Source organism: Brevundimonas aveniformis DSM 17977 (assembly GCF_000428765.1).
Classification (GTDB): Bacteria; Pseudomonadota; Alphaproteobacteria; order Caulobacterales; family Caulobacteraceae; genus Brevundimonas; species Brevundimonas aveniformis.
The window spans coordinates 1-45,448 of sequence record NZ_KE386797.1 but is presented as its reverse complement, the minus strand read 5'-3'; the positions used below and the strand labels follow the sequence as shown (position 1 = coordinate 45,448).

The window sequence follows — 45,448 nt, the reverse complement described above, 5'->3', positions numbered from 1 at the left end:
GACTGACCGCCCTGCAGACCAAGCAACAGCTCGGTGTCCAGGCGCTGTCCATCGCCAATAGCTCGAGCTCGGCCCTCCTGGGCCTGTTCCGCTAACCGCGTGACCGGGGGCGGTTCATACCGCCCCCAACCACCCGGGCCTTGAACAAAGGGCCCTAGTCAGGAGGCGTCCAGAAAGGGCGCTCAAGGGAGATGAGCCAGAATGTCGAACCCGTAAGAGCGGTGTCATTGACGCTCATAAAGTCCGGTGCGGATGCATCGGGGCCGAACATGTCGAACCAGCGTGAGGCACGGCAAGGTGCCGAAACCCTGACCAACCATCGCCTGATCATCGAGGGCGATCCGGTGTCCGGCTATGTTTATAAGAGCGTCGATCGACTGACCGGTCAGGTTGTCAGCGCCTATCCGCGCGAGGCCGTGATCCGGCTCAAGTCCGAGCCCAGCTATGCCCAGGGATCTGTGATCGACACCCAGGCCTGAGCGAGAGCCAGCCGCTCGTTCGAAGAAATTCCCGCGCAGGCATCCTCGCCGCGCGGCATTTGGCGTTCCGACCTCGTTAACCATACGCACACGACTCGGCCCATAGGATTCCAGCGATACCCTTGGGGGACCGGCTCAAAATGACCACCAGCGTTCATACAAACTCGGCGGCACTGATCGCCCTTCAGAATCTTAACCGCACGAACGATCGTCTGGGCGACGTTCAGAACCGGGTTTCTACGGGTTTGAAGGTTCAGGGCGCGCGTGACAACGCGGCGATCTGGGCGGTGGCCGAGGGACAGCGCGCTGACATGAAGGCGCTTGAGTCCGTCACCAACAGCCTGAACCGCGCCAAGTCTGTGGCCGATGTCTCCTTGGCGGCAGGCGAACAGATCGTCGAGCTGATCGGCGAGCTTCGTCAGCACGCCACCGCGGCCGCCGATCCTTCGATCAGCGCGGCGTCGCGAGCCGCCTATAATCAGGATTTCCAGGCTCTGCTGGCGTCGATCACGTCGTTCGCAGACAATGCCTCGTTCGACGGCTCAAACATTCTCAACAACTCGCTGACGGCCGATCTCGCCTTCCTGGCGAATACGGATGCGACGGAGACCATTCCGTTGACGCGTCAGGATTTGTCGCTCACGGGGCTGGGGCTAAGCGGCGACCTGTTGACGGCGGCCAATGCAACGACGGCGCTGGGCCTCGTGGAAACCGCCTTGGCCACGGCAACCTCGCGCATGGCGGCTCTTGGGGCTGAATCCAAGCGGATCGACCAGCATCTGGTCTTCGTCTCGAAACTGGCAGACACCCTCGAAACCGGCATCGGCCAGCTGGTTGACGCCGATCTTGCGAAGGAGTCCGCGCGGCTCCAGGCGCTCCAGGTCCAGCAGCAGCTAGGGGCCCAAGCCCTTTCGATCGCCAACTCGGCTCCGCAGATCGTCCTGTCGTTGTTCCGTAACGGCTAACTAGCTGACCGGACCGATGTGAACCCAGGGCTGCCGCCGCGGGGCGGAACGCCGAACAAAACCGTACTGAGACAGAACCCAGATCAGGGCATTTCTTAGAGCGGCCATGGTGGACCTCCTCATCATGCGCGGGCCAAACGCCTCCCGCAGAGGATCGTTCCGCTCACAGAGCAACGTTACTGTGAGTCGTTTGGAACGCCATCCCGGCTGCGACGTGGCCCGAACGCGGCAACTTTAGGGATTCTTAGGCACGGCCACGTCATTCTTGGACGTTATGGCGCTTAATGCGACGAGCATGGGCTACCTCGCCGGTTTGTTCGGCGGGACGATCACGGTTCCGTCCAGCGGCGGGATCGGTCTTGGCGCATCCTCAGTCGATCGCACCCCCACAGCTCCGTGGGTCGGCGCGGCCAAGAGTGAGCCGAGTGCTCTGGTGCGCTCTGCCCTGGCCGGGGCCCGGTTTGTCGACCTGCGGACGCCTGTGATCGATGCCAAGGGGGCAGCCGAGGACTACCGGCGCCTGTTTGCCTTGCATCAGGGGCTGGCCATGCTGGACGCGGTGGCGCTGCGGGCCGACAACAAGTCGACGCCGACGACCGAGTTGGCGCGGCTGGAGCGGACCTTCCAATCAGGCCTGAAGGAAATCAACAGCTTCCTGGCCAGCGATGCCTTTGAGTCGATCCGCATTGCGCGAACCGCCGCAGGAGCGACAGCCAAGGCGACCGTCGGCCCTGCCAAGGCGGCCTATACCTATGTGACACCGGCCATCCATGGCGGTCTGCTCTCCGAGCCGGTCGACGCCTATGCCGGCGATGTCCGGTTCAGCCTGACCGTCACCCGGCTGACCGGGGACACGACGATCAATTTCGACCTGGCGGAGATGGGCTCGACGGAGCGCACGCTCAGTCAGGTCAATGCCTATTTCAACCAGAAGCTGGCCGATGCCGGGGTCGAAACCCGGTTCGGGATGCAGGTGATCGCCGGGACGCCCAAGACGATGAAGGTCGGAGATCGGACCCTGACCCTGCCATCCGACAACGACAGCTATGCCCTCGCGGTCAAGGCGATCTCGACGGAAACCCTCAGCTTTTCAGCATCGGACCGGTCCGATGCCGTCTTTGTGGCGCAGGTCGGCGGCAAGGACGGCCAGCTCTCGCTGGCCAAGTACCAGGCCGATACCGGCCAGGTTGGTGCAGGCGCGCCGCCGGTTCCGACCGGCCAGGGCGATATGCCGGTCCAGGACCGTGCCCGCCTGGCGGCCCTATCGGCCGGGCTGGACGAAGTCCGCGCGGTACGCACCGGCGCTGACGGGTCGGTCTATGTGCTGGGCGAGGCAGACGGCACCGTCGACGGCCAGACCATCAAGGGAGCGCGCGACGCGGTCCTGCAAAAGTACGATTCGGCAGGGCGTCTGGTGTTTACCCGCACCCTGGGAGCCGCCAGTGAGGCCATGGCCCGCGATTTCGCCATCGGCGACGATGGCCGCATCGCCGTCGTGGGATCGGTCACCGGGGCGTTGGACGGCGGCAAGGTGGGGGCGGATGCGACCAAGGCCGACAGCTTTCTCACGGTTTTCGATGCCCAGGGCGGCGAGCTGTGGACCGAACGTCGGGCCGCGCGCGCCGAGGATGAGGCGACATCGGTGGCCTTTGGAGCCGATGGTTCGATCTATGTGAGCGGTCGCACCCGTTCGGGAATGGCTGGTGCCGGTGCGCTCGGGGGCTGGGACGGCTACCTCCAGACCGTCTCTGCGACGGGCGGCTTCCTCGGCACCCAGCAGTTCGGAACCAGCGGGGACGATGCCGCGTCACGCATCGCGGTCGAAGGCACGACCCTCATCGTGGCTGGAATCGACAATGGGCGGGCTGTGCTGCGCAGATACGACCTGAGCGACCCGCAGGCTCCGAGCCTCGTGGCGATGCGCGATCTCGGCAACCTTCAGGGCGACCTGGCGTCACTGTCTCTGGATGGCGGGCGGGTGATCGTGACCGGAACCAGCCGCAACGCGTCGCTGGGTGACGGTGTCGCGGGCAATAGCCATGCTGGCGGCCAGGACGCCTTCGTGCTGCGCCTGGATGGGAGCCTGACTGCAGATGCGGCCGACCGGATGACCTTCATCGGTGGGGTCGGTGATGATTCTGCGGTGTCTGCCGCGGTTCAGGATGGCAAGATCTGGCTGACGGGACAGGTTTCCGTCGTCGGGGAGGGGGCCACCCAGACCGCGACCGGGCGTCTGCTTCGACTGGACGCCGACAGCGGAACCATCGAATGGCAGCGCGAATTCCAGGGCAAGGACGGTCGCATTCGCCCGATGGCGGTCGGCGTGGCCACCGGAGGGGCCAGTGTTCTGGACCGGCTGGGCCTGCCGCAGGGCACGATCGACTTCAAGCCGTCTCAAAAGCTGGTGGATGCCACCTCGGTGCGGGCCGGTGATCAGTTCATGCTCGATCTGGGGTCGGGGCGTCTGCGCACCATCACCATCGAGGCCAACGATACCTACGACACCCTGGCCAAGAAGATCTCCACGGCGTCCCAGAATCGTCTCGAAGCCAAGGTTCTCCCTTCCGATGGCGTCCAAGGCCTCAAGGTTTCGCTCAAGCCGGGCCGGGCACCGGTCGAAATCATTGCTGGATCGCTCGGGCGCGATGCGCTGGAGGCCATGGGCCTGGCCCAGACGCTGTTGCACCCGTCCGGTGGCCTGGCGGATGATCGGGCGGTCTATGCCTTGCGGATGCAGACCGACCTGACGCTCACCTCCAAGGCGGGGATCAAGGCGGCGCGGGATTCCATCCAGGCGGCCAAGCTGCAACTGATGGCGGCCTATCGAAAGCTGACAGAGTTGGACAACCCTCAGGCCGCCGCCTTGGCCAATCCCGTCTATTCCGAATACCAGTCCAAGCAGATGGCGAATTATCAGGCGGCTCTGATCAAGCTCGGAGGCGGTTGACGCAGGGCCATGAGACGGCCTTATTGCCGCACCACAAACAGCGGCGATGGTCATGGATAATCAGCGTCTCGTCCTCATTCTCGGCGGTGTTGCCGCCATCCTGACCGCCGGGCTGGCAGCCATCCTGCTGACGGGTGGCCCGTCGGATCGCGATCGTGAGGACACAGAGACGCCCCCCGAGCGCGCCGGCCTACAGTTGAATGTGTCGGACCCGGAATCTCTCAGCCCGGATCAGCAGCTGCGTTGTTTTGTCGGTGGCCAGTTTGTCGGCATGGCGACCTTGGCCGATTGCGCCCAGCGCAACGGCGTTGCCTCCCAGGCGTTGGATGTCGGGCTGGATTCAACCGGAGCTTTGACGGCGATCCCCTTTACGCCGCCGCCTGAACTTCCGCCGCTCGTCGACGAGCCGGACCCAATGCCCGTAACGGAACAGGTCGATGCCCGTCCGGTGGAGCCGCGTCCCGGGCCCCAGGCCCAGCAGGCGTCGGGCCAACGCTGTATGCGTCACGCCGGCGGCGAATGGCGCGAAGTCGGGACCATGTCGCTGGGGGCCTGTGTTCAGTCGCTCTATGGCGGACGGTGCGAACAGCTCGGCGGAGCCTCCTACGGGCGCTGGGGTGACACCACCCTGAGGCTGGTCCCCGGGCGTGTGGAACAGTCGAGCGACAACACCAACTTCCGCGCAATTGCCCCGCAAGGCCGGGATTGTTCAATCGGAGACGTTCGTTGATGCGTACCCTTCTGTTCGCCGCAGCGTGTGGTCTGACCCTGGCCGGATGCCAGGCCAAGATTGAAGTTCCCGACGCGCCCAACGGGACCTGCTTTCTGGTTGCGCCCCAGCAGGACGGCACCGTCAATTTCACCGCCATGCCTGATCTCCAGCCGAATATGGAGAACTGTGCGGCGCGCCTCGAAGAGAACCGCGTCCGGTGGTTGCGCATGGGCGGAACGCGCCGCGAGGTGATCGGCTACTACGGAAGCCAGTATCTGTTTGTGGATAGTGCAGGGGTGTCGCTGTCACGCCATCTGGACGGTGGGCGGTTCATCGCGCTACGCCGGACGCACGACGGGCGGCTCGCGATTCCGGGGGCCTTCGCTCAGGAGCCGGCCGCGCCCGAAACGGGGGGCGGTTGACCTTCCGGGTGACCAGAACATAAATAGAACATCGCCATCCACCACGACGGATGGTCAAGCACGGAAAGGAGCCTCCCCATGGCGGGAAGCGTGAACAAGGTCATTCTGGTCGGAAACCTCGGGCGGGACCCGGAGATTCGCACGCTCAACTCGGGCGACCGCGTTGCCAACCTCAATGTCGCGACGTCTGAGACGTGGCGCGACAAGTCGAGCGGCGAGCGCAAGGAAAAGACCGAGTGGCACCGCGTGGTTATCTTCAACGAGAACCTGGTGAAGGTGGCGGAAAACTACCTGCGCAAGGGTGCCAAGGTTTACATCGAAGGTCAGCTGTCGACCCGCAAGTACGAGCAGAACGGCGTCGAGAAGTACTCGACCGAGATCGTGCTTCAACGCTTCCGTGGCGAACTGACCATGCTGGATGGCCGCAACGAAGGGGGTGGGGCCTCGTCGGGTGATGACTACGGCGGCTATTCGGGTGGCGGCCAGCCGGCCCGCTCCAGTGGCCCCAAGCAGGACTTTCCGATGGATGACGACATCCCCTTCTAGGGGTGTCGGATCGTCACGTCGGCTCGCCTGACAGCAGGGTCAGGCATTCGTCGCGCAGCGCGACCACGGGCGAATCGTCCGGCACCGCCATGAGGGCTGTCTGTTTGGCGGCCGTTTCCTCTGGCGGATAGGGCTCGCAGACCGAAGCCATCCCATCGGGGCCGACCGAGGACAGCACGGTGACGGGTTCAAGGGCCAGGGCATGGGCGAAGGCGGCAAAGCCGCTTTCGGCGGCCTCGCCGTCAAAGAAGGGAACCAGCGGAGCGGCCGAAGCCATCCAGGAAATGTCGCCGTCCGAAATTCCGTCCAAAGTCGCCTGCCATCTCGGGTCTTCGGGGGCTGCGAGCAGATCCCCCAGCGCCGCCTCGGCCCCTCGTTCGGTGATCAAGTCGGACAGGGCCCTCGTCGTAAACGGGGCCTGATCTGCGCTGGCCTGCTCTGTGGCTGGCCCCTCTGGTGAAGCCGGATCGCCTCCTCCGGCAGGCGGCGAACAGGCCACCAATCCGAGAACGGCGACAGCAATGAGCGGGTACCGGATCATGGCATAGGCCTCCAGAGCGGCGCCAGACGCGCCAGAACGACGTTCGATTTAGGCGCTCATCCGCGCGTTTGGTCAATCGCCGTCGAGGTGCCCCGATTGTGCCGTCGAGGCCGCGATGAGCGCCTGACGCTCTTCGGCGGTCAGGTGACGCCAGCGCCCTTCTTCCAGATCACCCAGCTTGATCGGTCCGATGCGCGTCCGCTGGAGGTCCACGACCCGCAGGCCGACCAGATCGCACATCCGCCGAATCTGGCGATTGCGGCCTTCCTTGAGGATGAATTTCAGCCGTCCCTTGCCGTTGTCGAACACCCCGGCGGGCTTGAGCGCCCGTCCGTCCAGTTCCAGCCCGTGGCGCAGGCGCTCAATGATGGCGGGGGTCACCTCGCCACGCACCCGAACCCGATACTCCTTGTCGATCTCGGACAGAGGCCCGATCACGGCTTTGGCGACGACGCCGTCCGTCGACAATAGCAACAGCCCGCGGGAATCCTCGTCGAGCCGTCCGACAGGGGGTAGTGACTGATCGCTGGCGGGTACGGCACCCAGCCCAACCTGTCTGTCCGCGCTCAGCAGCCGTGCCGCGGGGATCTTCCCCGGTTCAGGTTGCCCGGAAACATAGCCTGTCGGCTTGTTCAGCAGGACCGAAACGCCATCCAGTGCGGCCTGCGCGGCATCGGCCAGAGCGACCGTCTGCCCGGACTCGACCTTGCGCCCGGCGTCGGCGACGACCACGCCTTCAACGGTGACCAGGCCTGATGCGATCAGCCCGTCGGCCTCACGCCGCGAGCAGACGCCAGACTGAGCCATGAACTTGTTGAGACGCACAGGCTCATCGCCGCGCCAAACCCCTGACCACGCCATCATACCCGCCGGAACAGCAGCATCAGATTGTTGGCCGGCATGGGCACACGCAGGGTGTAGGCCAGCCCCTGGTCGCGCGCGACATCGACGACATCCTCGCGGCTGCGGAGGCCCCAGGCCGGGTCCCGCGCCTTCAAGCTCTCGTCAAAGGCCAGATTCGACGCCGCCGTCGCCGCATCCGCCTCAAGATAGGGACCGTACAGCGCCAGCAGTCCGCCCGGATTGAGCAAAACCCGCCCTGCCAACCGCAAGAGGCCTTCGGTCGCGGACCATGGACTGATGTGGATCATGTTGGCGCAATAGAGGGCCTTGAACGTCGCGTCCGGCCAGGTCGTCTCTTCCGTCACATCCAGCCGGATCGGTGCCTCCAGATTGGGTGGCCCATCCGCCCGCCACGCCTCGGCTGAGGCCAGTGCCGCCGCGTCCGGGTCGCTCGGCGTCCAAGCCAGACCCGGCATCGCCCGCGAGAATGCCAGCGCGTGCTCTCCTGACCCGCAGGCGACTTCCAGAACCGGGCCCATTGCCGGCATGTGTGCCTTGAGCACCTTAAGAATCGGCGTGGTGTTGCGGGCGCTGGAAGGAGAGGTCATGCGGGCGTCGGCCATATGCGTCCTTAGCATTCTTACAGAGGTGTCATGCGCTTTTGCCGCAATCCGGGCTAAGATCACCCCGATCTGCGGCGGGGGCCGCGACCAAGAGGGGGCCTGTGATGGCATTTTCCGCAACTGAATCTGCGTTCGAGGGCTTTCGAGTCGTCAGGCGCAATCCGCTCGTAATCCTGTGGTGGTCACTGGCCTACCTCATCTTCTTCGCCGTCTTGCTGGCCGCCGTAGGCGGGCCGATCTTGGCTATGTTGCCGCAACTCCAGGCGCTTGAAGGCTCCGAGCCGTCGATGGATGAGCTGATGCCTATCCTGAACCTGTACGGAACGATTCTGCTGATCGCGATGCCGCTCGGCATCCTTCTTGGTGCGGTTCTCAATGCGGCAGTGGCACGGTCTGTATTGTCGCCGGGCTCCAGCGCCTTCGGCTTCATGCGCCTGGGCATGGACGAAGTTCGGGTTGCGGTGGTCACCTTCGTGCTGGCGCTGGTGTTCATAGCGATCTACGTCGCCCTAGTTGGCGTCGTCGCGGCAGCGACGATGGCCGTCTATTCAGCGAATGAGGGGGCCGGAGTCGCGGTCGGCATTCTGGCGGGGCTGACCGCAATCTTCATTTTCATCTGGATGGCAATCCGGCTCAGCCTGGCCGTGCCGATTGTTGTGGCGGAAAACCGCTTCGCCTTCTTCGATTCCTGGGGGCTGACCAAAGGTCGGTTTTGGTCACTGCTCGGAATGACCCTTATCGCCTTCGTGATGGCGATTGTGGTGAGTGTTCTCGGCGCGATCATCGCCATGCCGCTACAGTTCATGGGCATGGCGGGCTTTGAGGAGACGATCTCCGGCGGAGAAATGGAGTCGATCCTGGCCGCAATCGGACCGGTTGTGATAGTCGCCGTCGTTGTCAATCTTATCATCTCCACCCTGCAATTCGCAGTTCTCTACGCCCCGTTCGCCTCGGCTTATCTCGGCCTGACGGGACGTGGGGGCGATCTTGAGTCGCCGGTGGAGCCCGTAGCAGCCGTGTCTGGCGAGCCGGACCTCTAGGCCGACTTCTTCCTCGACCTGGCGCGCTCGGCGTGCCGGTCGAGAATCTCTTTCAGATAGCGGCCGGTCCAGCTCTTGGGATCGGCTGCGATCTGTTCGGGGGTGCCAGTGGCGACGATCTCACCGCCGCCGTCGCCGCCCTCGGGTCCGAAATCCAGCACCCAGTCGGCGGTCTTCACCACATCCAGATTGTGCTCGATGACGATCATGGTGTTGCCGCTGTCGACGAGCTGGTGCAGCACCTCCAGCAGCTTTCTCACATCGTCGAAATGCAAGCCGGTCGTCGGCTCATCGAGGATGTAGAGGGTCCGTCCGGTCGCCCGGCGTGACAGCTCCTTGGCCAGCTTGACGCGCTGGGCCTCCCCGCCGGACAGGGTGGTGGCCTGCTGGCCGACCTTGACGTAGCCCAGGCCGACCCGCTCCAGCGTCGCCATCTTGTCGCGGATCGACGGCACCGCCTTGAAGAAGCTGGCGGCCTCTTCGACCGTCATGTCCAGCACATCGGCGATCGACTTGCCCTTGAACAGGATTTCCAGGGTTTCCCGGTTATAGCGTCGGCCCTTGCAGACGTCGCACGTCACATAGACGTCGGGCAGGAAGTGCATCTCGATCTTGATCAGCCCGTCGCCCGAACAGGCTTCGCACCGCCCGCCCTTGACGTTGAAGCTGAACCGCCCCGGTCCATAGCCGCGAGCCTTGGCCTCCGGTAGGCCGGCGAACCAGTCCCGGATCGGCCCAAACGCGCCGGTATAGGTCGCCGGGTTCGAGCGCGGCGTGCGCCCGATCGGCGACTGGTCGATGTCGATGACCTTGTCGAAACTCTCCAGACCCTCGATGCGGTCAAAGGGGGCGGGCGCGTCCGAGGCATTGTTCAACCGCCGCGCCGCCGCCTTGTAGAGCGTCTCAATCGTGAAGGTCGACTTGCCGCCGCCCGACACCCCGGTGACGCAGGTGAACAGGCCGACCGGGATCTCGCCGGTCACATCCTTCAGATTATTGCCTGTCGCGCCGATGACCTTCAGCGTCTTCTTCGGGTTGCGGGGGCGACGGCCCTCGGGCGGCAGCTCGATCTCACGGGCTCCCGACAGATACTGCCCTGTCAGCGACCGAGGATTGGCCATGACCTCGGCCGGTTTGCCCTGCGCGCAGATCTCACCGCCATGAACACCTGCCGCCGGGCCCATGTCGATAACGTAGTCTGCCGTCAGGATCGCCTCTTCGTCGTGCTCGACGACGAGAACCGAATTGCCCAGGTCGCGCAGGCCTCTTAGGCTTTCCAGCAGGCGGGAATTGTCTCGCTGGTGCAGCCCGATCGACGGCTCGTCCAGCACATAGAGCACGCCGGTCAGGCCCGAGCCGATCTGACTGGCCAGACGGATGCGCTGGCTCTCTCCACCCGACAGGGTGCCGGACGCGCGGCTGAGGCTGAGGTAGTCAAGCCCCACATTGTTGAGGAAGCCCAGCCGGTCGTTGATCTCTTTCAGGATGCGCCGGGCGATCTCCAACTGCTTTTCGGTCAGGCTCTTTTCCAGGCCGGAGAACCAGGCGTGGGCCTGCTTGATCGAAAAGTTCGAGGCGTCGCCGATGTCCAGTTCCGCCACTCGCACCGCCAGGGCCTCGGGCTTCAGGCGCTTGCCCAGACACGCCTGACACGGCGTCTGGGATTGATAGCGGCCCATCTCCTCGCGGACCCAGGCGCTGTCGGTTTCGCGCCAGCGCCGCTCGAGGTTCGGCAACACGCCCTCGAAGGCCTTGGACACCTCATATTTGCGGGCGTTGTCGTCATAGACGAACTTGATCTTGTCGCCGCCCGATCCGTACAGGATCACCTCCTGGGCCGTCTCCGGCAGGTCGCGCCAGGCCTTGTCCATCGAGAAGCCGTAGTGCTGGGCCAGCGCCTGCAGGGTCTGGGTGTAGAGCGGCGACGGCCCGCGCGACCACGGCGCAATCGCCCCCTTGTGCAGGGTTTTGTCGCGGTCCGGCACGATCAGATCGGCGTCGAAGGTCAGCTTCTGACCCAGCCCGTCACAAACCGGGCAAGCGCCTGCCGGATTGTTGAAGCTGAACAGCCGCGGCTCGATCTCGGCGATGGTGAAGCCCGACACCGGACACGCGAACCGCTCGGAAAACAGCATCCGGCGGGGCTCATCTTCGCCCTCAGCCTTGTCGGCCCATTCCGCCACCGCCAGCCCGTCGGCCAGGTTCAGTGCGGTCTGCAGGCTGTCGGCGTAGCGGCTGTCCTGGCCGTCGCGCGTGACCAGCCGGTCGACCACGATGTCGATGTCGTGCTTGAACTTCTTGTCGAGGGCCGGCGCATCCTCGATGGCCCAGAACTCACCGTCGATCTTCAGCCGCTGGAAACCCTGGCGCTGCCACTCGGCGATCTCTTTCCTGTACTCGCCCTTGCGGTCGCGCACGACGGGGGCCAGCAAGAGGATGCGTTCGCCCTCGGGGAGGGCGGTCAGCTTGTCGACCATCTGGCTGACGGTCTGGCTTTCGATCGGCAGGCCGGTCGCCGGCGAATACGGGATGCCCACCCGGGCCCACAACAGACGCATATAGTCGTGGATCTCCGTCACCGTGCCGACGGTCGAGCGCGGGTTCTTTGACGTCGTCTTCTGTTCGATCGAGATGGCGGGTGACAGCCCTTCGATCAGGTCCACATCCGGCTTGCCCATCAGCTCCAGGAACTGACGCGCATAGGCCGACAGGCTCTCGACATAGCGCCGCTGGCCCTCGGCATAGATGGTGTCAAACGCCAGCGATGACTTGCCCGAGCCCGACAGGCCGGTGATGACCACCAGCTCGCCGCGCGGGATGTCCACATCCACGCCCTTGAGATTGTGCTCGCGCGCGCCTTTGACGCGGATGTAGGCCTGTTGGTCGCTCATGGGATCCGGCAAGTCTGGCCGAAGGGATGGCTTCGGCGGAACGCCTCTATGTAGGCATCAAACGCCATGATTCAGCAAGAACATTTAGGGAACGAGCGAATTCGGACCTAACCTCTGCCGGCCTGAAGGAGATCCTTTGTCATGCGCTCAGCCCTGACCGCCGCCGCTGCCGCTATTGTGCTTGCGGGTTGCCAGTATTCGACCAGCTACTCCGGCTCGAATTCCGAGCTCAATGCCGAGGCTGACGCAGTGTACGAACACCTGCTCGCGGGCGAGGATCAGGCGATCATCGATGGGATGTCGTCGGAGAACAATCAGCAGCTGGTCGCCCAGCAGCTACCGATGCTGCGCGACATGGTGCCTTTCGAAACCGCGCCGGACCCCATTGTCTTGTCCAGTAACCAGACCAATGACAACGGCGCGCGTGGCTATACGGTCGAGCAGTCCTATTCGCACCCTGACAGGATCGTGGTGGTGCGTAGCGAATTCGTCCAGGAGGACGACACCTGGAAGCTGCGAGGCATCAATCTTAATGTCGAGATGACGGGTTCAGGGCAGGGGCCCGGCAGCGGAACCGTCGAATGAGGCGGCTCCGGCCTAAATTCTAACCCCAGCCTTCCACGGTTCCGGTCCGCCGCGACGGGCCGCCACCGGTCACGGGGATCATCGTCATCGGTTCGGGTGTGGGCTTGGCATAGAGCCAGCCCTGGCCCAGGTCGACACCGAGGCCGTCGAGAGCATCGGCGATGGGCTGGGTTTCGATCTGTTCGGCCACGATCTTGACCGACAGGGTCCGGCACAGCTCGACCAGATGCGCGATCATGGTGCGGGTGCGCTCGTCATCGACCGAGCGCGTCAGCCGCCCATCCAGCTTGACCACATCCACCGGCAGTCGGCGCAGGTACTCATAGGACGCCGCGCCCGAGCCAAAGTCATCGATACAGAGCTTGATGCCGGCCTGACGAAGGCGCTGGAGGCGGGCTCCGACGGCGTCTATGTCTTCAAGAGCGGCGGTTTCCGTCACCTCGACCATCAGGCGGCGGCGGTCATCGGCATTGAGCGAAGTTCGCTTGAGCAGCGTCTCGACATAGTCATCATCGACCAGCGAGTCGCCCGAGACATTGATCGCCAACTTGACCAGACCGGAACCCGGTTGTCGCAGGGTGCGCAGCGATTTCTCCAGGACCGCCAGGTCGAAGGCCCGGATCATGCCCAGTTCTTCGGCCATTTGAATGATCCGGCCGGTATCGCCTCCGCCAAATCGGGCCAGGACCTCATGGTGGTGGATGGCGCGGGTCTTGAGATCGACAATCGGCTGGTAGTGCACGTCAAACGCGCGCTCGCGCACGATGTTGGCGAAGCGACCGGCTTCCTGGACCGTGCGGGCCAGTTCTTCGGAGAAGACGTTGCCGGTGCTCTCCAAGCCCTTCTCGATACAGGTCGACAGGGTAAAACGCAGGGCCCGCAGCATCTGGGGCGCTTCAATCTTGGGATCGAGCGTTTCTTCACTGACGACCGGCGCGACCGCGAGGTTTTCCGCAGCGCAGGCCGCCGTGACCAACTCAACCAGCGAGTTCTGGTCATCGGCACTTCGCAGAACGGCAAAGCGGTCGTCCGTCAGACGTGCGGCGGTCTTGCCGTCGACGGAGGCGTCGCGAAGGACGGCTTCGACCGACTGGCGCGCGGCCTCGGCACCCGGTTGAGCCAGGCCCGCGACTTCAACGAAAGCAACCGAGCCCGGCCCGTCGAGCTTCGACAGCACCTCGCGGGTTGAGGACAGGAAACTGTCGGCATTCAGGATGGAGGCGTCGTTGGCCGGCGCATCCATCGCCGGTCCTTCCCAGCAAAATCCCAGAGAAACAGCCGGGGCGAGGTCGGGAGTCTGGAACCCCCTCACGATGGCCTTGCGAACCTTGTTGACCCCGCACGGGACCAGCACCTCGACAGGGCCGATCCGTTTGCCGGGAGTCAGGCCGGACAGGGCTTGGCGCAGGGGCCAGGACCCGGCTCGCCCCAGGACCTCGTCCAGTGATTTGTCGACATGAGCATGCGGCGAGGCACCGGGTGCGGCGGCGGCTCCAGCCGCAAATGTAATTCGATGCTCGCCATCAACCTCGACCAGCAGATCCGAGGAGACAAAGGCAAAACTCAAAAACCGGGACGCTTGACTCATATGGGCGGTCTAGCAGCTCGGAATGAATATTTCGTCGAGACGGAGCGAGCGGAAAGGGTTGCGAAAATGTAAACTTGGCCCCATTGTTCCTGTTGAGCACTGAGTATGGAGGCTCGACGAATATGATCAGCATTCTGGAAATCGGTATCGCCCTTTCCCTGCCGCTGCTTCTGCTCGCCCATGTCCTCACCCAGCCGCAACCCAAGCCGGTCCGCATCCGCGCTCGCGACGCTGAACGGCGTCGCCGCTAGAACACCTGACGGTTCAACGCTTTTCGACAATCTGACCCTCGCCTTTGGGCGGGAGAGAACCGGCGTGGTCGGTCGCAACGGCGTGGGCAAGACCACGCTGCTGCGTCTGATCGCGGGACTGGATTCCCCGTATGAAGGCCACGTCTCTCGCGCCGCGCCGGTCGGCTGGCTGCCCCAGGGCGGTCCTCCGGCTGTGGGTGAGACGGTGGCCGATGTGTTGGGCGTTCGCGCTGCGGTGGCCTTGCTGGCGCGTGTTCTGGCGGGCCAGGCCAAGGGCGATGATCTCGCCCTGGCCGATTGGTCCCTTCAAGGCCGGATCGAGGAAGCCTTGTCCAGTGTGGGCCTGTCAGATCTCGATCTCCGTCGCGCCGTCTCCAGGCTCAGCGGCGGCGAACTGACCCGCCTCAGGCTCGCGGGGCTGAGGCTGGGCCCAGCGGAGCTCCTCGTCCTGGATGAACCCACCAACCATCTTGACGCCGAGGGCCGGGTGGGCGTGGCCGCGTTTGTCGGCGACTGGCCCGGTGGCGTGGTTCTGGTCAGCCATGACCGCGCGCTGCTGCGCCACATGGATCGGATCGTCGAACTGTCGAGCCTCGGCGTCGAGATCTACGGCGGGGGCTACGACGCCTATGTCGAACGCAAGGCAGCGGAACGCGCGGCGGCGGAACGGCGACTGGAAGCCGCTGAGCGGGGCGTATCCACCGCCCGCCGCGAGGCCCAGCAGGCGCGCGAGCGCCGCGACCGCCGTGACAGGGCCGGTCGGGCCTTCAGCGCGTCCGGCTCGGCCCCGCGGATCGCACTCGGTGCCATGGCGCGCCGGGCCGAAGAAACGCGCGGTCGCATCGAGCGCACGTCACAAGATCGAACCCGCGAGGCCGAAACGGCCCTGGTCGCGGCCCGCGACGGCGTTGAGCACCACCGGGCGCTCGACATCCCCATGCCCACCACGGGCCTGCCGGCCGGTCGCTCGGTTTTCGAAGCCGAGGCCGTAAGGGTCGAGATCAAGGGGCGTCCCATCCTGGGGCCGCTGTCTCTGCATCTGACCGGGCCAGAGCGGGTGGCCGTCACCGGCCCGAACGGCGCGGGCAAGTCCACCCTGTTGCGATTGATCACGGGCGAGGTCGAAAGCGCCTCGGGGCGCGTCGCGCGTTCGGTCGCCGCCGTCCTGCTGGACCAGCAGGCCGCTATTCTCTGGCCTGAGGAGACGCTTCTCGCCGCCTACCAGCGTCTCAACCCCGACGCTGACCGCAACCAGGCCCAGGCGGCGCTCGCCCGCTTCCTGTTTCGGAATACGGCGGCGGAACGCATCGTCGGCACGCTCTCGGGTGGCGAGCGCCTGCGCGCCGCCCTGGCTTGCGTCTTGACGGGAACAGAACCGCCTCAGCTGCTCCTGCTGGACGAACCGACCAATCACCTGGATCTGGACTCGATCACCGCTCTCGAAGCGGCGCTGAACGCCTATGACGGGGCCCTGATTGTCGTCAGCCACGACGCCGATTTCCTCGACGCCATTGGCGTGACTCGCAAAGTCGAGCTTACGCCTGCTTGTTCAGCGTAACCGCTCGCGCGTCGCCGGCCTGGGCCTGGCCACCGGCTCCATAGCCGCCTGGCGACCGGACTTCGGCCACCTCGGCGGCGATGGCGCGGACGATCCCTTCCGAGATGGTCCGGGCGGCTTCGACGGCGCGCGCATGACGCGCCAGCACGGCTTCGAACGCTTCCGTAGCCTGGATCAGGCTCAGGCGCTGTTTCAGCTCGGCGTTTTCAACCAGGGACGGATCGGCCTTCACGCGCGCGGACTCGTGTCGGTACAGGTTGGCTAGCCGCTGCGTTTCTTCCATCCCCGCTACGGCATCCTGCGGGCGCCGGATCTCAAAGGCCCGGGTTTCTTCGGCGAGACGCTCAGTCAGGCGCTCGGTCAGGGCAATCAACTGGGACACGCGGTCATGGGCGTCGTCGGCAAACAGGGCCATCAGGTGGGCTCTTCAGTAGGGGTGGGCTGGACGGGGACGGTCTGCAGGGCCAGCAGTTCGCGCTGGACGTGATCCGCCAGACCGATGCCGCCGCCACTGGAAACCTGTCGGGCCATGGCGTCGATCAGAAAGCCCCGCCAGGTGGCTTCCGCATGCCCCCCGCCGAACGGGCCGTCCGTCTCCAGGCCGGCAAACATCGGCTGAAGCATCTGGGCCAGGAAGGTCGTTTCAAAGTCCTGTGCGACGCGGCGAACGTCCCCACCGGGGCCGACCATCGGCAAGGTCGGCGTTGCGGAGCGCGTCAGTGCAGGTGAGGGGATCAGATCGCTCATCACATCACCTCGATATCGGCTTGCAGGGCACCGGCGGCGCGAATGGCCTGGAGGATCGAGATCATGTCGCGGGGACTGACGCCCAGGGCATTCAGGCCGTTGACCAACTCCGACAGTGAGGCGCTGCCGCCGACGATGCGGATTTCGCGTCCACGCTCCTCATCAATCGACACCTGGCTGTCGGGCAGCACCACCGTGTCGCCGCCCGAGAAGGGCGCGGGCTGGCTGGCGTAGGGGCTCTCCTGCACGCTGATCGTCAGATTTCCCTGGGCGATGGCAACGGTTGAGATCCGCACATCGTCGCCCATGACGATGACGCCGTTGACCTCATCGACGACCACGCGGGCCGGGGCATCGACATTGATCGGCAGGTTCTCAATGGCCGCGATAAAGCTGGACATATCGCGCCCAGCCGGTGGGCGGACGGCCACGACGGTGCCGTTCTCGGCGATGGCCGTACCGGGATGCACCGCATTGATGGCCTGGGCAATCCGCTGGGCGGTCGAGAAGTCGGGATTGCGCAGGGCCAGCCGCACATTCGGCATGGAGCGCAGGTCAAAGCCCGTCTCGGCCTCGACCACGGCCCCGCCGGCAATGCGACCCGCCGTCGGCACGCCGCGCGATACGGACGAGCCCGAGGATCCCCGGCCCTCGACGGCCCCGGTCTGCACCGAGCCTTGCGCCACGGCATAGACCTGACCGTCCGCCCCGGTGAGGGAGGTGACCAACAGGGTGCCGCCCATCAGGTTGCGGGCATCGCCCATGGTCGAAACCGTCACGTCAATTCGAGAGCCCGGCGTCGCGAACGGCGGCAGCTCGGCCGTGACCATGACGGCGGCGATGTTGCGGGTGTTGGCGTTGGCGTCACGGATATTGACGCCCATCTGTTCCATCATCGCCTCAAGGCTCTGGCGGGTCATGGGCGAGTTCCTCAGGGAATCTCCCGTTCCGTTCAGGCCGACGACCAGGCCGTACCCAATCAGCTGGTTGGCGCGAACGCCTTCAATCGAAACAATGTCCTTGATCCGCGACTGGGCAACGGCCGACCCAAAGCTCATGGCCGTGACGGCCAGGGCGAAGAGGACAAGGCGAACGATCTGGGTCATGGAGGAGGGGCCCGTTAAGCATAAGTCGTCCTTGGGGCTTGCGAGGATTGTGCCAGTCAGACCGCGTCAATTCCGGTGTAAAATCAATGATCCCATTGGTTAACGATGGGGGATTCGCGCCGGGCGGCAGAAACTGCCCAGCCGTTAAGTCTTCTGTCATCGCTGGCGACCAATCTGGCCGGATGAAGGTCACCGGTTCAGGCTCCGTCGCCAGTCAGTCCCCGCGTCGCGCCGCCAGTGCCTCCGGCGGCTTCTCCGTGTCATCTGGCCCCAGCCAGGCCAAGGCGACGGCCCCAACGGCGGCAACGACCGGTATTGCCTCTGTCGCTGCGCTTCTGGCTCTGCAGGAGGAGGATGGCCCGGCAGAACGCAGGCGACGTGCCCTCAAACGGGGGGGCGGGTTGCTCGACCGGCTGGAGGCGGTCAAGGTTGCCATGCTCAGCGACGGGGATGGGTCCGCAGCTTTGCAATCCCTGGCCCGCATGGCGGCAGAGCAGCGCCAGGGTGATCCTGACCCCGGCCTTCAGGACGTACTTGATCACATCGAAACGCGTGCCGCCGTCGAACTGGCCAAGGCCAGGGTGCGCCGAGTGGCCTGACGCCCAAACGACACACCTCGTGGCCGTGAGCGATCAGTCAGGTTCGATCACATTGAACCGACTCATGGGCACGCCTATAGGTCCCCTCCTCTCAGGGAGGCGCTTAGGCGTGAGGGGTTGAATGTCGGCGTTGAAGTCTGTGACACCCGAAGACGAGTACCGGCCGTCGGTGGATGAGCCGTTTATGAACGAGCGACAGCTCGACTATTTCCGCAAAAAGCTGCTGGCCTGGAAAGATGACATTCTGCGTGAATCGCGCGGAACTGTTGTCCAGCTTCAGGCTGAGACGTCCAACCACCCGGATCTGGTCGATCGGGCATCTTCCGAATCCGACCGGGCGCTGGAACTTCGCACCCGCGACCGGCAGCGCAAGCTGATCTCCAAGATCGACGAGGCCCTGCGCCGGATCGAGGACGGCTCCTACGGCTATTGCGAGGAAACCGGCGAACCGATCAGCCTGGCCCGTCTCGACGCCCGCCCGACCGCGACCCTCAGCCTCGAGGCCCAGGAACGGCACGAACGCCGCGAGCGCGTCCACCGCGACGACTGAGTGCGCACGCAGCCTTGACTTGGCGGGCCGGGAGCGCGACCTAGCGCCCCTTACGTTTTCAAGGTTTTGGCCCATGACCGTCAAGGTCCGTTTCGCGCCGTCCCCGACGGGGCGCCTCCATGTCGGCAATGTCCGCACCGCGCTGGTCAACTGGCTGTTCGCGCGCAAGCATGGGGGTGTCTTTGTCCTGCGTATCGACGACACCGATCTGGAGCGGTCCACGATCGAGAACGAAGAGGCCATCGAGACGGACCTGACGTGGCTCGGTCTACCCTGGGGCGAGCGGTACAATCAATCCAAACGCTTCGATAGCTATGAACGCGCCGCCGCGACCCTGAAGGCCGCCGGCCGCCTCTATCCCTGCTACGAAACTCAGGAAGAGCTGGATCGTCGTCGCAAGGTTCAGCTCTCGCGCGGCCAGCCGCCGATCTACGACCGCGCCGCCCTGGACCTGACGGACGAGGACAAGGCCAAGCTCGAGGCCGAGGGCCGCAAACCCCACTGGCGCTTCAAGCTGGAAGGCAAGCGCGTCGTCTGGGAGGATCTGGTGCGCGGCCATTGCGAGGTCGACACCGCGTCGCTGTCCGATCCGGTGCTGATCCGCGAGGACGGCCTGTTCCTCTACACCCTGCCGTCGGTCGTCGATGACATCGAAATGGCCATCACCCACGTCGTGCGCGGCGAGGACCACGTCACCAACTCCGGTGCCCAGATCGAGATCTTCGAGGCCCTGGGGGCGACGCCGCCGACCTTTGCCCATATGTCGCTGCTGATCGGGGCGGACGGTCAGGCCCTGTCCAAGCGCCTTGGTTCCCTCTCGGTCGGTCAGATGCGCGACGAGGGTTATGAGCCCATCGCCATCACCAGCCACCTGGGCCGCATCGGCACCTCCGATCCCGTCGAACTGGTCGGTTCGCTGGATGAGCTGGCCGGGGGTTTCGCCTTTGAAAAGCTGGGTCGCGCGCCGGCCCGCTACGACACCGCCGACCTCGACCGCCTGAACGCCCAGGCCGTTCACGCCCTGGACTATGCGGCGGCACAGCCGCGTCTGGCCACCTTGGGCGCGGATCTGGGGGAAGCATTCTGGCTGGCGGTGCGCGAGAACCTGAACCGGTTCGACGACGCTCGGGGCTGGGCCGAGACCTTGACCGGCACGGTCGAGGGGCCGCGTCTGGACGAAGCCTTCAAAGCGGCGGCCATCGTCGCCTTCGAAGAGGTTGTGCCTGCCGGATCAGAGCCGGACACCCAGAGCTGGTCCGCCTTTACCAATGCCGTGAAAGAGGCCACCGGGGCCAAGGGCGGGGCGCTGTTCAAACCGCTGCGCCAGGCCCTGACGGGCCGGGACGCCGGCCCCGACATGGCGGCGTTGCTGCCGTTGATCGGTCGGGACCGGATCCTGGAGCGCCTTCGCGGCGGCTAGGCCGCCGCGCAAACACGCGAGAGGTTTGTGGCGGTTAGGCCGCGGCGTTGCAGGTGGCGATCTGCGCGGCGCTCAACGCCTGACCGCGCCAGGAGAAGGCCGAGACGGCACCCAGTTGAGCCACAACACGGCGACACGCGCGGCTGGCCGGCTGCTCGGAACCGCGACCCGTCCCGACGCAGCCGCCGGTCGTGTCACAGCGCCAGCTGACACCATCGACGATAACCGGCGACGTCGGGGCAGCGGCCCCGTTCTGAAGCGTGAGGGTGGTGCCAGCGGTCTGGGCCGATGCGGCTCCAGCCAGGGCGAGGGCGGCAACGGCCACCAGGGAGGCGATACGCATGGGGGGAAATCTCCAGATGAGGGGCCTTAACGGCGCGGCGACATAGTGCGTTGCGAAAAGAAACTGTCAAGGTCCATATCGAAAAAAGACGGACCAATGCCTCAGCTTTACATTATCAACGATAATATATCGGGGCAACGCTTGAGGCTGGACCACTGACCCGATCTGGGTCCGCTGCGGCCGTGAGGCGGTGGTCGGTATCTCCCCAAAACCCCGCCCAGCAAGTCATGGAACTAGGGCGGTTCGGCACGGTGAGCTCGCTCTGAGGTGTCCGCTGACCTGCGCGGGGCCAGATCGACGGCGATCTTTGACGAGGTTCATTCGTGCCGGGCCGCGCCTGCGCGGCCCTCGCGTTCGCGCCCCCACCATGCCGGGTTCAGCCGGCGGGGGTGGGCGACACTGACAGGTCGGCAGCGCACAACGCACTGAAATCCTTGATCCGGCTTGTCAGCTTGTCGGTCCGTCAGTATCTGACACGGTACGCCTATTCGGCGCGGGCCTTGACGATCTTGCCAGGGTTGCGCGGCGGTTCGCCCTTGGGCAGGGCGTCGATCAGGTCCATGCCGTCGATGACCTCGCCCCAGACCGTGTATTGGTTGTCGAGGAAGCGGGCGTCGTCAAAACAGATGAAGAACTGGCTGTTGGCGCTGTCCGGGTTAGCCGTGCGCGCCATCGAACAGACACCGCGCACATGCGGCTCTCTCGAGAATTCCTGCTTGAGGTTCGGTTTGGACGAGCCACTGGTTCCGGTTCCCGTCGGGTCACCGCCCTGGGCCATGAAGCCAGGGATCACGCGGTGGAAGACCACCCCGTCATAGAAGCCCTCATTGGCCAACTCGGCAATGCGCTGGACATGGTTCGGGGCCAGGTCAGGGCGCAACCCGATGGTCACGTCGCCCTGGCTGTCGCCGGTGTCGATGGTGAAAACGAGGGTCTGGGCTTGGTCGGTCATGGCGGCTCCTGTGCTGGGGCCGCTTCTAGCTGGGTCGAGCCGGAAGTAAAACCGTCAGAGGCCGGCGAGATGCTCGCCGGTCTTGGCTTCCAGTTCCATGACCAACACGCGCCCGACCGGGTGGGCATCCGTCTTGATGTTGTCGCGGACCATGGCCTTGATGGCGTCGATGTGCGCATCGATCAGGAACAGCGGAGCGTGCATGCGCGCCTTGTCGTCGATCAGCTTGCACAGCGAGGCCGAGATGCGCGTGACGATCGGGAACTCATAGGTCGCCCCCAAACCCTTCAGGTCATGGGCCCGCATATAAAGCTGGATCAGATTGGCTTCGGTCGCGCCGGTCGCCTTGATCTCGGCCCGCGCTGCTTCCAGCTTGCTGACCTCGTCGTTCAGCCAGTCGCCGAACTGGCTGGACAGATCCTTGAGGGCCGCCTCGGCCCGGGCGATGGCCGCCGCATCGATGCCACCAAAGCCGGCACCGCCCACTTTCAGGCGAAGGGTGTTCGGCGGTTGGATGAATTCAGCAGGCTTACTCACGACGCGACTCCAGTGTTGATCGCGTCAATATTGCATAGCCGACTTAAGGAACTCCTAGGATGCGAACTGTTCGGCCAGAACGCGCTCCTCATATGACCGGTCAGCATCGAACAGCATGGTGAGGGCGATGTCGCGGCGTTCTGATACCTCGACGCGGGCCACGTTCCTGACCTCGACGTCATCGGCCACAGCTGAGACGGGGCGTTTGTCGGCCTCCAGAACATCGAAGGCGACCGCCGCCGTGTGCGGCAACAGCGCGCCACGCCAGCGTCGCGGCCGAAAGGCGCTGATCGGGGTCAGGGCCAGTACACCCGAACCCAAGGGCACGACGGGTCCGTGGGCCGACAGATTATAGGCGGTCGACCCGGCGGGGGTGGCGACCAGAATACCGTCACAGATCAATTCGGCCATTCGCACCCGACTATCCACCGAGATGGTCAACTTGGCGCTCTGGCGCGTCTGGCGCAGCAGCGACACCTCATTGATGGCCAGGCCTGTGTGCACCTCGCCCGAGACAGTGACCGCCCGCATCGCCAACGGATGCACCACGGTTGGTGAGGCCTGCCGAATTCGCTGAAGCAGGCCCTCCGTGTCGAAATCGTTCATCAGGAAGCCGACCGAGCCCAGGTTCATGCCGAAGATTGGCTTGGCCACCGTCATGGCGGCGTGGAGCGTTTCCAGCATGAAGCCGTCGCCGCCCAGCGCTACGATGACATCGGCCTGATCGACCGGGTTTGATCCATACGTCTCGATCAGAATCTGACGGGCCGTAACCGCCTCAGGGCGGTCGACACAGACGAAGGCGAGACGGGGATCAGCAGCCATGATGCAGGCAAGCCCGCTCGGGCCGCGCTTGTCAAACGTCCGGGATCAGCGAGCGGCGTCGAGAGCCTGGCGGAACGCCCGCGCGGCGGCCTCCGGCCCTTGGTCGAACAGGCGCGTGGCCTGGGCGTCGCGGGCCCCGATGGTCGGCTTGCCGCCTGTGCGGATGCGGATCTCGACCAGCATTGACGGGAAGACCGCCTTGTCGATTCCAACTGAGGCGCAAGCTAGCGCCAGCAATTCCGCGCCTTCAGCACCCACCGCCTTGCGCACATCCTGAACCGAGTAGCCACCCAGAACCGCCAGGGCATTTTCGAACAGGCTGACCCGACCTTCACGGGCCGCGCGGACCAGGTACCCAGGCCTTAGTTGGCCGGCGGTGTCGAGCTTGGCGATCAGACGTCGCTCCATTTCGTCGCGCTCTGGATCGACCTGTGGTGCCGGCTGCGGCGGGGGGGCGACACCCGCGGACGCGGCCCGGACGGAGGCCGCGATTGCTGTCTCAAGCCCATCGGTATCGATACGGAACCGTTCGCCGATCGCTTGCCGCAAGGTTTGGCCAACCCAGGAATAGAGCTGCTTGGCGAGCTCTTCACGAAGTCGCGGATGACGAATCAAGGGCGCGCGCAGGGCCGCGATCCGTCGCGACGCCTGGACCAGACGCTCAAAGCCGGGCTCGGAGATGTCGGCAGTGGCATTGCCGGCCAATGCGGTCAGCACCGCCGGTTCGGACCGGTCCAGAATGACATCAACGACGGTGGCCCCAACGTGCGGCCGGCGGGCCACTTCGATCTGGTGCTCAACGGTGGCCTCGAGCAGGACACGGATCAAATCCTGATCCTTGAGCAGCGGACTCTTGGCGATCAGCGGTCGGGCAATCTCGATCTCGTCCAGGACGAGAATGTTGATCAGGGCGTGCGGGGCCCAATCAGCATCGGCCAGTCGCTCTGCCAAGGCCTTGCGGATATCGGTTTCGACCTGCCCGACCAGGACCAGAAACAGGTCCGACACGACTTCCGAATTAGCCTGGCCTGAGGCCTCGACCAAGTCGGCTACGCCCATCAGAAGGCGCTGTCGATCATCCTGCGATCGGCTGTGCGCGAGGCGAAGCAGGGCATCGGCGTGCTGGTTCGACGATGAGGCGAGATCGACAGCGGCCAAGACGGTCCTCCACACGCGCAACAAGGCGACAATCTCTGCCGAGGGCATGAAAACACCGTTAACGGGTCGGAAACCTTGACGTCGATCACCTGCGGCGCGAGTTTTCCAGCCGTAACAGCTTGCCGCCGGAGGACACGGATATGGCAGATGGGGCCGTCGCCAACCTGAAAGCCCAGGTTTCAGAAGCCGAATGGAAGGCGCGCGTCGATCTGGCTGCGCTTTACAGGCTGGTCGCACTACACGGGTGGGACGACATGATCTTTACCCACATCTCGGCCCGCGTGCCGGGGCCTGAGCACCATTTTCTGATCAATCCCTATGGCTGGTACTTCGAAGAGATGACGGCCTCGTCTCTGGTCAAGGTGGACCTGGACGGCAAGGTTGTTCAGGAGACGACCAGCTTTATCAATCCGGCCGGGTTCACGATCCATTCCGCGGTCCACGCTGCGGTCGAAGACGCCCACTATGTAATCCACCTGCACACGGTGGATGGTGTCGGGGTGGCGGCCCAGAAAGACGGCCTGTTGCCGATCAGCCAGAACGCCTGCCTGTTGCAGAACCAGGTTGCCTATCACGGCTATGAAGGCCTCGCGCTTGACCATGACGAGCGCGAGCGGCTGGTCGCGGACCTGGGCGACAAGTCTCTCATGCTTCTGCGCAACCATGGTACCCTGGCCCTCGGCAAGACAGCGGCTGAGGCCTGGGTGGGCATCTTCTTCCTCGAGAAGGCTTGCTCGCAGCAGGTGGCGGCGCTTTCGGCCGGACGGGATGGCATTCTGACGGCACCTGATGCCGCCCAGGCGGCCACCAAGGAACAAGGCAAGGGCATCGGCTTTGTTTCAGCCCTGGCCTGGCCGGGGGCCCTGCGCCTGCTGGATCGAAAGCTGCCCGGCTACGACACTTGATCAGGGCGGCCGTCGCCCTGGTTGCGACGGCATGGCCGGGCGTGGCCCTGGCCGGGGCCTGGCCATTGGACCGGGGGGATACCCAGGTCATCCTTAAGATCGAACAGATGCGGGCTTCGGATGGGTTCGATGTCGACGGGACCCGTCGCCCATTGTTCTCCGATCGCGAAGACGACATGGCCTCGATCTTCGTCGAGCACGGCCTGACAGATCGGCTGACGCTCCAAATGCGCGCGGAATGGCAACGCGGCGAGGATCTGTTTGCCGACTACGAAGGGGCTGGCCCAACAGAGATCGGCCTGCGCTATCAAGTTGTCGAAACCCGAAGGTCGACGGTGAGTGTGTACGCGGCCTACGCCTATGCGGGAGAGGGTCGCAATGCCGGCTATGCGGCACCCGGGGCCGGGTCGCACGACTGGGAGCTGCGTCTTCTCGCCGGTCATGGTGATCGACTGGACTGGTTCGGCGGTCGGGAGGCTTTCGTGGAGGTTCAGGTTGCGCGCCGGTTCCGCGACGGCCTCGCTGATGAAGACCGCCTCGACATCACCGGTGGCATAAATTTCGGCCCTAACTGGATGATCCTCAATCAGGTCTACGCAGGTCGCACCGTCGAAGGACCGGAGGTGGCCTGGGTGAACGCCGAGAGTTCTGTCGTGCGACGTTATGGGAACTGGAGCTTGCAGGCGGGCTGGCGGCTGGCGTTGGCCGGTCGAGGCGAGGTGCCGGCACAAAGTGGGCCGATGATTGCCGTCTGGCGACGGTTTTAGCTCACAGGAGCGTTTGAAGGCGCGGGATGGGCGGCTATACCGCGCGTTCGCCGCGCCGGGAGCCGTTCGTGAATTTTGCTAGACGCCATTTTTTCCTGATCGCAGCCGTCGGTCTGGTCGTGCTTATGGCGCTGGCCGTCGCCGTCAGGACCTTGAGTGTAGGCGGCGATGACAAGGGGGGTGGTGGCCCAGGCGGTCGCGGCGGGCCAGGCGGTCGCGCCCAGACCGTCGAGGCCGTGAGTGTCGCCCAGCGTGATTTCGTCAATCAGATACAGGCCCTCGGGGTGGCGCGTGGTCGCCGCAGCGTCGACATCACCTCCTCAACGACCGAGTTGATCACGCGGGTTCTGTTCGTCGACGGTCAATCTGTTCGGGCCGGGGCTCCGCTGGTCGAGCTGCAAGCGCGCGAAGAAGATGCCGGTATCCTGACCGCCCGCGCCAATCTGGCGCAGGCGCAGCGGGACTTTGACCGTTGGACCGATCTGGCTGAGCGGGGCGTGGCACCCCGGGTCCAGGCCGAACAGGCCGAGTCGGGCGTCGCGACGGCCCAGGCCGCGCTTGAGGCTGCTCAGGCGCGCCGGGGTGATCGGGTTATCCGTGCGCCGTTCGCAGGGGTCATCGGCCTGTCGACGGTCACGCCGGGCACGCTGGTAAACCCCGGCGCCGTGATTGCTACCCTGGATGACATCGGCGTGGTGCGCGTCGATTTTCCGGTGCCCGAGCGGTACCTGTCGCTGGTGCGCCGGGGTACGCCGATTATCGCGACCGCTGATGCCTTGCCCGGCGAGAGCTTTCAGGGAGCCATTGCCATGGTCGACACGCGGGTCGATCAGACGACGCGCGCTGTGACTGCCCGAGCGGAGTTCCCAAACCCGGGTGGTCGTCTGCGGCCCGGCATGTCGATCCGAGTGCGAATTCAGGAAGGTATGCGCCAGGCAATGGCCGTGCCTGAGGCGGCGGTCTTGTTCGAAGCCGATCAGGCCTTCGTCTATCGAATTGCCGGAGCGGGCGACGAGGCCCAGGCCCAGCGTGTCCTGGTTGAAACGGGTTCGGTCGAAGGCGGGTTCATCGAGATCACCGGTGGGCTGGCGGTGGGCGACCGCATCGTTGCGGGCGGCCTGAACCGCCTTCAGCCCGGCGCGCCGATTCAGGTTCAAGGTGAGGGAGCGCCGTCTGGCCGGCGGCAAGGCCGCCAAGGGCAGCGTCCATGATGTTGTCCGATATCGCCGTCCGACGCCCGGTGCTGGCGGCGGTGGCGGCCATTGTTCTGGTTGTGCTGGGTGCGGCTGCCTTTTTCTTGCTGCCCATACGCGAACTGCCCGATATTGACCCACCCGTCGTGTCAGTCTCGACCAGTTATGGCGGTGCCTCGGCTGAGGTCATCGAGAGCCGGATCACCGAGCCGATCGAACAGCAGGTCGCCGGTATCCAGGGCGTGGAGCGCATTACCTCCTCCAGCCGGGACGGCCAGTCCCGTGTGACCATCGAGTTCAACCTGGATCGGGATATCGACGCCGCGGCCAATGATGTGCGTGACCGCGTCAGCCGCGTATCGGGGCGGCTGCCGGATCAGGCTGATCCGCCGCAGGTGGCCAAGGCGGATTCCGATTCCTCGCCCATCATCATTGTCTTCTTCCGGTCCACGACCATGAACCGGCTGGAGCTGACCGACTATGCCGACCGCTATTTGGTCGAGCGGTTCTCAACGGTCCCGGGTGTGGCCACCGTGCAGATCTTTGGAGAGCAACGATATGCCATGCGGATCTGGCTGGATCCGGCGGCCATGGCGGCTCGGGGTTTGACGGTCACCGATATCGAGAGCGCCCTGACCGCTCAGAATGTCGAACTGCCGGCCGGGTCACTTGAATCGACCAGCCGTGACTACACAGTGCGGGTCGCCCGCAACTTCTCGACCCCCGAGCAGTTCGCCGCCCTGCCTGTGTCGGGATCGGCTGTTGACGGGGCCTATGTCACGCGTCTGGGCGATGTGGCCCGTATCGAGGAGGCACCGTCTGAACACCGCCGGCTTTTCCGCGGGAACGGAATCGATCAGGTCGGCCTGGCCATTACCCGGCAATCCCAGGCCAATGACCTGGCAATTTCCAGTGGCGTGGCGGACGTGGTCGCCCAGGCTCAGGCCAGCCTACCTCCAGGATCACAGCTCGAGATAGGCTCGGACAATTCCGTCTTCACCAAGCACGCCATCGAGGAAGTCTGGATCACCATCGGCATCGCTCTGGTGCTGGTGGCGCTGGTCAATTTCGTCTTTCTGGGCACGCTGAGGGCGGCGTTCATCCCCTCGATTGTGGCACCGATCTGCCTGCTGTCGACGTTCATTGTCCTGGCGACCTTCGGGTTTTCGCTCAACCTGATGACACTGCTGGCCCTGGTGCTGGCCATCGGCCTGGTCGTCGATGACGCCATCGTGGTGACCGAGAACATTCAGCGCCGTATCGACAATGGTGAGCCGCCGCTCGTTGCGGCCCTGCGCGGTGCGCGACAGGTCTTCTTCGCGGTTGTGGCGACGACGATTGTTCTGATCGCGGTCTTTGCGCCCCTGATGTTCCTGCCGGGATATACGGGTCGCCTGTTCGTTGAGCTGGCCGTCGCCATTGCGGCAGCGGTCGCTTTTTCCGCCTTTCTCGCACTCAGCCTCTCGCCGATGCTGGCGTCCAAGATCCTCAGGCCCGCTCGCACCGAGGGCTGGGTGGCCCGTCAGGTGAATGCCGCGATGGACGCCTTGCGGCGGTCCTATCACGACACCCTGGAGATGATGCTGGGGCGCCCTATGGCGGCGGCGGGTGCCAGCCTGGCCGTGCTTGTGGTCGGGCTGGGGGCATGGAGCTTGTTCTCCGTGCTGCCGGAGGAACTGGTTCCGCCCGAGGATCGGGGTCGCGTGTCGGTGCGCGTCGAAGGGCCGGAAGGCTCGGGTTACGATTACACCCGCAACATCATGATGCAGGTCGAGCCCATGCTCGAAACCTACCGGGCCAATGGGGAGGCTGACAGCTATCTGGTGTCGGCACCTGGGTTCGGCGGCGGCAGTTTCAATACCGGCAACGGCGTGCTGGTGCTGGCCGACTGGGGCGCGCGCGACCGCTCGGCCGACGAGATCAGTCAGGAACTGGGCCGACAGGTCAGCCAGATCACGGGTGCGCGGGTCAACGCCTCGACGCCTGGTGCCCTTCAGCGCGGTGGCGGCGGCGGCAGCAGCAACAGTGTCCAGATGATCGTGACCGGCTCGGACTATGAGTCGATGTACCTCTGGCTTCAGCCGATCCTGGCCGCTGCCCGGGACAATCCCGGCCTGCAGCGCCCACGCCTGGACTATGAGCCGAACTCGCCGCGCTTGCTGGTCGATGTCGATCCCGAGCGAGCTGCCGCCCTCGGCGTGTCTGCACAAGGTGTCGGACGCACGCTGGAAACCATGTACGGCGGGCGCCGCGCCACGACCTATATTCGCGGAGGCCAGGAGTATGACGTCATCCTCCAGACCGAGCGGGAGAACCGCCAGGCGGTTGATGACCTGAACCAGCTCTATGTGCGCGGTGGGGCCGGTGAGCTGACCCCGCTCTCGTCCGTGATCGACACGCGAACGTCCGGCGACACGCCGGACCGCCGCCGCCTGGACCGCCTTCGGTCCATTACCCTGACGGTTGATCTCAACGAGGGCTACACGGTGGCCGATGCGGTCGCGTTCCTGGAACAGAGCGCCGCTGAGCAGCCGCCTGGTCCGATCATTCGTTGGGGCGGTACGGCCCGCGATCTGCAGGAGGCCGGTGGCGCCGTGGCCCTGGCCTTTGGTCTGGCCCTATTGCTGGTGTTCCTGGTTCTGGCGGCCCAGTTCGAAAGCTGGATTTCGCCAGCGGTCATCATGCTGACCGTCCCGCTGGCGGCGGCGGGCGGGTTGTTTGGCCTGTTCATGGCGGGCTCGAGCCTGAACATCTATTCGCAGATCGGCCTCATCATCCTGATTGGTGTTGCCGCCAAGAACGGCATCCTGATTGTGGAGTTGGCCAATCAGCTCAGGGATCAGGGGCGGTCGATCCGCGAGGCGGTGATCGAATCTGCCTCGCTGCGGCTCCGTCCGATCATCATGACCTCAATCGCGACTGCCTTCGGTGCGCTGCCGCTGGTGCTGTGGCAAGGGGCAGGGGCCGGCAGCCGTCAGACGATCGGCGTGGTGATCTTCGCCGGGGCCATCTTCGCCACCCTGTTGACGCTGTTCATCCTGCCGGTCTTCTACAACCTGTTGGGCCGATTCACGCGCAGCCCTGAACATGTGGCGCACGAGATCGAGGCCTTCGAGGACGAGGAACGCAACCGGGCCCAGCCCGCGGAGTAGGTATGGACACGCTTCTTGACGGCTATCGACGGTTCCGCGACAGCGGCTGGACCAACAATCGGGCACGTATGCAGGCGCTGGCGTCCGAGGGGCAAAAGCCGCAGGCCCTGATCGTTGCCTGTTCAGACAGCCGCGCTGATCCGGCCATGGTGTTCGATACGGCACCCGGCGAGCTCTTCGTGGTCAGGAACGTGGCCAATCTGGTCCCGCCCTATGACCCGGACGGCGATTTCCACGGCACCTCTGCGGCGCTGGAATTCGGGGTGCGGGTGCTGGAGGTGCCGCATCTGATCGTCATGGGCCATCAGAAGTGCGGGGGCGTTCACTCTATGGTCCACGGCTTTCCCGAGCGCGCCCAGGATTTCGTTGAGCCGTGGATGAAGATGGCCGAGCCGGCGCTGGTGGCCGCCAAGGCAGCGGGGACCCCGTTCGACCTGCTGGACGACGTCTGTGAGTACGAGACGGTCAAGCTGAGCCTGACCCATCTGCGGACCTTCCCCTGGATCGCCGCGCGTGAGGCCGATGGACGGCTCCAGCTTCACGGCTTCCGCTTCGGCATTGCCGATGGCGTACTGGAACAGCTCCAGCCGGACGGATCGTTCCTGGCGGTTTAGCCTTCGGCTTCTGCCGCCGCGCTGGCGGCCATGCGCATGTCGAGATAGCGGGCGACCCGCTGTTCGACGTCGGACATGTTGTTCTCCCAGAAGTGGGAGGCCCCCTCGATCAGGTCATAGTCGATGACGATGCCCTTCTGGGCGCGGAGCTTGGCGACGACGCGCTCGACTTCGGCGGGCGGCACGATGGTGTCAGCAGAGCCGTGCAGGAACAGGCCCGACGCCGGGCAGGGGGCTAGGAACGAGAAGTCGTACATATTGGCCGGCGCGCTGACCGAGATGAAGCCGTCCGTTTCGGGGCGGCGCATCAGCAGCTGCATCCCGATGAAGGCTCCAAACTGATAGCCGGCCACCCAGGTCTGGGAGCTTTGGGGGTTCTGGGCCTGAAGCCAGTCGAGGGCGGTGGCAGCATCGGCCAGTTCACCAATGCCGGAATCATATTCGCCCTGGGAACGTCCCACACCGCGGAAATTGAACCGTAGCGTGGCAAAGCCGCGCGTCATGAACAGATGGTACATCTGCACCGCCACCGGGTTGTTCATGTGCCCGTCCGCCTTGGGGTGCGGGTGCAGGATCAGCGCGATCGGCGCCGTCGGGGTCTTTCCCGGCGAATAGCGGGCCTCGATGCGACCGGCGGCTCCGGGCAGGATCAATTCAGGCATGGATGAACCCCAGGCAAATCGTCTTCGGATGACGGTGGAATAGTTGACCGTCTTACTTGGTTTCTCTATGTCCCGGCGGCAAGGCCCCGGCGAGGCGGCGGGTCTTAGCACAGCTCTCGCCGATGGCGCGCGATTTGTTGAAGGAAACGGCATGAGACTGTCCACGAAAGGGCGGTATGCGGTCATGGCCATGGCCGATCTGGCTCGCCACAGCGCCAACGGCGACCGGGTTCGCGCGGTGTCTCTGGCCGAAATCGCGACCCGTCAGGAAATTTCCCTGTCCTATCTCGAGCAACTATTCGCTCGTCTGCGACGAGGCGGACTGGTCAAGAGCGTGCGCGGTCCGGGCGGCGGCTATCTGTTGGCCTCGTCCGCGGATGAGACGTGGGTGGCGGACATTGTTCTGGCCGTCGATGAGCCGATCCGCGCGACGCGCTGTGCAGGTCAGGGATCGCCGCGCGGCTGCATGGTCGGGGGCGAACGCTGTATCACCCATGACCTTTGGGATGGCCTGGGCCGCGAGATTCATCGCTATCTGGCGACGGTTTCGCTGGCGGATGTGATTGCGCCGCGCGCGTGTGCGTCCCAGCGCATGGCCGAGTCGATCAAAGGGGCTATGGCGGACGGGGCGGCGGCATGACGGGCATCTATCTCGACTACAACGCCTCGGGCCTCGTGCGGCCCGAAGCCGTCACCGCGGCGACCGAGGCGCTGGCGGACAACGGCAATCCATCGGCAGTGCACGCGGCGGGGCGACGCCAGCGCGCGCGTATTGAATCGGCTCGGGCCGAGGTTGCGGCCCTGGTTGGCGCAGATCCCCAGAGCATCATTTTTTCGTCGGGCGGGACTGAGTCCAACAGCCAGGCGATGAACAGCGCCATCAAGTCGGGCTTCGATCGGCTGATCATTTCGGCAACGGAACATCCGTGCGTAGCAGAGGCGGCCGCGATGAGCGGTTGTCAGGTCGTGGTCGTCCCCGTCGACGGCCAGGGCGTCGTCTCGCTCGACGCCATCGAGGCTGCGCTGGAGGCGGGCGGCAAGGCCTGGGTGTCCATCCATCATGCCAACAACGAATCCGGTGTCATTCAGCCGATCGCCGAGATCGCGGACCTGGTGCGCGCCCACGACGGCTGGCTACACGTCGACGCGGTCCAATCGGCGGGCAAGATTCCGACCCGGATAGCTGACTTGGGTTGCGACACCCTGACCCTGTCGGCGCACAAGCTGGGCGGGCCGCAGGGCGTCGGCTGTCTGGTCGCCGGCCCGCGCGCGACGGTCCACAAGGTGCTGTTTGGTTCAGGGCAGGAGCGCGGTCTGCGGGCAGGGACCGAGAACGGGCCGGGGTTGGCCGGTTTCGGCGCGGCGGCGAAAGCCGCAAAGTCAGAACTGGACGCCGGTATGGATCACTCCGCCTGGCGTGACGCTGCGGCTGAACGACTGAAGAGACACGGCTGCGTGGTTGCGGGTGACGGCACCGCCCGCTTGCCCAATACCTTGTTTGTCGCCACGCCCGGCTGGTCGTCGATGGCTCAGTTGATGGCGCTGGATCTGGGCGGTGTCATGGTGTCGGGCGGCAGTGCTTGTTCATCGGGCAAGGCCAAGCCGTCGATCGCCATGGTGGCCATGGGGCTGGACGATCTGGCAACATCGACCATCCGGGTGTCCGGCGGCTGGGGCACGACCGAGGCTGACTGGGTTCGGTTCGCGGACGTGTGGGAAGAGGCGTTCCTGGAGCACCGCGCTCGCCATCCCGACGCGGAGCCCACGTAATGGCCGCCGTCAAGGAGACCGTAGAGGCCGTGAAGGGCCTGGAAGCCTACAAGCACGGCTTCGTCACCGACATCGAACAAGAGTTCGCGCCAGTCGGCCTGTCTGAGGACACGGTGCGCTTCATCTCGGCCAAGAAGGATGAGCCGGCGTGGTTGCTCGACTGGCGGCTGCAGGCGCTGGAGCGCTGGCAGGCCATGGAGGAGCCGACCTGGGCCAAGGTCGACTATGTGCCCGCCGACTATCAGGCGCTGCACTACTACGCCGCGCCCAAGACCAAGGAGGGGCCGAAGTCCCTCGACGAGGTCGATCCCGAACTGCTGGAAACCTACGCCAAGCTGGGCATCCCCTTGCGTGAGCAGGAGGTCCTGGCGGGTGTCCAGGGCGCGCCGAAATATGCCGTGGACGCCGTGTTCGACAGCGTCAGCGTGGTCACCACCTTCCGCGAGGAGCTGGCCAAGGCGGGCGTACTGTTCATGTCCTTCTCGGAGGCGGCGCGCGAACATCCTGAGCTGGTCCGCCAATACCTCGGCTCGGTCGTGCCGGTGTCGGACAACTATTTCGCGGCCCTGAACTCGGCGGTCTTTTCGGACGGTTCGTTTGTCTACATCCCGCCGGGCGTGCGCTGTCCGATGGAGCTGTCGACCTATTTCCGCATCAATGCCGAGAACACCGGCCAGTTCGAGCGCACCCTGATCATCGCGGATAAAGGCAGCTACGTTTCGTACCTTGAGGGCTGCACCGCGCCGATGCGCGACGAGAACCAGTTGCACGCCGCCGTCGTCGAGCTGATCGCGCTGGACGACGCCGAGATCAAATATTCGACCGTTCAGAACTGGTATCCGGGTGACCCGGAAACCGGGAAGGGCGGCATCTACAACTTCGTCACCAAGCGCGCCGATTGCCGTGGCGACCGCTCCAAGGTCAGCTGGACCCAGGTCGAAACCGGTTCGGCCGTGACGTGGAAATATCCGTCGTGCCTGCTGAAGGGCGAGGGGGCGTCGGGCGAGTTCTATTCCATCGCCATCACCAACGGCCGCCAGCAGGCGGACACCGGCACCAAAATGGTGCACCTGGGCAAAAACACCCGCTCGCGCATCATCTCCAAGGGCGTGTCGGCGGGCCGGTCGTCCAACACCTATCGCGGTCTGGTCTCGGCCCATCCGAAGGCGACGGGCGCGCGCAACTTCACCCAGTGCGACAGCCTGCTCATCGGCAAGACCTGCGCGGCCCACACCGTGCCCTACATCGAAGCCCGCAACGGCCAGGCCCAGTTCGAGCACGAGGCGACGACGACGCGCCTGAGCGAGGACCAGCTATTCTACGCCATGCAGCGGGGGCTCTCGCAGGAGGAGGCGGTGCAGCTTCTGGTCAACGGCTTCGTGCGCGAGGTGCTGCAGGAACTCCCGATGGAGTTCGCCGTCGAGGCGCAGAAGCTGGTGGCGATCTCGCTGGAAGGTTCGGTCGGATAAGGCGGCAGGGGATTAATTCGATGGGATTCTTTGATCCACCGGATGTCAAAGTTCGGAACAAACTCCGTCCAGATGTGAAGCTGCTGGCGGAGAAGCTGGTCAAACTGGTCCACGAGCAAGGTGGCGATCTCACTTCAACAGAACGGCGTGAGGTGGAGTTCGTCACGGTCATGCATTGGCTCCAAGATCAGACTGATAGACATGGGTTGGCGCTCATGGGTCAGAACAGCATGGTTGATTTTTTCGCGTGCAAGTCTGAAGGCGTCAGGATCAGTCACAACTTCCGCCCAAACCAAGTGATCGTAGCCAAAGAGTGTCTGAGAATCCGTCGTGAAAATCCGGAAGTATATGACGTCGCGAACTAAAGGCGACTGATCAAGGACCTCTTAGAATGGCTGCTAAGTCGATAAATCGAGACATGGATGGCGCGGCAAGCGCGGGAGAAAAGTTCGCGGCGGACTGCGTGAGGGCCTACGAGGCAAGTCGTGGTGACGTGGCCATTTTACCTCATGCCTTGAACCATTGGGTTGGAACGCTGGTCGCTGCAGGGGTCCCCATAGACAAAATCAAACTGGCTCTCGGCGATGCTTTGAGCCACTCGGAACTGAAGTAATGCTCTCCATCTCCAACCTCTCCGTCTCCGTTTCCGACAAACCGATCCTCAAGGGCCTCAGCCTCGACGTCCCCGCGGGCGAGGTGCACGCCGTCATGGGACCGAACGGGGCGGGCAAGTCGACGCTGGGCTATGCGCTGGCGGGGCGGCCGAACTATGAGGTCACGGGCGGCTCGGCGACCTGGCGCGGCGAGGACCTGCTCGATCTGGAGCCCGCCGAACGGGCGGCCAAGGGGCTGTATCTGTCGTTCCAGTACCCGGTCGAAATCCCGGGCGTTCCGGCCCTGACGTTCGTGCGAGCGGCGATCAATGCGCAGAGGAAGGCGCGCGGCGAGGCCGAGATGACCGCGCCGGAGTTCCTCAAGGCCGCCAAGGCCGCCGCGACCGCGCTGAAGATGGACTTCGACATGCTCAAGCGGCCGCTCAACGTCGGCTTCTCGGGCGGCGAGAAGAAGCGGATGGAAGTGCTCCAGATGGCGCTGCTTCAGCCGTCGATGCTGATCCTGGATGAGACGGATTCCGGCCTCGACATCGACGCCCTGAAGGTGGTGGCCGATGGGGTGAATGCCCTGCGCTCGCCCGAACGCTCGATGCTGGTGATCACCCACTATCAACGCCTTCTGGACTATATCCGTCCCGACCGCGTCCACGTCCTGGCCGGCGGACGCATCGTCGCGTCGGGTGGCCCGGAACTGGCGCTCGAGCTCGAGGCCGAGGGGTACGACAAATACCTGGAGGTTGCGTGACGACCGCGCTCGACCTCGCCAATCCTGACACCTTCCCATCCCGCCGCGACGAGGATTGGAAGTACTCGGATGTGCGCCGCCTTTTGCGAACTATGCCGCCAGCCTCGCCCGTGGGCGTGGTGCATGGCGGTGGGCCGTTCTTTGAACACGGTGGCGATGCCCTGACCTTCATAAATGGCCGCGCGGTTGGGGACGATCACTTCACCGCTTTCGGCGATCATGTGGTGAGGCTGCGGTTTGTCTCCGAGGCGTCGGAAACGGGCCACACGGTCACGGCCACTGTCGGCGCGCGACGCAATAGCAAGCTGATCATTCTCGAAAGCCACGAGGGGGCCGGCTCGGCCTATGTGGCGCACAATCGTTTGACGATTGCAGCCGCCAGCGGTGCCGAAATCGTCAGGATCGTACTTGTGGATGAACCCGCCGACGCCCTGTCGATCACCCAGGCGAGCGTGACCCTGGGCGCAGGCGCGACCTTTGCCCAGACCGTCCTGACCACCGGTGCGAAGCTCCAGCGTTTCGAGACGCGGGTGAAACATCCCGGCGAAGGCACAAGGGTGCGGATCGACGGGGCCTATCTGGTGGAGGAATCGCGCCATGCGGACATGACCACCGAAGTCGACCACGTCGGGGGTAATGGCGAGACGGACCAGCTGACCAAGGGCGTCGTGCGCGACGCAGGGCGCGGCGTCTTCCAGGGCCGGATCATCGTGCGCGAGGGCGCGGACGGTACTGACGCCCGCATGGGCCATCACGCCCTGATCACGTCTGATCGCGGTGAGGTCGACGCCAAGCCAGAGCTGGAAATCTACGCGGACGACGTGTCCTGCGCCCATGGCAATACGGTCGGGGCCTTGGACGAGAGCGCGCTGTTCTACATGGAGCAACGCGGTATCCCGGCAGACGAGGCGAAGGTCCTGTTGACCGAGGCCTTCCTGATGGAGGTCGTGGATCGCATCGGTCACGAGGGCGCCCGAGAACGGGTGCGGGCATGGCTGATGGAGCGCCTGTAATGACCTTCGACGCCCTGGCCGCCCGCGCCCAGTTTCCGATCCTGTCGCGGCAGGTGAACGGCAAGCCGCTGGTCTATCTGGACAACGCTGCATCGAGCCAGAAACCGCGCGCCGTGATCGACGCCATGGCCGGCGCAATGTCCGGCTCTTACGCCAATGTCCACCGCGGCCTGCACACGCTCGCCAATGAAACGACCGAGGCCTATGAGGGCGCCCGGCGGTCGGTGGCGCGGTTCCTGAACGCCGGCGAGGACGAAATCGTCTTCACCAAGGGCGGCACTGAGGCGATCAATCTGGTGGCGTCGTCCATTGGCCAGTCCATCGGTGAGGGCGACGAGATCGTCGTCAGCCAGATGGAGCACCATTCCAACGTCGTGCCCTGGCACCTGCTGCGCGAGCGGCGCGGGGCGGTGCTGAGGTTTGCCCGGGTGCTCGACGACGGGGCGCTCGACATGGACCATCTGGCCTCGCTGATCGGACCGCGGACGCGCGTGGTGTCGATCACCCAGATGTCGAACGTGCTGGGCACGATCAATCCGGTCGCCGAGATCGCCGGGCTAGCGCACGCTGTCGGGGCGGTGATGGTCGTCGACGGCTGCCAGGGCGCGGTCCACTTGCCGGTCGATTTGAAAGCGCTGGACTGTGATTTCTATGTCTGCACCGGTCACAAGCTGTATGGCCCGACCGGCATCGGCGTTCTCTACGGCAAGGCCGAGGCGCTCTCCGCCCTGCCGCCGTATCAGGGTGGCGGTGAGATGATCGAGAGTGTCACCGAGGACACCGTTCGCTACGCCGAGCCGCCGCGCCGGTTCGAGGCGGGCACGCCGCCGATCCTGGAGGCTATCGGTCTTGGCGCGGCGATCGAGTGGCTGTCGGCCTTCGACCGCGCCGCCGTGGAGGCGCACGAGACGGCGCTCTATCAGCGCGCTTTCGAGGCCCTGCGCGGCCATGACTGGTTCCGTCCGCTCGGTACCGCACCGGACAAGGGTGCGATCCTGGCCTTCACCGTGGATGGGGCGCACGCCCACGACATCGCTCAGATCTTGGACCGCTATGGCGTGGCGGTCCGGGCCGGACAGCACTGCGCCGAGCCGCTAATGTCGCGCTTTGGACTGACTTCGAGCATTCGCGCCAGCTTCGCCCTATATAATACGTTCGAGGATGTGGACATTTTCGTCGACGCTCTCGGCAAGGCCCGGACCTTCTTTCAGTGACGACCATGGACGACCCCAAAATCAGCACCAGCGAAGACTTCGCCAAGGCGTGGGACGCGCCTCAGACCGGGGCCATGACCGAGCTGGAAATCGCTAATCTGACCGACGCCATCGTCGAGGCGCTCAAGACCGTGTTCGACCCGGAGATCCCGGTCGACATCTATGAGCTGGGCCTGATCTACAAGGTCGACATCAATGACGACCGTGACGTATTGATCGAGATGACCCTGACCGCGCCGGGCTGTCCGGTGGCAGGCGAGATGCCGGGCTGGGTCGAGGAAGCGGTGGCCAAGGTCGACGGCATTCGTTCGGCGACGGCCAAGCTGGTGTTCGATCCGCCGTGGGATCCTTCGAGGATGAGCGACGAGGCCAAGCTCTCGCTCAATATGTTCTGATGGACGCCGAGACCGTCCGCCGACGCCCGAGGCCCCAGGTCGTGCGCCTGACCGAGGCGGCGGCAGAGCGAGTTCGCGAGATCATGGCCCGCGCTGAGAAGCCGGCGGCGGCCCTGCGCGTGGGGGTCAAGAACGGCGGCTGTGCCGGTCAGGAATACGTCGTCTCCTATGCCGAGACGATCGACCCGCTCGATGAAGTGGTCGAGGACAAGGGTGCCAAGGTGGTGATCGAACCCAAGGCGGTGTTGTTCCTGTTGGGGTCGGAGATCGACTACGAGACGACCCGACTGGCGTCCAAGTTCGTGTTCCGTAATCCGAATGAGACGGACGCCTGCGGCTGCGGCGAGAGCGTCACCATCGTCCCGGCGCCTGAGGCCTGATGGCCTACGACCGGGCTTTCGGCGACTGGGTGCGCGATCATCTGAAGGACCTGGGTGCCATCGAGATCAAGCCGATGTTCGGCGCCGCCGGGGTCAAGTTCGGCGGGGCCATGTTCGCCATCCTCGACGACGGCGAAATCTGGCTCAAGGCCGACGAGGCGCTGGCGGCCGGGCTGGAGGCCGAGGGCGCGCGCCAGTTCAACTATGCGACCAAGGCCGGCGAGGTCATGGTCATGGCCTATTGGTCCCTGCCGGAGACGGCGGTGGACGACGCCGACGAGGCCGTCGCCTGGGCCCGCAAGTCCGTCGAAGTCGCCCTCAGGCCGAAGCCGAAGCGACGCTGACCGGGGCCGCAAGACCGGACAGCTTCTTGCGGAGTTGTCCGCGCAGCAGCCACAGCACGATGGCGGCGTGCAACACCACTGATGCCGCCGACAGCATCCAGACATGGTCGAGCCGCGCCCACGGCTGGCCCGAAAGCCAGATCGCCGGGCCGGCGAAGGTGATCAGGCGGCTGGCACTGCCGATCAGGGCCGGGCGAGTGTCGCCGAGCGCCTGGAAGGTCCCCGACGCTGTGAAGATCAGGGCCGAGGGCAGGAAGTTCAGCGAGATGATCCGCAGGAAGTGCGCGGCCACGTCGATCACGGCGGGATCGTTCGAAAAGGGCGCGACCAGGGCGTGCGGCGAGATCTGGCAGAAAGCCAGCAGGCTCAGCATCAGGATCGAGCTGAAGAGGGCGGCCTTGGTCACGGTCTCGCGGACGCGGGCGGCTTGTCCGGCGCCGAAATTCTGACCGGCGACGGGGGCGACAGCGAAGGCGATGGCCATCGCGGGCAGGAAGATGGCCTGCATCACGCGCGAGCCGACGCCGTAGCCGGCCTGGGCGTCCGGGCCGAACCGGGCGATGACGCCATAGACGACCAGTCCCGTCAGGAACATCAGAGCGAACTCGCCCGCTGACGGCAGGCCGATGCCGATGATGCGGCGCGACAGGCCTAGGTCCAGACGATCCAGACGGAACGGCTGGCGGATCAAGGTCTGCACCCGGTCGAACATCAGGGCGAAGGCGATCAAGCCGGCAAGACCCGCCAGTGAGGACGCCAGACCCGCGCCGAAGACCCCGAGTGGAACACCCGTGCCCCAGCCGGCGATGAGCACGGGGGCGAGGATTATGTTGATCAAGACGGCGGCGGTTTGAACGAACATCGGCTGGCGCACGACACCGGCGGCGCGCAGCGCGGCGGCCATGGCTCCGGTCGGGAACATCAGGGCGAGCGCGGGGATGAAGCCGTAGAGATAGAGCGTCGCCTGCTGGTGGGTCGCATCGTCGGCTGCGAGGGCGGCCATGGCCGGGCCGGCCAGCAGATAGCCCCCGGCCAGTACGATCATCGACAACGCCAGGGAGAGCAGCAGTGTTTGACGATAGACGCCGTCTGCCTCCTCCGGCCTCCTGGCCCCGATGGCGCGCGCGATCAGCGACAGCGCTCCAACGCCGACCATCGGGCCGAGCGCCATAGCCAGGAAAAAAAGCGATCCCCGACAGGCCGACCCCGGCGATGGCCGCAGGACCCAGATGGCCGACGAAATAGAGGTCTACCAGATAGTAGGCCGTCTGAAATACCAGACCTATGCCGATGAAGGCCGCCATGCCGAGCAGGTGGCGCGTGATCGACCCCTGAGTCAGATCCTGTTGCATATGAGGTCCCCGAACCCTGGTGATGTGGACCCCTCTCGAAGTCGATGCAACGGCTCAGTTCGCCGTGGCCTTCCGAGCCTCATCAGGTGCCGGGACCTGAACGGCAGGCTTCACCGGCTGGCCCGTCGCCTCGGCAACAAGCTCAGCGGTGCGGGCCTCTACGGCCTCTTCCAGTCGTGCCATGAACTCGGCCTTGGGCAGGCCAGTGGGGATGGGGTCAAGGAATTCGATGGAGGCGGTGCCGGGGGTCTTTGTGAACTCTTCCTGCGGCCAGAAGAGGCCGAGGTTGGTCGCCAGCGGCACGACCGGCATGTCGAAGTCGCGGTACATGTGCCAGACGCCGGTTCTGTAGCGGAATTTCTCGCCGATCTTGGCCAGATTGCCCTCGGGATAGATGAGGATCTTGCGGCCCTGTTCGTGCGCGATGGCGGCGGATTGCGCGAGCGCCTTGCGAGCTTCGTGGCCGCCGCAGTTGTTGACGACGATGGCCCCGAGTTTTTGCAGAACGGTCCCCAACAGCGGGAATTTCTCAAGATGATCGCCGGTGACGAAGGCCAGGTCGTCGAACTGGTCATAGACGCAGAAGCCGTCGCCCCAGCTCTGGTGTTTGGCGGCGATAATGAAGGCCCCTTCGGGCAGACGCGCCTTGCCGCGCGCCTCGATCCGAATGCCGGCCAGGACGCGCATGGCCTGAACCATGCGTTTGACGTAGCGACGAATGATCCACTGAACGGCGCGGCGTCCCGGCGCGAGCGCGGCAAAGGCCGCTGCCAGGGTGTAGAGGATCGAGAGGATCCAGTAGGCGATGTTGAAGGCCAGACTTCTCATCGCGACAGTCTAGCCGTGTCGGTTTGAGCGGGGATAGGGGTCAGGCGGCCTTGGCCCGATCCTGAGCCACGGTCATGCGGTTGCGCCCATTGCGCTTTGAAGCATAGAGGGCCTCATCGGCGCGCTCGATCAGGCCAACCGGCTTTTCGCCGGGCTGCCATTGGGCCAGTCCAATCGAAATCGTGACCGCCCCGAGGTCCTCGTTGGTCGAACGACGCTTCAAGGATCGTGAAGCAATCTCACGCCGGGTGTGATCCAGCGCGGCTTCAACGGCCTGAGCCGTTTCAGCCGGGAAGATCAGGGCAAACTCTTCGCCGCCATAGCGGGCCGCGACCCGCGGGGGCAGGGCCAGGCGCGACAGGACGCTGGCGACATAGCGGATGACCTGGTCCCCGGTCTGGTGGCCCCAGGTATCGTTGAAGCGTTTGAAATGGTCGATGTCGAGCACGGCCAGGGCCAGGGGCTTGTTGTCCCTTTCGGCGACTTCGCACTGGCGCTCCAGCTCGTCGTCAAAGGCCTTGCGATTGGCCAGTTTGGTCAGGGCGTCGGTCATGGCTTCGCGCCGGACCTGTTCGAGGTGTTCGCGCAGCTTGCCGACCTCACGGGTCGAATCCGACAGGCGCTGTTCAAGGGCCGCATTCTCGACGGACACCCTTCGTGTGGCCGCCGCCAGGCTGGCGATGGTTTTCTGAATGTCGCCGCCGGACGTCAGCTTTTCGTCGGCTTCAGCCAGGGTTTCCCCGTAGGAGGCCTGGTTGCGTTGGGCGTCAGCGATGGCGCCCGCCACGCTGCTCAATTCGCGGGACAGCTGGGCCCCAGCGTCACGGATCTCATCCGATAGGCGGGCGCGTGGCAGATATTCGGCGGCCAGGCGCTCGGATTCGTCTTCGGTCAGCGGCCCGTTGGCGAGAATGCGGCGTAGCTCGATCGCCAGTCCGCTCTCGGGGTTGCTCAAGGAATGCAGCCAGATCTCGAAGTTCAGCGGAGTCGGCCAGACGCTCGCCGTCTCCATCTCCTGGAGTGCGGTCTTGGCCAGCTCATAGGCGGCTGGGCCTCTAAGCCTGGTGTCGACGTCTGAAGTCATCCGGCGTCCCTCGAGGTCGGATTTTCCGACCGTAACGAGGAAGCCTAGCCCGGCAAGGGTAACGGTGTGATTAAGCCGGTTCTTTTTTCAGAGCGGGGCGCAGTAGGAAGGCCGGCGTGGCATCCCCGAATCCCGGGGTGCGAACAGGTTCGCTGTCCGCTTTTGGCTTGGCGCGATCCTGCTTGCGGGCAGGACGGGCTGCCGCGTCAGCCGATTCAGTCGGCTCCGAAGCCGCCTCGACTCCATCCGACTTGCGACCGCGGCCACCGCGCGAACGACGCGGCTTGCTGGGCTCATGATCGACGACAGCGACCAGCGGCGGCTGTTCATCGTTGGCCGGAGCCGGCTCACCGGTCGCAGCGGCGCTTTGAATCGGCTGCATCGAGGCGGTCTGGCCATGCTCGGCGACCGGCCGCGGGCGGGTGTCGCGACGCGTGCGCTTGCGGTCTTCCTTCTGGCGCGGCGTCGACTTCAGCTCGGAGACGTCGAGTTGAAGGTCCAGCGTCTCCGGCGTCATCTTGATGAGCTTGAGAACCTTGTCATACGAGCGGTCATCGGCCGGGGTGACGATCATATAGGCCTCGCCCGAGCGCCCGGCGCGGCCGGTGCGACCGATGCGGTGGACGTAGTCGTCAGCGGTGTGCGGCACGTCGTAGTTGAAGACGTGGCTGACGTCCGGGATGTCGAGCCCGCGCGCGGCGACATCGGAGGCCACGAGGATCTTCAGCTCACCGGCGCGGAAGCCGGCCAGGGTCTTCATCCGGGTCGACTGGTCGAGGTCGCCGTGGATCGGCGCGGCGTCAAAGCCGTGCACGGTCAGGGACTTGGCGACGATATCGACTTCGGATTTGCGGTTGCAGAAGACGATGCCGTTCTTCACGTCCGACCGTTCGATCAGCATCCGCAGCGCCGTGCGCTTGGCCTTGGGATCGGCCGAGCCGATGGGGGCGACGAACTGACGGATGGTGTCGGCAGTCGAGGCGGGACGGGCGACCTCGATGCGGGTCGGGTCCTTGAGGAACTGGGTGGTCAGCCGGGTGATCTCCGGCGGCATGGTGGCCGAGAAGAACAGGGTCTGGCGGCGCGGCGGCGTCAGTTTGAAGATGCGCTCGATGTCGGGGATAAAGCCCATGTCGAGCATACGGTCGGCTTCGTCGACGACCATGATCTGAACGCCGGTCAGCAGAACCTTGCCACGATCGAACAGGTCAAGCAGGCGGCCAGGCGTGGCGATCAGCACGTCCACGCCTTTGTCGAGCGCCGACACCTGGTCACCCATGGAGACGCCGCCGATCAGGAGCGCCCAGCTTAGCTTGGTACCCTTGGCGTATTTGGCGAAGCTCTCGGCGACCTGGTCGGCCAGTTCGCGGGTCGGGGCCAGGACGAGGGCGCGCGGCATACGGGCCTTGGCGAAACCGTTGGACAGTCGATCGACCATCGGCAGGGTGAAGGCGGCGGTCTTGCCGGTGCCCGTCTGGGCGATGCCGAGCACGTCGCGGCCGGCGAGGGCCACGGGGATGGCCTGTTCCTGGATGGGGGTGGCTTCGGTGTAGCCGGTGTCGGCGATAGCTTTCAGCGTCGTGGCCGAAAGGCCAAGTTTGGAAAATTCAGTCATGGAATCCTGTACGGGCGGAAGGGATGTGACGCGGCGGCCCGTGAATCGGGGCGCCATCGGTCGGTCTGGCTTCGCGGAACCGCCCAGTCGGGGCGAACGGGCGGCGCGGATTCGCCTTCCTGCTCCGTGGTGCAGTGCAACATATAGATTTCGACTGGAAAGTCAATGTTCGGCGGGGGGGGGGAGTGGCGAGTGAGTAGAGCCACCCAGGTTTGTCCTCCGGGCCGAAGCGCGTAGCGCGCAGAGCCGGGACAAGGGGGGGCTGCGTGGGGCGGGGCAGGGGGCGGCGCGCTTGTGCCGGATATTCGCTGCGCGAGTTCCGGGATGACAAACTTCTAGGGCAGCGGGCACGCCGATGCCGCCTCGCGGTTTCCAGCGAAGGTGAGGTGGAGAGGCAGGCGGTGCTGGGTCATGGCCCGGAACCGTGGGGTGCGTCCGTGCTTTCGCCGTAGGACGCGAGGGTGTTTTCGGCCGTGTCCGGCACCGCCTTCGGTCGGTGGACGCGCGCGGCTCGAGGGAAGGTCTTTTTGTCGGGACCGGCGCGGCTTGCTGCGTTTGCCCGCCGGGTTCGCATCCCCGATTCGACCAGGTCCGAGCAACTGAGCCCGCGGCGGGCTGGAAGCCTACAGGCGCTTCCAGGGCTCCGGGGTTTCGCCCCGGACATTTGGCCCTCCGGCGTATCGACTTTCACCCTGGGACCCGGATGGACGCCCCTGTCTTCAGGAACGGCCCCGACCCGAGGGCTTGTATCGACCCATAGCCGGACGACGGAAAGAACCCGCTCGACCGATCCCCGCCGCCGCATCAGTGCCTGGATCCTGAGGCGCCTCTCCCTGCGGTGGAGACGAGTGTGAGTATGGGGAGACGGAAAAGCCGGCGGATAACTTGCGATCGCTTTTTGCGATGTGATGGATCGGAAGGGGTGTTTTCGGGCGGAATGCGGGCGTTGAGGGGGTGCAATCCCCCCAACTTTGTCATCCCGGACGTCCCCGCGAAAGCGGGGGCGAGCCGGGACAAGGGCGGGATTGCGTCGGATGGCGCAGTGAGCGGCGCGCTTGTCCCGGCTCTGCGCCGCGAAGCGGCTTGGCCGGGATGACAAACTTA

Annotated in this window: 46 protein-coding genes and 1 pseudogene; 29 read left to right on the top strand and 18 right to left on the bottom strand. The window is 65.0% G+C overall.

Going from position 1 to position 45,448, the window contains the following annotated elements; all coding sequences use genetic code 11:
• From G391_RS15660 to ssb, 7 genes and pseudogenes are all read left to right on the top strand, one after another.
• Positions 1-95 (top strand): annotated as a pseudogene (locus G391_RS15660) (flagellin); the annotation flags it as partial.
• A 174-nt stretch (positions 96-269) separates the two neighbouring features.
• Positions 270-479, top strand: a complete 210-nt coding sequence (locus G391_RS14855; protein ID WP_035304536.1) for a hypothetical protein — start codon at positions 270-272, stop codon at positions 477-479.
• Between the two features lie 140 nt (positions 480-619).
• The gene (locus tag G391_RS0112275; RefSeq protein ID WP_029087772.1) at positions 620-1,444 is read left to right on the top strand and encodes a flagellin; all 825 of its coding nucleotides are present in this window, start codon (positions 620-622) and stop codon (positions 1,442-1,444) included.
• Between the two features lie 295 nt (positions 1,445-1,739).
• Entirely contained in the window at positions 1,740-4,391 is a 2,652-nt protein-coding gene (locus G391_RS0112270; RefSeq protein ID WP_051257377.1) for a hypothetical protein, read from the top strand.
• A 52-nt stretch (positions 4,392-4,443) separates the two neighbouring features.
• Positions 4,444-5,121, top strand: coding sequence for a hypothetical protein (locus G391_RS0112265; RefSeq protein WP_029087770.1), 678 nt, complete (start codon positions 4,444-4,446; stop codon positions 5,119-5,121).
• The gene (locus tag G391_RS14850) at positions 5,121-5,525 is read left to right on the top strand and encodes a hypothetical protein (RefSeq protein ID WP_051257375.1); all 405 of its coding nucleotides are present in this window, start codon (positions 5,121-5,123) and stop codon (positions 5,523-5,525) included. Before G391_RS0112265 ends, G391_RS14850 begins: the two co-directional genes overlap by 1 nt.
• A gap of 78 nt (positions 5,526-5,603) precedes the next feature.
• The gene (gene ssb, locus G391_RS0112255) at positions 5,604-6,071 is read left to right on the top strand and encodes a single-stranded DNA-binding protein (RefSeq protein ID WP_029087769.1); all 468 of its coding nucleotides are present in this window, start codon (positions 5,604-5,606) and stop codon (positions 6,069-6,071) included.
• Between the two features lie 13 nt (positions 6,072-6,084).
• Here ssb and G391_RS0112250 read toward each other — a convergent pair whose 3' ends face one another.
• The 3 genes from G391_RS0112250 to G391_RS0112240 form a co-directional block, all read right to left on the bottom strand.
• Positions 6,085-6,612, bottom strand: coding sequence for a hypothetical protein (locus G391_RS0112250; protein ID WP_029087768.1), 528 nt, complete (start codon positions 6,610-6,612; stop codon positions 6,085-6,087).
• A 72-nt stretch (positions 6,613-6,684) separates the two neighbouring features.
• A complete protein-coding gene (locus G391_RS0112245; protein WP_029087767.1) occupies positions 6,685-7,473 on the bottom strand; it encodes a pseudouridine synthase in 789 nt (262 codons plus the stop codon).
• Positions 7,473-8,063 carry a DUF938 domain-containing protein gene (locus tag G391_RS0112240; RefSeq protein WP_245572106.1) on the bottom strand — a complete coding sequence of 197 codons (591 nt, stop codon included), beginning with the start codon at positions 8,061-8,063 and terminating at the stop codon, positions 7,473-7,475. The genes G391_RS0112245 and G391_RS0112240 overlap by 1 nt, the downstream gene beginning before the upstream one ends.
• Before the next feature lie 119 nt (positions 8,064-8,182).
• On the opposite strand from G391_RS0112240, the gene G391_RS14845 reads away from it, so the two are divergent.
• The gene (locus G391_RS14845) at positions 8,183-9,118 is read left to right on the top strand and encodes a DUF7847 domain-containing protein (protein WP_051257373.1); all 936 of its coding nucleotides are present in this window, start codon (positions 8,183-8,185) and stop codon (positions 9,116-9,118) included.
• On the opposite strand, the gene uvrA is transcribed toward G391_RS14845, so the two are convergent.
• Entirely contained in the window at positions 9,115-12,009 is a 2,895-nt protein-coding gene (gene uvrA, locus G391_RS0112230) for an excinuclease ABC subunit UvrA (RefSeq protein ID WP_029087765.1), read from the bottom strand. The two genes, G391_RS14845 and uvrA, sit on opposite strands and share 4 nt — an antisense overlap.
• Before the next feature lie 141 nt (positions 12,010-12,150).
• On the opposite strand from uvrA, the gene G391_RS0112225 reads away from it, so the two are divergent.
• Positions 12,151-12,594, top strand: a complete 444-nt coding sequence (locus G391_RS0112225; protein ID WP_029087764.1) for a hypothetical protein — start codon at positions 12,151-12,153, stop codon at positions 12,592-12,594.
• Between the two features lie 19 nt (positions 12,595-12,613).
• Here the strand turns inward: G391_RS0112225 and G391_RS0112220 are convergent, their stop codons facing one another.
• Positions 12,614-14,182: an EAL domain-containing protein gene (locus tag G391_RS0112220; RefSeq protein WP_029087763.1), complete on the bottom strand. Its 1,569-nt coding sequence runs from the start codon at positions 14,180-14,182 to the stop codon at positions 12,614-12,616.
• A 122-nt stretch (positions 14,183-14,304) separates the two neighbouring features.
• Here G391_RS0112220 and G391_RS15920 point away from each other — a divergent pair, with 122 nt between their 5' ends.
• Both G391_RS15920 and G391_RS0112215 read left to right on the top strand, forming a co-directional pair.
• Positions 14,305-14,433 carry a hypothetical protein gene (locus G391_RS15920; RefSeq protein ID WP_282008822.1) on the top strand — a complete coding sequence of 43 codons (129 nt, stop codon included), beginning with the start codon at positions 14,305-14,307 and terminating at the stop codon, positions 14,431-14,433.
• A gap of 64 nt (positions 14,434-14,497) precedes the next feature.
• Positions 14,498-15,991, top strand: coding sequence for an ABC-F family ATP-binding cassette domain-containing protein (locus G391_RS0112215; RefSeq protein ID WP_245572105.1), 1,494 nt, complete (start codon positions 14,498-14,500; stop codon positions 15,989-15,991).
• Here the strand turns inward: G391_RS0112215 and G391_RS0112210 are convergent.
• Genes G391_RS0112210 through G391_RS0112200 form a run of 3 tightly spaced genes read right to left on the bottom strand, consistent with a single transcriptional unit; the run spans position 15,969 to position 17,844 of the window.
• Positions 15,969-16,406, bottom strand: a complete 438-nt coding sequence (locus G391_RS0112210) for a hypothetical protein (protein WP_029087761.1) — start codon at positions 16,404-16,406, stop codon at positions 15,969-15,971. The genes G391_RS0112215 and G391_RS0112210 overlap by 23 nt on opposite strands.
• Positions 16,406-16,738 (bottom strand): rod-binding protein, encoded by a 333-nt coding sequence (locus G391_RS0112205; RefSeq protein ID WP_029087760.1) that lies wholly within the window; start codon positions 16,736-16,738, stop codon positions 16,406-16,408. The genes G391_RS0112210 and G391_RS0112205 overlap by 1 nt, the downstream gene beginning before the upstream one ends.
• Positions 16,738-17,844 (bottom strand): flagellar basal body P-ring protein FlgI, encoded by a 1,107-nt coding sequence (locus G391_RS0112200; RefSeq protein ID WP_029087759.1) that lies wholly within the window; start codon positions 17,842-17,844, stop codon positions 16,738-16,740. The genes G391_RS0112205 and G391_RS0112200 overlap by 1 nt, the downstream gene beginning before the upstream one ends.
• A gap of 182 nt (positions 17,845-18,026) precedes the next feature.
• On the opposite strand from G391_RS0112200, the gene G391_RS0112195 reads away from it, so the two are divergent.
• The 3 genes from G391_RS0112195 to gltX all read left to right on the top strand — a co-directional run bounded on the left by G391_RS0112195 (position 18,027) and on the right by gltX (position 20,413).
• Complete coding sequence (locus G391_RS0112195) at positions 18,027-18,443, top strand: flagellar assembly protein FliX (protein WP_029087758.1); 417 nt, start codon at positions 18,027-18,029, stop codon at positions 18,441-18,443.
• A gap of 121 nt (positions 18,444-18,564) precedes the next feature.
• Positions 18,565-18,993 (top strand): RNA polymerase-binding protein DksA, encoded by a 429-nt coding sequence (gene dksA / locus G391_RS0112190; protein WP_029087757.1) that lies wholly within the window; start codon positions 18,565-18,567, stop codon positions 18,991-18,993.
• A 73-nt stretch (positions 18,994-19,066) separates the two neighbouring features.
• A complete protein-coding gene (gene gltX / locus G391_RS0112185; protein WP_029087756.1) occupies positions 19,067-20,413 on the top strand; it encodes a glutamate--tRNA ligase in 1,347 nt (448 codons plus the stop codon).
• A gap of 34 nt (positions 20,414-20,447) precedes the next feature.
• On the opposite strand, the gene G391_RS0112180 is transcribed toward gltX, so the two are convergent.
• The 5 genes from G391_RS0112180 to G391_RS0112160 form a co-directional block, all read right to left on the bottom strand.
• Complete coding sequence (locus G391_RS0112180; protein WP_029087755.1) at positions 20,448-20,756, bottom strand: CC_3452 family protein; 309 nt, start codon at positions 20,754-20,756, stop codon at positions 20,448-20,450.
• A gap of 484 nt (positions 20,757-21,240) precedes the next feature.
• Entirely contained in the window at positions 21,241-21,708 is a 468-nt protein-coding gene (locus G391_RS0112175) for a peptidylprolyl isomerase (RefSeq protein WP_029087754.1), read from the bottom strand.
• Positions 21,709-21,762: 54 nt separating this feature from the next.
• Entirely contained in the window at positions 21,763-22,245 is a 483-nt protein-coding gene (locus G391_RS0112170) for a hypothetical protein (protein WP_029087753.1), read from the bottom strand.
• A gap of 54 nt (positions 22,246-22,299) precedes the next feature.
• Positions 22,300-23,070, bottom strand: coding sequence for an NAD kinase (locus tag G391_RS0112165; protein ID WP_029087752.1), 771 nt, complete (start codon positions 23,068-23,070; stop codon positions 22,300-22,302).
• Between the two features lie 45 nt (positions 23,071-23,115).
• Positions 23,116-24,228, bottom strand: a complete 1,113-nt coding sequence (locus tag G391_RS0112160) for a DUF2336 domain-containing protein (protein WP_245572104.1) — start codon at positions 24,226-24,228, stop codon at positions 23,116-23,118.
• Positions 24,229-24,368: 140 nt separating this feature from the next.
• On the opposite strand from G391_RS0112160, the gene G391_RS0112155 reads away from it, so the two are divergent.
• The 5 genes from G391_RS0112155 (at position 24,369) to G391_RS0112135 (ending at position 30,859) form a co-directional block, all read left to right on the top strand.
• Positions 24,369-25,133 (top strand): class II aldolase/adducin family protein, encoded by a 765-nt coding sequence (locus G391_RS0112155; RefSeq protein ID WP_029087750.1) that lies wholly within the window; start codon positions 24,369-24,371, stop codon positions 25,131-25,133.
• Positions 25,130-25,900 (top strand): hypothetical protein, encoded by a 771-nt coding sequence (locus G391_RS0112150; RefSeq protein ID WP_035304533.1) that lies wholly within the window; start codon positions 25,130-25,132, stop codon positions 25,898-25,900. The genes G391_RS0112155 and G391_RS0112150 overlap by 4 nt, the downstream gene beginning before the upstream one ends.
• Positions 25,901-25,968: 68 nt before the next feature.
• Positions 25,969-27,111 carry an efflux RND transporter periplasmic adaptor subunit gene (locus tag G391_RS0112145; protein WP_029087748.1) on the top strand — a complete coding sequence of 381 codons (1,143 nt, stop codon included), beginning with the start codon at positions 25,969-25,971 and terminating at the stop codon, positions 27,109-27,111.
• Positions 27,111-30,245 carry an efflux RND transporter permease subunit gene (locus tag G391_RS0112140; protein WP_035304575.1) on the top strand — a complete coding sequence of 1,045 codons (3,135 nt, stop codon included), beginning with the start codon at positions 27,111-27,113 and terminating at the stop codon, positions 30,243-30,245. The genes G391_RS0112145 and G391_RS0112140 overlap by 1 nt, the downstream gene beginning before the upstream one ends.
• Positions 30,246-30,247: 2 nt before the next feature.
• Positions 30,248-30,859 carry a carbonic anhydrase gene (locus G391_RS0112135; RefSeq protein WP_029087746.1) on the top strand — a complete coding sequence of 204 codons (612 nt, stop codon included), beginning with the start codon at positions 30,248-30,250 and terminating at the stop codon, positions 30,857-30,859.
• Here G391_RS0112135 and G391_RS0112130 read toward each other — a convergent pair.
• On the bottom strand, positions 30,856-31,521 hold the full coding sequence (locus tag G391_RS0112130) for an alpha/beta hydrolase (protein WP_029087745.1): 666 nt from the start codon (positions 31,519-31,521) through the stop codon (positions 30,856-30,858). The two genes, G391_RS0112135 and G391_RS0112130, sit on opposite strands and share 4 nt — an antisense overlap.
• 151 nt (positions 31,522-31,672) lie before the next feature.
• Between G391_RS0112130 and G391_RS0112125 the strand changes: the two genes are divergently transcribed.
• The 10 genes from G391_RS0112125 (at position 31,673) to G391_RS0112075 (ending at position 39,465) form a co-directional block, all read left to right on the top strand.
• Positions 31,673-32,161, top strand: a complete 489-nt coding sequence (locus tag G391_RS0112125; protein ID WP_029087744.1) for an Rrf2 family transcriptional regulator — start codon at positions 31,673-31,675, stop codon at positions 32,159-32,161.
• The gene (locus G391_RS0112120) at positions 32,158-33,291 is read left to right on the top strand and encodes a cysteine desulfurase family protein (protein ID WP_029087743.1); all 1,134 of its coding nucleotides are present in this window, start codon (positions 32,158-32,160) and stop codon (positions 33,289-33,291) included. The genes G391_RS0112125 and G391_RS0112120 overlap by 4 nt, the downstream gene beginning before the upstream one ends.
• Positions 33,291-34,760, top strand: coding sequence for a Fe-S cluster assembly protein SufB (gene sufB / locus G391_RS0112115; RefSeq protein ID WP_029087742.1), 1,470 nt, complete (start codon positions 33,291-33,293; stop codon positions 34,758-34,760). Before G391_RS0112120 ends, sufB begins: the two co-directional genes overlap by 1 nt.
• Before the next feature lie 20 nt (positions 34,761-34,780).
• Positions 34,781-35,125 (top strand): hypothetical protein, encoded by a 345-nt coding sequence (locus tag G391_RS0112110; protein ID WP_029087741.1) that lies wholly within the window; start codon positions 34,781-34,783, stop codon positions 35,123-35,125.
• Positions 35,126-35,372: 247 nt separating this feature from the next.
• Positions 35,373-36,119 carry a Fe-S cluster assembly ATPase SufC gene (sufC, locus tag G391_RS0112100; RefSeq protein WP_029087739.1) on the top strand — a complete coding sequence of 249 codons (747 nt, stop codon included), beginning with the start codon at positions 35,373-35,375 and terminating at the stop codon, positions 36,117-36,119.
• Complete coding sequence (sufD, locus tag G391_RS0112095; protein WP_029087738.1) at positions 36,116-37,132, top strand: Fe-S cluster assembly protein SufD; 1,017 nt, start codon at positions 36,116-36,118, stop codon at positions 37,130-37,132. The genes sufC and sufD overlap by 4 nt, the downstream gene beginning before the upstream one ends.
• Positions 37,111-38,346: an aminotransferase class V-fold PLP-dependent enzyme gene (locus tag G391_RS0112090; protein ID WP_029087737.1), complete on the top strand. Its 1,236-nt coding sequence runs from the start codon at positions 37,111-37,113 to the stop codon at positions 38,344-38,346. Before sufD ends, G391_RS0112090 begins: the two co-directional genes overlap by 22 nt.
• A gap of 5 nt (positions 38,347-38,351) precedes the next feature.
• Positions 38,352-38,741, top strand: coding sequence for an SUF system Fe-S cluster assembly protein (locus tag G391_RS0112085; RefSeq protein ID WP_029087736.1), 390 nt, complete (start codon positions 38,352-38,354; stop codon positions 38,739-38,741).
• The gene (locus G391_RS0112080) at positions 38,741-39,121 is read left to right on the top strand and encodes a HesB/IscA family protein (protein ID WP_035304530.1); all 381 of its coding nucleotides are present in this window, start codon (positions 38,741-38,743) and stop codon (positions 39,119-39,121) included. Before G391_RS0112085 ends, G391_RS0112080 begins: the two co-directional genes overlap by 1 nt.
• Positions 39,121-39,465 (top strand): TfoX/Sxy family protein, encoded by a 345-nt coding sequence (locus G391_RS0112075; RefSeq protein ID WP_029087734.1) that lies wholly within the window; start codon positions 39,121-39,123, stop codon positions 39,463-39,465. The genes G391_RS0112080 and G391_RS0112075 overlap by 1 nt, the downstream gene beginning before the upstream one ends.
• Here G391_RS0112075 and G391_RS14840 read toward each other — a convergent pair.
• The 4 genes from G391_RS14840 to G391_RS0112055 form a co-directional block, all read right to left on the bottom strand.
• Entirely contained in the window at positions 39,440-40,687 is a 1,248-nt protein-coding gene (locus G391_RS14840) for an MATE family efflux transporter (protein WP_281168414.1), read from the bottom strand. The two genes, G391_RS0112075 and G391_RS14840, sit on opposite strands and share 26 nt — an antisense overlap.
• A 184-nt stretch (positions 40,688-40,871) precedes the next feature.
• Complete coding sequence (locus G391_RS0112065; protein WP_029087733.1) at positions 40,872-41,645, bottom strand: lysophospholipid acyltransferase family protein; 774 nt, start codon at positions 41,643-41,645, stop codon at positions 40,872-40,874.
• A gap of 40 nt (positions 41,646-41,685) precedes the next feature.
• Positions 41,686-42,729, bottom strand: a complete 1,044-nt coding sequence (locus G391_RS0112060) for a GGDEF domain-containing protein (RefSeq protein WP_029087732.1) — start codon at positions 42,727-42,729, stop codon at positions 41,686-41,688.
• 70 nt (positions 42,730-42,799) lie between these two features.
• Positions 42,800-44,344, bottom strand: coding sequence for a DEAD/DEAH box helicase (locus G391_RS0112055; RefSeq protein ID WP_029087731.1), 1,545 nt, complete (start codon positions 44,342-44,344; stop codon positions 42,800-42,802).
• Positions 44,345-45,448 lie beyond the last annotated feature (1,104 nt).

Excerpts from the sequence above, each read along its gene's own strand:
- G391_RS14855 (WP_035304536.1), top strand. The coding sequence starts at position 270 with ATGTCGAACCAGCGTGAGGCACGGCAAGGTGCCGAAACCCTGACCAAC.
- G391_RS0112275 (WP_029087772.1), top strand. The coding sequence starts at position 620 with ATGACCACCAGCGTTCATACAAACTCGGCGGCACTGATCGCCCTTCAG.
- G391_RS0112270 (WP_051257377.1), top strand. The coding sequence starts at position 1,740 with ATGGGCTACCTCGCCGGTTTGTTCGGCGGGACGATCACGGTTCCGTCC.
- G391_RS0112265 (WP_029087770.1), top strand. The coding sequence starts at position 4,444 with ATGGATAATCAGCGTCTCGTCCTCATTCTCGGCGGTGTTGCCGCCATC.
- G391_RS14850 (WP_051257375.1), top strand. The coding sequence starts at position 5,121 with ATGCGTACCCTTCTGTTCGCCGCAGCGTGTGGTCTGACCCTGGCCGGA.
- ssb (WP_029087769.1), top strand. The coding sequence starts at position 5,604 with ATGGCGGGAAGCGTGAACAAGGTCATTCTGGTCGGAAACCTCGGGCGG.
- G391_RS0112250 (WP_029087768.1), bottom strand. The coding sequence starts at position 6,612 with ATGATCCGGTACCCGCTCATTGCTGTCGCCGTTCTCGGATTGGTGGCC.
- G391_RS0112245 (WP_029087767.1), bottom strand. The coding sequence starts at position 7,473 with ATGGCGTGGTCAGGGGTTTGGCGCGGCGATGAGCCTGTGCGTCTCAAC.
- G391_RS0112240 (WP_245572106.1), bottom strand. The coding sequence starts at position 8,063 with ATGACCTCTCCTTCCAGCGCCCGCAACACCACGCCGATTCTTAAGGTG.
- G391_RS14845 (WP_051257373.1), top strand. The coding sequence starts at position 8,183 with ATGGCATTTTCCGCAACTGAATCTGCGTTCGAGGGCTTTCGAGTCGTC.
- uvrA (WP_029087765.1), bottom strand. The coding sequence starts at position 12,009 with ATGAGCGACCAACAGGCCTACATCCGCGTCAAAGGCGCGCGCGAGCAC.
- G391_RS0112225 (WP_029087764.1), top strand. The coding sequence starts at position 12,151 with ATGCGCTCAGCCCTGACCGCCGCCGCTGCCGCTATTGTGCTTGCGGGT.
- G391_RS0112220 (WP_029087763.1), bottom strand. The coding sequence starts at position 14,182 with ATGAGTCAAGCGTCCCGGTTTTTGAGTTTTGCCTTTGTCTCCTCGGAT.
- G391_RS15920 (WP_282008822.1), top strand. The coding sequence starts at position 14,305 with ATGATCAGCATTCTGGAAATCGGTATCGCCCTTTCCCTGCCGCTGCTT.
- G391_RS0112210 (WP_029087761.1), bottom strand. The coding sequence starts at position 16,406 with ATGGCCCTGTTTGCCGACGACGCCCATGACCGCGTGTCCCAGTTGATT.
- G391_RS0112205 (WP_029087760.1), bottom strand. The coding sequence starts at position 16,738 with ATGAGCGATCTGATCCCCTCACCTGCACTGACGCGCTCCGCAACGCCG.
- G391_RS0112200 (WP_029087759.1), bottom strand. The coding sequence starts at position 17,844 with ATGACCCAGATCGTTCGCCTTGTCCTCTTCGCCCTGGCCGTCACGGCC.
- G391_RS0112195 (WP_029087758.1), top strand. The coding sequence starts at position 18,027 with ATGAAGGTCACCGGTTCAGGCTCCGTCGCCAGTCAGTCCCCGCGTCGC.
- dksA (WP_029087757.1), top strand. The coding sequence starts at position 18,565 with ATGTCGGCGTTGAAGTCTGTGACACCCGAAGACGAGTACCGGCCGTCG.
- gltX (WP_029087756.1), top strand. The coding sequence starts at position 19,067 with ATGACCGTCAAGGTCCGTTTCGCGCCGTCCCCGACGGGGCGCCTCCAT.
- G391_RS0112180 (WP_029087755.1), bottom strand. The coding sequence starts at position 20,756 with ATGCGTATCGCCTCCCTGGTGGCCGTTGCCGCCCTCGCCCTGGCTGGA.
- G391_RS0112175 (WP_029087754.1), bottom strand. The coding sequence starts at position 21,708 with ATGACCGACCAAGCCCAGACCCTCGTTTTCACCATCGACACCGGCGAC.
- G391_RS0112165 (WP_029087752.1), bottom strand. The coding sequence starts at position 23,070 with ATGGCTGCTGATCCCCGTCTCGCCTTCGTCTGTGTCGACCGCCCTGAG.
- G391_RS0112155 (WP_029087750.1), top strand. The coding sequence starts at position 24,369 with ATGGCAGATGGGGCCGTCGCCAACCTGAAAGCCCAGGTTTCAGAAGCC.
- G391_RS0112140 (WP_035304575.1), top strand. The coding sequence starts at position 27,111 with ATGTTGTCCGATATCGCCGTCCGACGCCCGGTGCTGGCGGCGGTGGCG.
- G391_RS0112135 (WP_029087746.1), top strand. The coding sequence starts at position 30,248 with ATGGACACGCTTCTTGACGGCTATCGACGGTTCCGCGACAGCGGCTGG.
- G391_RS0112130 (WP_029087745.1), bottom strand. The coding sequence starts at position 31,521 with ATGCCTGAATTGATCCTGCCCGGAGCCGCCGGTCGCATCGAGGCCCGC.
- G391_RS0112125 (WP_029087744.1), top strand. The coding sequence starts at position 31,673 with ATGAGACTGTCCACGAAAGGGCGGTATGCGGTCATGGCCATGGCCGAT.
- G391_RS0112120 (WP_029087743.1), top strand. The coding sequence starts at position 32,158 with ATGACGGGCATCTATCTCGACTACAACGCCTCGGGCCTCGTGCGGCCC.
- sufB (WP_029087742.1), top strand. The coding sequence starts at position 33,291 with ATGGCCGCCGTCAAGGAGACCGTAGAGGCCGTGAAGGGCCTGGAAGCC.
- G391_RS0112110 (WP_029087741.1), top strand. The coding sequence starts at position 34,781 with ATGGGATTCTTTGATCCACCGGATGTCAAAGTTCGGAACAAACTCCGT.
- sufC (WP_029087739.1), top strand. The coding sequence starts at position 35,373 with ATGCTCTCCATCTCCAACCTCTCCGTCTCCGTTTCCGACAAACCGATC.
- G391_RS0112090 (WP_029087737.1), top strand. The coding sequence starts at position 37,111 with ATGGCTGATGGAGCGCCTGTAATGACCTTCGACGCCCTGGCCGCCCGC.
- G391_RS0112085 (WP_029087736.1), top strand. The coding sequence starts at position 38,352 with ATGGACGACCCCAAAATCAGCACCAGCGAAGACTTCGCCAAGGCGTGG.
- G391_RS0112080 (WP_035304530.1), top strand. The coding sequence starts at position 38,741 with ATGGACGCCGAGACCGTCCGCCGACGCCCGAGGCCCCAGGTCGTGCGC.
- G391_RS0112075 (WP_029087734.1), top strand. The coding sequence starts at position 39,121 with ATGGCCTACGACCGGGCTTTCGGCGACTGGGTGCGCGATCATCTGAAG.
- G391_RS0112065 (WP_029087733.1), bottom strand. The coding sequence starts at position 41,645 with ATGAGAAGTCTGGCCTTCAACATCGCCTACTGGATCCTCTCGATCCTC.
- G391_RS0112060 (WP_029087732.1), bottom strand. The coding sequence starts at position 42,729 with ATGACTTCAGACGTCGACACCAGGCTTAGAGGCCCAGCCGCCTATGAG.
- G391_RS0112055 (WP_029087731.1), bottom strand. The coding sequence starts at position 44,344 with ATGACTGAATTTTCCAAACTTGGCCTTTCGGCCACGACGCTGAAAGCT.